Source organism: Cryptosporangium minutisporangium, assembly GCF_039536245.1.
In the GTDB taxonomy this organism is placed as follows: Bacteria; Actinomycetota; Actinomycetes; order Mycobacteriales; family Cryptosporangiaceae; genus Cryptosporangium; species Cryptosporangium minutisporangium.
Genome location: NZ_BAAAYN010000004.1, coordinates 1 through 57671 on the forward strand (window position 1 = coordinate 1; position 57671 = coordinate 57671).

At 71.8% G+C, this 57671-nt stretch carries 51 protein-coding genes, 1 pseudogene and 1 riboswitch (1 of these 53 running past the window's edge); of the genes and pseudogenes, 5 read left to right on the top strand and 47 right to left on the bottom strand.

Going from position 1 to position 57671, the window contains the following annotated elements:
* Window positions 1–625: 625 nt before the first annotated feature.
* Genes tyrS through argC form a run of 9 tightly spaced genes read right to left on the bottom strand, consistent with a single transcriptional unit; the run spans window position 626 to window position 9891 of the window.
* Window positions 626–1924: a tyrosine--tRNA ligase gene (tyrS, locus tag ABEB28_RS02790; protein ID WP_345726352.1), complete on the bottom strand. Its 1299-nt coding sequence runs from the start codon at window positions 1922–1924 to the stop codon at window positions 626–628.
* On the bottom strand, window positions 1917–2552 hold the full coding sequence (locus tag ABEB28_RS02795) for a DNA-3-methyladenine glycosylase (protein WP_345726353.1): 636 nt from the start codon (window positions 2550–2552) through the stop codon (window positions 1917–1919). Before ABEB28_RS02795 ends, tyrS begins: the two co-directional genes overlap by 8 nt.
* Window positions 2522–3979, bottom strand: coding sequence for an argininosuccinate lyase (gene argH / locus ABEB28_RS02800; protein ID WP_345726354.1), 1458 nt, complete (start codon window positions 3977–3979; stop codon window positions 2522–2524). The genes ABEB28_RS02795 and argH overlap by 31 nt, the downstream gene beginning before the upstream one ends.
* The gene (locus tag ABEB28_RS02805; protein ID WP_376981796.1) at window positions 3976–4599 is read right to left on the bottom strand and encodes an arginine repressor; all 624 of its coding nucleotides are present in this window, start codon (window positions 4597–4599) and stop codon (window positions 3976–3978) included. Before ABEB28_RS02805 ends, argH begins: the two co-directional genes overlap by 4 nt.
* 49 nt (window positions 4600–4648) lie before the next feature.
* Window positions 4649–5575, bottom strand: a complete 927-nt coding sequence (gene argF, locus ABEB28_RS02810; RefSeq protein WP_345726355.1) for an ornithine carbamoyltransferase — start codon at window positions 5573–5575, stop codon at window positions 4649–4651.
* Window positions 5572–6795 carry an acetylornithine transaminase gene (locus ABEB28_RS02815; protein WP_345726356.1) on the bottom strand — a complete coding sequence of 408 codons (1224 nt, stop codon included), beginning with the start codon at window positions 6793–6795 and terminating at the stop codon, window positions 5572–5574. The genes argF and ABEB28_RS02815 overlap by 4 nt, the downstream gene beginning before the upstream one ends.
* A complete protein-coding gene (argB, locus tag ABEB28_RS02820; protein ID WP_345726580.1) occupies window positions 6792–7694 on the bottom strand; it encodes an acetylglutamate kinase in 903 nt (300 codons plus the stop codon). The genes ABEB28_RS02815 and argB overlap by 4 nt, the downstream gene beginning before the upstream one ends.
* Before the next feature lie 20 nt (window positions 7695–7714).
* Window positions 7715–8866 (bottom strand): bifunctional glutamate N-acetyltransferase/amino-acid acetyltransferase ArgJ, encoded by a 1152-nt coding sequence (gene argJ, locus ABEB28_RS02825; RefSeq protein WP_345726357.1) that lies wholly within the window; start codon window positions 8864–8866, stop codon window positions 7715–7717.
* Entirely contained in the window at window positions 8863–9891 is a 1029-nt protein-coding gene (gene argC / locus ABEB28_RS02830) for an N-acetyl-gamma-glutamyl-phosphate reductase (protein ID WP_345726581.1), read from the bottom strand. Before argC ends, argJ begins: the two co-directional genes overlap by 4 nt.
* Before the next feature lie 148 nt (window positions 9892–10039).
* Between argC and ABEB28_RS02835 the strand changes: the two genes are divergently transcribed.
* Window positions 10040–10522: a hypothetical protein gene (locus tag ABEB28_RS02835; protein WP_345726358.1), complete on the top strand. Its 483-nt coding sequence runs from the start codon at window positions 10040–10042 to the stop codon at window positions 10520–10522.
* 88 nt (window positions 10523–10610) lie between these two features.
* Here ABEB28_RS02835 and pheT read toward each other — a convergent pair whose 3' ends face one another.
* The 6 genes from pheT to infC all read right to left on the bottom strand — a co-directional run bounded on the left by pheT (window position 10611) and on the right by infC (window position 16686).
* The gene (gene pheT / locus ABEB28_RS02840; RefSeq protein ID WP_345726359.1) at window positions 10611–13106 is read right to left on the bottom strand and encodes a phenylalanine--tRNA ligase subunit beta; all 2496 of its coding nucleotides are present in this window, start codon (window positions 13104–13106) and stop codon (window positions 10611–10613) included.
* A complete protein-coding gene (pheS, locus tag ABEB28_RS02845; RefSeq protein WP_345726360.1) occupies window positions 13106–14176 on the bottom strand; it encodes a phenylalanine--tRNA ligase subunit alpha in 1071 nt (356 codons plus the stop codon). Before pheS ends, pheT begins: the two co-directional genes overlap by 1 nt.
* A gap of 304 nt (window positions 14177–14480) precedes the next feature.
* A complete protein-coding gene (locus ABEB28_RS02850) occupies window positions 14481–15350 on the bottom strand; it encodes a TrmH family RNA methyltransferase (protein WP_376981798.1) in 870 nt (289 codons plus the stop codon).
* Entirely contained in the window at window positions 15347–15736 is a 390-nt protein-coding gene (gene rplT, locus ABEB28_RS02855) for a 50S ribosomal protein L20 (RefSeq protein WP_345726361.1), read from the bottom strand. The genes ABEB28_RS02850 and rplT overlap by 4 nt, the downstream gene beginning before the upstream one ends.
* A 97-nt stretch (window positions 15737–15833) precedes the next feature.
* Window positions 15834–16028, bottom strand: a complete 195-nt coding sequence (gene rpmI, locus ABEB28_RS02860) for a 50S ribosomal protein L35 (RefSeq protein ID WP_035850665.1) — start codon at window positions 16026–16028, stop codon at window positions 15834–15836.
* Between the two features lie 82 nt (window positions 16029–16110).
* Window positions 16111–16686 carry a translation initiation factor IF-3 gene (gene infC, locus ABEB28_RS02865; protein ID WP_345726583.1) on the bottom strand — a complete coding sequence of 192 codons (576 nt, stop codon included), beginning with the start codon at window positions 16684–16686 and terminating at the stop codon, window positions 16111–16113.
* A 243-nt stretch (window positions 16687–16929) separates the two neighbouring features.
* On the opposite strand from infC, the gene ABEB28_RS02870 reads away from it, so the two are divergent.
* On the top strand, window positions 16930–17310 hold the full coding sequence (locus ABEB28_RS02870; RefSeq protein ID WP_345726362.1) for a DUF1844 domain-containing protein: 381 nt from the start codon (window positions 16930–16932) through the stop codon (window positions 17308–17310).
* A gap of 105 nt (window positions 17311–17415) precedes the next feature.
* Window positions 17416–17979, top strand: a complete 564-nt coding sequence (locus ABEB28_RS02875; protein WP_345726363.1) for a dihydrofolate reductase family protein — start codon at window positions 17416–17418, stop codon at window positions 17977–17979.
* Between the two features lie 254 nt (window positions 17980–18233).
* On the opposite strand, the gene ABEB28_RS02880 is transcribed toward ABEB28_RS02875, so the two are convergent.
* The 7 genes from ABEB28_RS02880 to ABEB28_RS02910 form a co-directional block, all read right to left on the bottom strand.
* Window positions 18234–18776, bottom strand: coding sequence for a hypothetical protein (locus ABEB28_RS02880; RefSeq protein WP_345726364.1), 543 nt, complete (start codon window positions 18774–18776; stop codon window positions 18234–18236).
* Between the two features lie 86 nt (window positions 18777–18862).
* Window positions 18863–20029 (bottom strand): M23 family metallopeptidase, encoded by a 1167-nt coding sequence (locus tag ABEB28_RS02885; protein WP_345726365.1) that lies wholly within the window; start codon window positions 20027–20029, stop codon window positions 18863–18865.
* A 9-nt stretch (window positions 20030–20038) separates the two neighbouring features.
* Window positions 20039–20578: a hypothetical protein gene (locus ABEB28_RS02890; RefSeq protein ID WP_345726366.1), complete on the bottom strand. Its 540-nt coding sequence runs from the start codon at window positions 20576–20578 to the stop codon at window positions 20039–20041.
* A gap of 26 nt (window positions 20579–20604) precedes the next feature.
* Window positions 20605–22791 carry an MFS transporter gene (locus ABEB28_RS02895; RefSeq protein ID WP_345726367.1) on the bottom strand — a complete coding sequence of 729 codons (2187 nt, stop codon included), beginning with the start codon at window positions 22789–22791 and terminating at the stop codon, window positions 20605–20607.
* Window positions 22792–22835: 44 nt separating this feature from the next.
* Entirely contained in the window at window positions 22836–26765 is a 3930-nt protein-coding gene (locus ABEB28_RS02900; protein WP_345726368.1) for an ATP-binding protein, read from the bottom strand.
* Between the two features lie 821 nt (window positions 26766–27586).
* Window positions 27587–27940 carry a hypothetical protein gene (locus ABEB28_RS02905; RefSeq protein ID WP_345726369.1) on the bottom strand — a complete coding sequence of 118 codons (354 nt, stop codon included), beginning with the start codon at window positions 27938–27940 and terminating at the stop codon, window positions 27587–27589.
* 5 nt (window positions 27941–27945) lie between these two features.
* Window positions 27946–28257, bottom strand: coding sequence for a hypothetical protein (locus ABEB28_RS02910; RefSeq protein WP_345726370.1), 312 nt, complete (start codon window positions 28255–28257; stop codon window positions 27946–27948).
* Between the two features lie 403 nt (window positions 28258–28660).
* On the opposite strand from ABEB28_RS02910, the gene ABEB28_RS02915 reads away from it, so the two are divergent.
* Window positions 28661–29827, top strand: a complete 1167-nt coding sequence (locus ABEB28_RS02915; protein WP_345726371.1) for a hypothetical protein — start codon at window positions 28661–28663, stop codon at window positions 29825–29827.
* Window positions 29828–30067: 240 nt separating this feature from the next.
* Window positions 30068–30220 (top strand): hypothetical protein, encoded by a 153-nt coding sequence (locus ABEB28_RS02920; protein WP_345726372.1) that lies wholly within the window; start codon window positions 30068–30070, stop codon window positions 30218–30220.
* A gap of 138 nt (window positions 30221–30358) precedes the next feature.
* On the opposite strand, the gene ABEB28_RS02925 is transcribed toward ABEB28_RS02920, so the two are convergent.
* The 25 genes and pseudogenes from ABEB28_RS02925 to pyrR form a co-directional block, all read right to left on the bottom strand.
* Window positions 30359–30847, bottom strand: a complete 489-nt coding sequence (locus ABEB28_RS02925) for a PH domain-containing protein (RefSeq protein ID WP_345726373.1) — start codon at window positions 30845–30847, stop codon at window positions 30359–30361.
* A 23-nt stretch (window positions 30848–30870) separates the two neighbouring features.
* The gene (gene hisG, locus ABEB28_RS02930; RefSeq protein ID WP_345726374.1) at window positions 30871–31725 is read right to left on the bottom strand and encodes an ATP phosphoribosyltransferase; all 855 of its coding nucleotides are present in this window, start codon (window positions 31723–31725) and stop codon (window positions 30871–30873) included.
* Window positions 31726–31778: 53 nt separating this feature from the next.
* Entirely contained in the window at window positions 31779–32042 is a 264-nt protein-coding gene (locus ABEB28_RS02935; protein WP_345726375.1) for a phosphoribosyl-ATP diphosphatase, read from the bottom strand.
* A gap of 79 nt (window positions 32043–32121) precedes the next feature.
* Window positions 32122–32628: a 6,7-dimethyl-8-ribityllumazine synthase gene (gene ribH, locus ABEB28_RS02940; protein ID WP_345726376.1), complete on the bottom strand. Its 507-nt coding sequence runs from the start codon at window positions 32626–32628 to the stop codon at window positions 32122–32124.
* Window positions 32625–34010, bottom strand: a complete 1386-nt coding sequence (locus tag ABEB28_RS02945) for a bifunctional 3,4-dihydroxy-2-butanone-4-phosphate synthase/GTP cyclohydrolase II (protein WP_345726377.1) — start codon at window positions 34008–34010, stop codon at window positions 32625–32627. The genes ribH and ABEB28_RS02945 overlap by 4 nt, the downstream gene beginning before the upstream one ends.
* Complete coding sequence (gene ribE, locus ABEB28_RS02950) at window positions 34007–34687, bottom strand: riboflavin synthase (RefSeq protein WP_345726378.1); 681 nt, start codon at window positions 34685–34687, stop codon at window positions 34007–34009. Before ribE ends, ABEB28_RS02945 begins: the two co-directional genes overlap by 4 nt.
* 97 nt (window positions 34688–34784) lie before the next feature.
* Window positions 34785–34916: riboswitch (FMN riboswitch) on the bottom strand.
* Between the two features lie 140 nt (window positions 34917–35056).
* The gene (locus ABEB28_RS02955) at window positions 35057–36136 is read right to left on the bottom strand and encodes a response regulator (protein WP_376981794.1); all 1080 of its coding nucleotides are present in this window, start codon (window positions 36134–36136) and stop codon (window positions 35057–35059) included.
* A gap of 13 nt (window positions 36137–36149) precedes the next feature.
* On the bottom strand, window positions 36150–36845 hold the full coding sequence (gene rpe, locus ABEB28_RS02960; RefSeq protein WP_345726379.1) for a ribulose-phosphate 3-epimerase: 696 nt from the start codon (window positions 36843–36845) through the stop codon (window positions 36150–36152).
* 78 nt (window positions 36846–36923) lie between these two features.
* On the bottom strand, window positions 36924–38639 hold the full coding sequence (locus tag ABEB28_RS02965; protein ID WP_345726380.1) for an RsmB/NOP family class I SAM-dependent RNA methyltransferase: 1716 nt from the start codon (window positions 38637–38639) through the stop codon (window positions 36924–36926).
* Window positions 38640–38666: 27 nt separating this feature from the next.
* Window positions 38667–39596 (bottom strand): methionyl-tRNA formyltransferase, encoded by a 930-nt coding sequence (gene fmt, locus ABEB28_RS02970; protein ID WP_345726585.1) that lies wholly within the window; start codon window positions 39594–39596, stop codon window positions 38667–38669.
* An 8-nt stretch (window positions 39597–39604) separates the two neighbouring features.
* Window positions 39605–40153 carry a peptide deformylase gene (gene def, locus ABEB28_RS02975; RefSeq protein WP_345726381.1) on the bottom strand — a complete coding sequence of 183 codons (549 nt, stop codon included), beginning with the start codon at window positions 40151–40153 and terminating at the stop codon, window positions 39605–39607.
* A 264-nt stretch (window positions 40154–40417) separates the two neighbouring features.
* Window positions 40418–42889 carry a primosomal protein N' gene (locus ABEB28_RS02980; protein WP_345726382.1) on the bottom strand — a complete coding sequence of 824 codons (2472 nt, stop codon included), beginning with the start codon at window positions 42887–42889 and terminating at the stop codon, window positions 40418–40420.
* 50 nt (window positions 42890–42939) lie between these two features.
* Window positions 42940–44133 (bottom strand): methionine adenosyltransferase, encoded by a 1194-nt coding sequence (gene metK, locus ABEB28_RS02985; RefSeq protein ID WP_345726383.1) that lies wholly within the window; start codon window positions 44131–44133, stop codon window positions 42940–42942.
* A gap of 202 nt (window positions 44134–44335) precedes the next feature.
* Window positions 44336–45553 (bottom strand): bifunctional phosphopantothenoylcysteine decarboxylase/phosphopantothenate--cysteine ligase CoaBC, encoded by a 1218-nt coding sequence (gene coaBC / locus ABEB28_RS02990; RefSeq protein ID WP_345726384.1) that lies wholly within the window; start codon window positions 45551–45553, stop codon window positions 44336–44338.
* Between the two features lie 562 nt (window positions 45554–46115).
* A complete protein-coding gene (rpoZ, locus tag ABEB28_RS02995) occupies window positions 46116–46406 on the bottom strand; it encodes a DNA-directed RNA polymerase subunit omega (RefSeq protein WP_345726385.1) in 291 nt (96 codons plus the stop codon).
* Between the two features lie 82 nt (window positions 46407–46488).
* On the bottom strand, window positions 46489–47088 hold the full coding sequence (gene gmk / locus ABEB28_RS03000) for a guanylate kinase (RefSeq protein WP_345726386.1): 600 nt from the start codon (window positions 47086–47088) through the stop codon (window positions 46489–46491).
* Window positions 47078–47407: an integration host factor, actinobacterial type gene (gene mihF, locus ABEB28_RS03005; RefSeq protein ID WP_073261690.1), complete on the bottom strand. Its 330-nt coding sequence runs from the start codon at window positions 47405–47407 to the stop codon at window positions 47078–47080. The genes gmk and mihF overlap by 11 nt, the downstream gene beginning before the upstream one ends.
* Window positions 47408–47716: 309 nt before the next feature.
* Window positions 47717–48568 (bottom strand): orotidine-5'-phosphate decarboxylase, encoded by an 852-nt coding sequence (gene pyrF, locus ABEB28_RS03010; RefSeq protein ID WP_345726387.1) that lies wholly within the window; start codon window positions 48566–48568, stop codon window positions 47717–47719.
* Between the two features lie 152 nt (window positions 48569–48720).
* A pseudogene (locus ABEB28_RS03015) lies at window positions 48721–49782 on the bottom strand (quinone-dependent dihydroorotate dehydrogenase); the annotation flags it as partial.
* Window positions 49779–53105, bottom strand: a complete 3327-nt coding sequence (gene carB, locus ABEB28_RS03020; RefSeq protein ID WP_345726388.1) for a carbamoyl-phosphate synthase large subunit — start codon at window positions 53103–53105, stop codon at window positions 49779–49781. The pseudogene ABEB28_RS03015 and the gene carB, both read right to left, overlap by 4 nt.
* Window positions 53106–53172: 67 nt before the next feature.
* Entirely contained in the window at window positions 53173–54294 is a 1122-nt protein-coding gene (gene carA / locus ABEB28_RS03025; protein WP_345726389.1) for a glutamine-hydrolyzing carbamoyl-phosphate synthase small subunit, read from the bottom strand.
* Complete coding sequence (locus tag ABEB28_RS03030; protein WP_345726390.1) at window positions 54291–54872, bottom strand: PH-like domain-containing protein; 582 nt, start codon at window positions 54870–54872, stop codon at window positions 54291–54293. The genes carA and ABEB28_RS03030 overlap by 4 nt, the downstream gene beginning before the upstream one ends.
* Complete coding sequence (locus ABEB28_RS03035) at window positions 54869–56161, bottom strand: dihydroorotase (RefSeq protein ID WP_345726391.1); 1293 nt, start codon at window positions 56159–56161, stop codon at window positions 54869–54871. Before ABEB28_RS03035 ends, ABEB28_RS03030 begins: the two co-directional genes overlap by 4 nt.
* Before the next feature lie 55 nt (window positions 56162–56216).
* Window positions 56217–57134: an aspartate carbamoyltransferase catalytic subunit gene (locus ABEB28_RS03040; protein WP_345726392.1), complete on the bottom strand. Its 918-nt coding sequence runs from the start codon at window positions 57132–57134 to the stop codon at window positions 56217–56219.
* Window positions 57131–57671: the 3' portion of a bifunctional pyr operon transcriptional regulator/uracil phosphoribosyltransferase PyrR gene (gene pyrR, locus ABEB28_RS03045; protein WP_345726586.1), read on the bottom strand. The gene runs 32 nt beyond the window's last position; the window shows 541 of its 573 coding nt (coding positions 33–573); its start codon lies off the right edge, out of view; it ends in the stop codon at window positions 57131–57133. Before pyrR ends, ABEB28_RS03040 begins: the two co-directional genes overlap by 4 nt.

Below are 57671 nucleotides of genomic sequence, written 5' to 3' on the forward strand. Positions count from 1 at the left end.
CGTTTTCAAGCCTACCCGATCCGCTGTGCAGTGCCAAATTCGCGCTGCTTTCCGATCGGGCGCCGGAAAGTACAATTCGGGTTCGCTTCTTCGCCTCTTTCGGAGACGATTTCTGCTCGCCGTTTCGCGTTTTCCAGCTTACCGGGTCGGATTCTCAGTGCCAACTTGGCGCTGCTTATCCGGCCGGGCCCTGCACCGTCGCGAAACCACGCCGTTCAGGCGTTGTTCGTTCGGGCTTTCCAGCGTATCCGGTCGATCCCGCGGGTGCCAAATCGACCCCGCCTCGCCCGGCGCAGCGTCACCGCCCGCCAGCCACAACCACATGGCTGCCGGTCAGTCCCTCTGCTTTCCCGCGGGCCGTCCACTCCGGCGCTTGCGCCTCCGGCTGGTGTCCGTCTCCCCTGCGGGCCTGATGAAATCTACGCGTCTCGTCGGCCATCCGCAAACCCGTGCGGACGTGGCGGTGGCCACACTTCCGCCGAAGGCGCGAGGGGGCCTGGTGCGGCGAGTAGTGACCGGAGTGAGGACCCCTCCCGCGCCACGACGGAGGAACCGCACGTCACGCGGTCCGCCACCGGCCGCGCCGGACGCGGAAGCGACCGGCGCGCGCCCGGCACGCGTAGATCTAAAGGACCTCGATACCGGAGACGGTGCGCTTGCCGCGGCGGAGCACCAACCACCGGCCGTGGAGCAGGTCTTCCCGGGCGGGAGGCGCCTCGGCGTCGGTGACCTTGACGTTGTTGACGTAGGCGCCGCCCTCGCGGACCGTCCGGCGGGCCTCGGAGAGGCTGCCGGCGAGACCGGCGGTCTGCAGCAACGCGGCCGCGGAGGGCAGCTCGCCGCTGACCTGGTGCAGTCCGGCCTCGGTGAGCGCGGCGCGGAGGGTCTCCGCGGGGAGCTCACGCAGCTCGCCGCGCCCGAAGAGGGCCTGGCTGGCCGCGAGCACCGCGGACGTCTCCTCCGCGCCGTGGACGAGCGTGGTCATCTCCTCGGCGAGGCGGCGCTGCGCCAGCCGGGCCGCCGGCCGTTCGGCGACCTGCGTTTCGAGCTCCTCGATCTCCTTGCGGTCGAGGAACGTGAACGTCTTGAGGCGACCGACGACGTCCCGGTCGTCGGTGTTGAACCAGAACTGGAACCAGGCGTAGGGGCTGGTGAGGTTCGGGTCGAGCCACACCGAGCCGCCGCCGGTGCTCTTGCCGAACTTCTCGCCGTTGGCGTTGGTGAGGAGCGGGAGGGTCAGCGCGTGCGCCTGGCCACCCTCGTTCGCGGTGACCCGGCGGATGTAGTCGAGGCCCGCGGTGATGTTGCCCCACTGGTCGTTGCCGCCGATCTGGAGGCGGCAGCCCTGGTCGCGGTAGAGCTGGAGGAAGTCGTTGGCCTGCAGCAGCTGGTAGCTGAACTCGGTGTAGCTCAGGCCGCCGGAGGAGATACGGGCGGCGACCGACTCGCGCGCGAGCATCTGCGTGACCGGGAAGTGCTTGCCGACGTCGCGCAGGAAGTCGAGCGCGGAGATCGAGGCGGTCCAGTCCAGGTTGTTCGCGAGCACAGCGGCGTGGGTGACGCGGCCGTCGGCGGTGGTCGAGTCTTCGAAGTCGACGAACTTGGCCAGCTGCGGACGGAGCGCCTCGACCAGCTCGCGGACCCGCTCCGGCGTGTTGAGCACACGCTCGGAGGAGCGGCCGCTGGGGTCGCCGATCAGGCCGGTGGCGCCGCCGGCGAGGACGATCGGCCGGTGGCCGGCCTGCTGGAAACGGCGCAGCGTGAGCAGCGGGACGAGGTGGCCGGCGTGCAGGCTCGCCGCGGTCGGGTCGAACCCGGCGTAGACCGTGAGCGGGGCGTTGTCGAGGGCGGTGCTCAGGGCCTGTTCGTCGGTGGTCTGGGCGATCAGGCCACGCCAGCGAAGTTCGTCGAGGAAGTCACTCACGCAGAGCATCATCCCCCACGGCTGCGGCCCGGGGGGAACGCCGGTACGGGCTCACTGTCGGGTCCCCGTCTATCCAGAACCGCCAGGGCCGGTCGGCGCCTTTGGACACACCGGTGCGGGGGCCGGAGCGGATCGGTTCGGTGGTCGGCGGGCCGGCGATGGTCAGCGGGCCGCGACCGTCGAGGAGGTTGGTGCCGTCGGCGGTGCGGTCGAGGCCGAGGGCCTTCGCGAGGCGGGCGGGGCCGCGGGCGAGGTCGCGGTCGGGCACGGTGCGGCCCCTTCTCGCTTCGTCGAGCCCTTCGATGACGCGTCCGGCGCGCAGAAGCACGGCGGACGCCTCGCCGACCGGACCGCACGTGATGTTGACGCACCAGTGCATGCCGTAGCTGAAGTAGACGTAGAGCGTGCCGGGGCCCGCGAACATCGACGCGTTCCTCGGCGTGCGGCCGCGGTAGGCGTGGGACGCCGGGTCACCCGCGGTGCCGGCGTACGCCTCGACCTCGGTCAGCCGGACCGTGACGCCGTGCGCGGTGACGCACCGCCCGAGGAGCGCGGGTGCGGCTTCCTCGGGCGGTCCGGCCAGGATGTCGTCGAGGTTCAGCGGGGCACCACGTGCTCGGTGGCCCATACCCGGTGCTTCTCGATCGTCGTCGTGACCTGCTTCAGCTGTGCCGCGACCGCGTCCGGGCCGGTCGAGCCCGGCGTGGTGCGTGCGCGCAGGGCACCGTCGACGGACAGGACGCTCCGGACCGAAGGGTCGAGGTGCGGGCTGACCTCGGCGAGGTCGTCGTCGGTGAGGTCGTCGAGCTCGCAGCCCCGCTTCGCGCAGCGAGCGACCAGCGCGCCGACGATCTCGTGCGCGTCGCGGAACGCGACGCCCTTGCGGACCAGCCACTCGGCGACGTCGGTGGCGAGCGCGTAGCCGGTGGGCGTGGACGCCTCGAGCACGTCCGTGTGGACCCGCATCGTGCTGACCATGCCGGTCAGCGCCGGGAGCAACAGGCCGAGGGTCTCGACCGCGTCGAAGACCGGCTCCTTGTCCTCCTGCAGATCCCGGTCGTAGGCGAGCGGCAGCGCCTTGAGCGTGGCGAGCAAGCCGCTCAGGTGGCCGATCAGGCGGCCGGACTTACCGCGGGACAGCTCGGCGATGTCCGGGTTCTTCTTCTGCGGCATGATCGAGCTGCCGGTCGCGTAGGCGTCGTCCAGCGTGACCCAACCGAACTCCTGCGACGTCCACAGCACGAACTCCTCGCCCAGCCGGGAGAGGTGGACGCCGATCAGCGCCGCGACGAACAGGAACTCCGCGGCGAAGTCCCGGTCGCTCACCGCGTCGATCGAGTTCGCGGCGGCGTTGGTGAATCCCAGCTCGGCGGCGACGGCCTCCGGGTCGAGCGGGAGGGAGCTGCCGGCCAGCGCACCGGCACCCAGCGGGCTGATCGCGGCGCGCTTGTCCCAGTCGGAGAGCCGGTCGAGGTCGCGGAGCAGCGACTGCACGTGCGCCAGCAGCTGGTGGCTGAACAGGATCGGCTGGGCGTGCTGGAGGTGGGTCATGCCCGGCGCCGGCACACCCAGATGCGTCTCGGCCTGGTCGGTGAGGGCCTGGGCCAGGTCGACGAGGCTCTTGGCCACACCGCGCGCGTGGTCGCGCAGGTACAGGCGGAGGTCGGTGGCGACCTGGTCGTTGCGGCTGCGACCGGCGCGCAGCTTGCCGCCGAGCGCGCCGAGCCGTTCGAGGAGGCCGCGTTCGAGGGCGGTGTGCACGTCCTCGTCGTCGATGGTCGGGGTGAACCGGCCGTCGGCGCAGGCCTGCTCGAGGTCGTCCAGGGCGTGCAGCATCTTGTCGAGCTCGGTCGCGTCGAGCAGACCCGCGCGGTGCAGGACCCGGGCGTGGGCGCGGGACCCGGCGAGGTCGTAGGGCGCCAGACGCCAGTCGAAGTGGACGCTGACGCTCAGGCGCGCGAGGGCCTCGGCGGGGCCGCCGGAGAACCGGCCACCCCACAGACGGGTGGTCTCGGCGGTGCCGGTCGTCGCGGGGAGCTCACTGGGATGGGTCACGAAGGTTCCTTGGAGAAAGTCGAGTCAGGCGACGATACGAGATCGGGCGTCGCGGGTGGGGTGGCCGGGGTGGTGTCGCCGTTCGGCGACGGCGGGGGCGCCGGTGACGTCGGGGCCCCCGGGGTGGGGCCGCGTTGGTGGGCCCAGTCGAGCACCTTGTCGGCGAACGCCTGGCCACCGGCTGGATCGCGGGTGATGACGAGGATCGTGTCGTCACCGGCGATCGTGCCGATGATGTCCGGCAGGCCAGAGCGGTCGAGACCCGAGGCGAGGAACTGCGCGGCGCCAGGTGGCGTCCGGAGCACCACCAGGTTGCCGCTGGCCTCCGCGCCGGTCAGCAGCTCCTGGAGGCGCCGCACGAGCAGGTCCGGCGGCCCGACCGACGGCCGCATCGGGGCCGCGCCCTCCTCCGGCAACACGTAGGAGGCCGGTGACCCGTCCGCGCCCCGCAGCTTGACCGCGCCGAGTTCCTCCAGATCGCGCGAGAGCGTGGCCTGCGTGACGGCCATGCCCTCGTCGGCCAGCAGCCTGGCCAGCACGGTCTGCGACGGTATCGGCGTGGAACGGACCAGTTCGCTGATCCGCGCGTGGCGGGCCGCCTTGGTCACCGGGTTGCTCATCGTCGGTTGCTCATCGGCTTTCTCGGCATCGATCGGGCGAGCATATCGATCAGGGTTGCTCGAGGAGCCAGGTGAGCAGCGCCTTCTGGGCGTGCAGCCGGTTCTCCGCCTGATCCCACACCGCCGAACGCGGGCCGTCCAGGACGTCGGCGCTGATCTCGTTGCCCCGGTACGCCGGAAGACAGTGCAGGACGATCGCGTCGCTCGACGCCAGCGCGACCGCGGCGGCGTCGACCCGATAGGGCGCGAGCGCGGCCAGCCGCTCCGCGCTGCTCGCGGATTCCTGCCCCATCGACACCCAGGTGTCGGTCGCCAGGACGTCGGCGCCGTCGGCGGCCGCCTTCGGGTCGTCGGTGATCGTCACCGACCCGCCGGTGGTCTCGGCGATCCTTCGGGCGCGCTCGACGATCACCGGGTCGGGGAGGGCGCCTTCCGGGCCGGCGACCCGGACGTGCAGCCCGGCGACCGCCCCGCCGACCAGGTACGAGTGCGCCATGTTGTTCGCGGCGTCGCCGAAGTAGGTGAGCGTGCGGCCGGCCACCGTGCCGAACCGTTCGCGGACCGTCAGCAGGTCGGCGAGGATCTGGCACGGGTGGAACAGGTCGGTGAGCGCGTTGACGACCGGCACGGCGCTCACCGCGGCCATCGCGTCGACGCGGTCCTGGCCGAACGTCCGCCAGACGATCGCGGCGCACTGCCGGTCGAGCACCCGGGTGGTGTCCTCGATCGTCTCGCCGCGGCCGAGCTGGCTGCTCCCGGCGTCCAGGAGCAGGGGGTAACCGCCGAGCTCGGCGACGCCGACCGCGAACGACACCCGGGTGCGGGTGGACGGCTTGTCGAACAGCAGGGCGACGCTCTTCGGGCCGGCCAGCGGGGTGAAGGCGTGCCGGTCGGCCTTCATCCGGAGGGCGAGCGAGAGGACGGCGCTCTGCTCGTCGGTGGTGAGGTCGTCGTCGGCGAGGAAGTGGCGGGTCACCGCGGTCTCTTTTCTGAAGTCGTTGCGGCGGCGAGTGCGGCGGGGAGGGCCGCGAGGAAAGCGTCGGCCTGCTGGTCGGTGAGGACCAACGGCGGGGCGAGCCGCAGCACGCCGGGAGCCACCGCGTTGACCAGGAAACCCGCCTCGGCGAGCGCCGCCTCGGCGCTCTTCGCCACCGGATCGGTGAGGACGACGCCGAGCAGCGCGCCGCTCCCCCGGACCTCGGCGACGTCTTCGAGGTTCTCGATGCCGGCGCGCAGCCGCTCCCCCAGATGCTTGGCGCGGGCGAGCAGGTCGTCGGCGACGATCGTGTCGAGCACCGCCAGCGCGGCCGCGCAGCAGACCGGGTTGCCGCCGAACGTCGAGCCGTGGCTGCCCGGGCCGAGCAGCTCCGCCGCCTCGCCGAACGCGATGCACGCGCCGAGCGGCAGGCCGCCGCCGAGGCCCTTGGCGAGCGTCACGACGTCCGGCTGGACGCCGTCGGCCTGGTGGGCGAACCAGTATCCGGTGCGGCCGATGCCGGTCTGCACCTCGTCGAGGACGAGCAGCGCCTGGTGTGCGCTCGTGATCTCACGGGCTTTCTGCAGGTAGCCAGGCGGGGACGGGATCACGCCTGCCTCGCCGAGCGTCGGCTCGAGGATCACCATCGCGGTCTCGTCGGTGACGGCGTTCGCCAGTGCGTCGACATCGCCGTACGGGACGTGTGTGACGTCGCCGGGCAGCGGCAGGAACGGGTCGCGCTTGGTCGGCTGGCCGGTGAGCGCGAGCGCACCCATCGTCCGGCCGTGGAACCCACCCTGCGCGGCGACCACGTGGTGCTTGCCGGTCCGGCGGGACAGCTTGAACGCGGCCTCGTTGGCCTCCGCGCCCGAGTTGCAGAAGTAGACGCGCCCGTCGCGACCGGCCAGCGAGAGCAGGCGCTCGGCCAACGTCACGGCCGGGACGGAGGCGAACAGGTTGGAGACGTGGCCCAGCGTCGCGACCTGCGCGGAGACCGCCTCGACGATCGCCGGGTGCGCGTGGCCGAGGACGTTGACCGCAATTCCGGCGTAGAGGTCGACGTACTCGCGACCCTGGTCGTCCCAGACCGTCGCGCCCTCTCCCTTGACCAGGGCGGTCGACGGGGTGCCGTAGTTGTCCATCAGCGCGGCGCGCCAGCGGGCGGAGATGCCCTGACCGGTCGCGGGCGGAGCCGCGGGTGCAGTCTGCGGGCCGGTCATGAGGCCGCCTCCGGGCTGGGAACGACCATCGTGCCGAATCCTTCCTCGGTGAAGATCTCCAGGAGCAGGGAGTGGGCCACCCGGCCGTCGATCACGGTCGCCTGGGGCACACCGCCGCGAACCGCCCGCAGGCACGCCTCCATCTTCGGGATCATGCCCGCCGACAGCGACGGCAGCAGCTTCTCCAGCTCTTCGGTGCCGATCTGGCTGACCAGTGAGTCGTGGTCGGGCCAGCGCGTGTAGAGGCCCTCGACGTCGGTGAGGACCACGAGCTTCTGCGCGCCGAGCGCCACCGCGATCGCGGAGGCGGCGGTGTCGGCGTTGAGGTTGTGCACCTGGCCGTCGGCGTCCGGCGCCACGGTGGAGATGACCGGAATCCGTCCGGACTCGATCAGGTCCCACACCGCGGCGGGGTTGACGGTGGCCACGTCACCGACGAGGCCGACGTCCACTTCCTCGCCGTCCACGGTCGCCGACCGCCGGGTGGCGGTGAGGAGATGGGCGTCCTCGCCGGACATGCCGACCGCGAACGGCCCGTGTTCGTTGATCAGGCCGACGAGCTCCCGGCCGACCTGCCCGACGAGCACCATCCGGACGACGTCCATCGTCTCCGGCGTGGTGACGCGGAAGCCGCCGCGGAACTCGCTGTCGATCCCCAACCGGCCGAGCATCGACGAGATCTGCGGCCCGCCACCGTGGACCACGACGGGGCGGGCACCGGCGTACCGCAGGAACACCATGTCGGCCGCGAACGCCCGCTTGAGGGCGTCGTCGGTCATGGCATGACCGCCGTACTTGACGACGACGACCGCCCCGTTGAACCGCTTGAGCCACGGCAACGCCTCGATGAGGACCCTCGCCTTGCGCTGCGCGGCCTCGATGTCGCGTGCGGAGAGCATCTGATCGTGGGTCGTCGAGCTCACGAGGTGTATGCCGAGTTCTCGTGGACGTAGGCCAACGTGAGGTCGTTCGTGTACACGGTGGCCTCCGCGTTCCCGGCGTGCAGGTCGACGCCGAGCTCCAGGTCGCGACCGGAGATGTCCACCTCGGGTGCGTCCGGGTCCGCGGCACTGTTCTTGCAGACCCGCACGCCGTTGAACGAGACGTCGAGCTGGTCGGGGTCGAAGGTGGCGTCGGTGGTACCGACCGCGGCCAGCACCCGGCCCCAGTACGCGTCGTTGCCGAACAGCGCGCACATCAGCAGGTTGTTCCGGGCGATCGACCGCGCGACCGTGACCGCCTCCTGTTCGGACGCCGCGCCGGTGATCCGGATCGCGATCTCCTTGGAGGCACCTTCGGCGTCACCGATGAGCTGACGGGCGAGGTCCTGACAGGCTTGGGTGACCGCGGCTTCGAGCTCCTCGGCGCTGGGGCGAGTGCCCGACGCGCCGGACGCCAGCAGCAGGACCGTGTCGTTCGTGGACAAGCAGCCGTCGGAGTCGATGCGGTCGAACGTGCGCGCGGTGGCGGCCCGCACCGCGGCGTCCAGGGTGTCGGTGTCCGCCACCGCGTCGGTGGTGAGGACGCAGAGCATCGTGGCCAGTGCCGGCGCGAGCATGCCGGCGCCCTTCGCCATCCCGCCGACGACGAACCCGGCCCCCTGGACCGTGGTGGTCTTCGGGTGCGTGTCGGTGGTCATGATGGCCTTGGCTGCGGCCTCGCCGCCGTCGTCGCTCAGGCTTTCAACAACGTTGTCGACGCCGGGCAGCAGCGCGTCCATCGGCAGACGCTGACCGATCACGCCGGTGGAGCACACCGCAACGTCGGCGGCCCCACAGCCGAGCCGCTCGGCGACGCGCTCCGCGGTGGCATGCGTGTCCTGAAATCCCTGGGGGCCGGTGCAGGCGTTGGCGCCGCCGGAGTTGAGCACGACCGCGGTGAGGCGGCCGGCCTTCAGGACCTGCTGGCTCCAGAGCACCGGCGCGGCCTTGATCCGGTTGGTCGTGAAGACGCCTGCGGCCGCGTCGAGCGGACCTGTGTTGCGGATGAGCGCCACGTCCGGGTCGCCGCTCGGCTTCAGACCGGCCGCGACACCGCCGGCCTGGAATCCCTTCGCGCTGGTGACGCTCACGGTGCTACTCCCGTCATCGGCAGGCCGGTGGTCTCGGGCAGTCCGAGGGCCAGGTTGAGACACTGCACCGCGGCGCCCGCGGTGCCCTTGGTCAGGTTGTCGATCGCGGCGATGACGACGATCCGGTTGGCGTCCTCGTCCAGAGCCACCTGGATCTGGGCGGTGTTCGCGCCGAGGGTCGCCGCCGTGGTGGGCCAGCGACCTTCGGGCAGCAGGCTCACGAAGGGCTCGTCGGCGTAGGCCTTCTCGTAGGTGTCTTTGAGTTGTTCCGCTGTGACCCCCGGCCTGGCCGGAGCCGTACAGGTGGCGAGGATGCCGCGCGGCAGCGGCGCCAGGACCGGGGTGAACGAGACCGTGACCGGCTCACCCGCGGCGGCGCTGAGGTTCTGCACGATCTCCGGCGTGTGGCGGTGGGTGCCGCCGACGCCGTAGGCCGACAGCGAACCCATCACCTCGGCGCCGAGCAGGTGCGGCTTGAGGGACTTACCCGCCCCGGAGGCACCGGAGGCCGCCACCACCGTGGCGTCCGGCATCGCCAGGCCGGCCGCGTAGGCCGGGGCGAGCGCCAGGCTGGCAGCGGTCGGGTAGCAGCCCGGGACGGCGATCCGCTTGGCCTCGCGGAGGTTGTCGCGCGCGTTGGGCAGCTCGGGGAGGCCGTAGGGCCAGGTGCCGGCGTGGTCGGATTGGTACCAGCGCTTCCAGGCGACCGGGTCGGAGAGGCGGAAGTCGGCGCCGCAGTCGATGACGACGGTTTCGGCGGGAAGAGCGTTGGCGATCTCGCCGGAGTGGCCGTGCGGCAGCGCGAGGAAGACGACGTCGTGGCCTTGGAGGACCTCGAGGGTCGTGGGGCTGAGCACGACGTCGGCGAGGGGGGCGAGGTGGGGGTGGTGTTCGCCGACGGTGGTGCCGGCGCTGGAGGCGGCGGTCAGGGCGCCGAGTTCGATGTGGGGGTGGGAGAGGAGGAGGCGGAGGAGTTCTCCACCTGCGTATCCGCTGGCACCAGCTACCGCCGCCCGCACACCCACCACGCCCTCCGATCGTTGCATCTACGTATGAGTATGCACGTCGTCGGATTCCTATGCAACCGCGATCGCGGTCACGGGGTGCGATGAAGCCGCCACTATGTACTCTGTGCTCGACCCCTTCGCGGTCGATCCATAGTCGAGGTGCCCCATGACCGCACATCCTCCACCGGGCAATCAGCACTCACGACCTAAGCGCAAAGTCGCCATTATTGTTCTGTTGACCTTCTGCCTGGTTCTTTCAGTGCCGTGTTGCGGCGGAGCCGCCTACTTCGCATGGCAAGCATGGAAGACCGGAGCCGACTCCCCCGATGCAGCGGTAACCGAATTTTTTCAAGGGCTCAAATACAATGACCTCGACCGTTTTGAGAATAGCCTTTGCAGCGAAGACCGCGCTTCCGCGGACAAGCTATTGACGGGCTTTAACGAAAGTCTCAAAGATAGTGGATTTGAGCTCCAAGGAATAACCTGGGAGCGGCCGTCGATAGTTGAATCCGACAACGCCAGTAAGATTGAATACACCATGACTACATCACGCGACGGACGACGTTACAAGATTCAACGCCTGACGACTATGAAATCAGTTGAAGAACGCGGATGGCGTGTTTGTGATGTGGGCACGCTCGGATTGTGACCTACCGCCGGATCGAACACAGATACTCCCGCTCTGTCAACGGCGACCAAAGCGGGAGTGCTACCTGGGTATAAATTTCCCTACGCTACTACCGAAGCCGGGCGCTCAATCGCGCCTCCGCTACAGCTATAGCGGCGTCGCGGGCGGTGGTGGCTTCTTCGACGGTTAGCGTTCGATCGGGCGCCCGGAACGTCAGCGCGAATGCGAGCGACTTGCGGCCTTCGCCCACCTGCGCCCCGGTATAAACGTCGAACAACCGCAACGACTCCAGCAGCGGCCCCGCACCCTCGGCGAGTGCCTGCTGCACCTCCGCCGACGGTACCGACTCGCCGACGACGAGTGCGACGTCCAACAGCGCCGGAGGGAACGGCGCGATCACCGGCGCGGTCGGCACCACTGCCGCCGGGAACGCGTCCAGATCGAGCTCCATCGCCGCCGTGCGGGCAGGCAGCTCGAGCGCCGCGACGACGCGCGGGTGCAACTCGCCCGCGTGCCCGACCACTCGGCCCTCGACCACTAGCGCAGCGCACCGCCCCGGGTGCCACGGCGCCAGCTCTCCGCGCCGCACGTCCAGCGACACTCCGGCCGCCGCGGCGACGACCCGCGCCGCCTCGACCGCGTCGGCCCAGCCCGCGGCGCGCCCGGGACCCCACCATCCGGCGGGGTCCCGATCACCGGCCAGCACCACGGCCACGTGCCGCGGCTGCGCGGGCACGGCCGCGAACAGCGCCTTGAGCTCCTCGTCGGTCGGCCGCCGGTCGACGCCGAGCCTCGGCGCCGGAGCCGCCCCGCGCTGTGGCTGGAAGACCAGGCCCAGCTCGAACAGCGACACGTCCCGCTGGCCGCGGCCGATGTTGCGCTGAACGGCCTTGAGCAAGCCGGGCAGCAAGCTGGTGCGCATCTCCGGCTCGGTGTCCGACAGGGGGTTCGCCAGCCGGGCCGCGTTTCGGCGCGGATCGTCGGCGTCCAGCCCGAACGCGTCGTGCACCGTGGGCGAGACGAACGGGTAGCTGAGCACCTCGACGAAACCGGCCTCGGCCAGCGCCCGCGCGACCGACCGCCGACGGCGCTGGTCGTCGGTGAGGCCAGAGCTGGACGGCGTGGGCGGCAGCACCGACGGGATGGTGTCGTACCCCTCGAGCCGCGCGACCTCCTCCACCAGGTCGATCGGATCGGTGAGGTCGGGACGCCAGCTCGACGGCAGCACCCAGAGTTCGTCCTCCTCGGCGCTGGTCACCGTGCAGCCGACGTCACGCAGCCGCTTCTCGACCGTGTTCCGCGAGTACTCGACGCCGATGACCCGCGACGCCAGGCCGACCGGCAGCCGGATCGGCTCGGTCGCGACCCGGGCGTCCAGGTCGAGGACGTTCGGATCCGCCACCGCGCCGCCGTACTCCACGAGCAGCCGCACGGCCGCCTCGGCCGCGACCGCGGTCATCTCCGGGTCGACACCGCGCTCGAACCGCTTCGACGCCTCGCTCGGCAGTTTGTGCCGGCGGGCGGTGCGGGCGACCGAGACGGGGTCCCAGTGGGCCGCTTCGATCAGGACGTCCGTGGTGTCGTCGTTGATCTCGGTGGTGGCGCCACCCATGACCGCGGCCAGCCCGATCGGGCCGGTGTCGTCGGTGATCAGCAGGTCTTCCGGGTCGACGGCCCGGTCGGCTCCGTCCAGGGTGGTGACCCGCTCGCCGGGCCGGGCACGCCGAACGACGATCGGGCCGGTGAGCCGCGCCCGGTCGAACGCGTGCATCGGCTGGCCCAGCTCGAGCATCAGATAGTTCGTGACGTCGACCGCGAGCGAGATCGAGCGGACACCGGCGGCCTGCAGCCGCCGCTTCATCCACAGCGGCGAGGGCGCCGCCGGGTTCAAGCCGCGCACCGCGCGGGCGTAGAACCGGTCACAGCCGACCGTGTCCTCCACGACGACCGGATACGGCGGCTCGTCGGTGACGGCCGACACAGTGACCAGCGACGCCGGGTCGCGGAACGGTACGTCCAGCGAGTGGCCGAGTTCCCGCGCCAGCCCGCGCACCGAGAAGCAGTAACCCCGGTCCGGGGTGATCGCCAGCTCGAAGACCACGTCGTCGAGCCCGAGCAGCGGCATCGCGTCGCTGCCGGGGCCCACATCGGTGGGGAGCTCGGCGGCCGAGAACGCGAGGATTCCACTGTGGTCGTCACTGATGCCGAGCTCACGGCCGGAGCAGATCATCCCGTCGGAGACGTGCCCGTAGGCCTTCCGGGCGGCGATCGCGAAATCGCCCGGCAGCACCGCGCCGGGCAGCGCCGCAGCGACGTACTCAGCGGTGGCCACGTTGGGCGCACCGCAGACGATGCCGCGGCTCCCCTCGTCGCCGTTGAGTTCGGGACCGACGTCGACCCGGCAGTACCAGATCGGCTTCTTGAAGCCGGTCAGTTCCTCGGCGCTCAGCACCCGGCCGATCACCAGCGGACCGGACAGCCCTTCGCCCGGCCGGTGCACGGCCTCCACCTCGAGACCGGCGCGGACGAACGCGGTGTCGATCTCCTCGACGGTGCGGCCGCTGAGGTCGAGGTACTCGCCGAGCCAAGACAGCGCGACGCGCATCAGATCTCCATCCCGAAAGCCGTCGAGAACCGGACGTCACCCTCGACCATGTCCCGCATGTCGGTCGCCTCGTGCCGGAACTGCAGGGCACGCTCGATGCCCATTCCGAACGCGAAACCGGTGTAGACGTCCGGGTCGATGCCGCACGCGATCAGCACGCGCGGGTTGACCATGCCGCAGCCGCCCCACTCGATCCACCGCGGACCGCCCTTGGCGTGCGGGAACCAGACGTCGAACTCCGCCGACGGCTCGGTGAAGGGGAAATAGGACGGACGCCAGCGGGTGACCGCCTCCGGGCCGAACATCGCCCGGGAGAAGTGGTCGAGCGTGCCGCGCAGGTGAGCCATCGTGATGCCCTTGTCGATCACGAGGCCCTCGACCTGGCTGAACACCGGGGTGTGCGTCGCGTCGAGCTCGTCGGTGCGGAAGACCCGCCCGGGCGCCGCGATGTAGATCGGGGGTTCCCGCCGATCGAGCATGACCCGGGCCTGCACCGGCGAGGTATGCGTGCGCAACACCAGCCCACCCTCGGGCGGTTCGACGAAGAACGTGTCCATCATGGTGCGTGCCGGGTGGTCCGGCGCGATGTTCAGCGCGTCGAAGTTCAGCCACTCGGCCTCGATCTCGGGGCCCTCGGCGATCTCGTAGCCCATCCCGATGAACAGGTCGCTGACCCGATCCATCAGCGCGGCGATCGGGTGTCGGGCGCCGCGCGGTCGCCGGTCGAACGGCAGCGTCACGTCGACGGTCTCCTCGCGGAGCACCCGCTCGTCACGCTCGGCGACCAACACGGCCTCACGGGCGTCGTAGGTCGCCTGGATCGCCTTCCGGGTCTCGTTCACCCGGCGGCCGGCGTCGGCGCGCGCCTGCGGCGGGAGGGCTCCGAGCTCACGGCGGGCCAGTGAGACCGCGGCGCGGTCGCCGAGGTGGGTGCTCTTCGCGAAGTGCAGCGCGTCCAGGTCGGCGGCGTCAGCGAAGGCTTTCTCGGCGTTCGCGGTGGCTTCGGCGAGCGCATCGGCGCTCAGCAACGCAACCTGCTTGGGGTCGTACACGTCGTTGGGTCCAGACATGCGGTGGGGTTCCGTCCTCGGAGGAGATCACGCGCGGCGGCACTGGCTGCACAGGCCTGCACAGGCGCGCGCGAAGTGACCACGGGCTACTGTCGGGCGGCTCAGCCGCAGCCCGCCGGCGTCGGAGCGATTCAGGCCCTACCGGCGGGCTGACGAAACTCGTGCCGGTGGCGCACCGCTCGCCCCTCCTCGTACCGCGCGACCCGGGTGGTCGTGATTCTCAGAACTTTAGCGGATCGGTCCGACACGATAGCGCTGCCGCTAGGCCGTGCCCGGGGTGCTGCCCACCCCCGGCTGGAGAGGCTCACTGCCCCGCACGGCGCTGCGCGCGGGCGGACGCGTAGAGACACACCGCCGCCGCGGCGGCCAGGTTGAGGCTCTCCGCGCGCCCGTGGATCGGGATCCGCACCCGCGCATCCGCCAGCTCCGCGAGCGACTCCGGCAACCCGCGCGCCTCGTTACCGAACACCCAGGCGGTCGGCTTGCCCAGCGCTCCGGCGTCCGCCAAATCGTCGAGATCGGCCTCGCCGTACCCATCGGCTGCGAGCACCTGCAGACCAGCCTCGCGCAGCGAGGCCACCGCGGCCTCGGCGGGAGCCCCACGCACGACCGGCGGATGGAACAGGCTCCCGGCCGACGCCCGGACACACTTCCCGTTGTACGGGTCGACGCTGCCGTCGGTGAAGACGACGCCGCCTGCGCCGGCCGCGTCCGCGGTGCGCAGCACGGTCCCGGCGTTACCGGGGTCCTGGATCTCGGCGAGCACCGCGACCAGTCGCGGCGCCGCCGCCGAGACCACGGACAGCGGCACGTCGAGGAACGAACACACCGCCACCAGCCCTTGCGGACTCACGGTTTCGGACAGGCCGGCCATGCCCGCCTCGTCCACCGGTATCACCGGCACCCGCGCGGACGCCACCAGCTCCGCGTAGCGCGCCAGCGCGGACGGCGTCCCCAAGAGCAGGGACGGTGCGCCCGGCGCGTCCGGAGCCAGGGCGAGGGCCTCGCGGACCGCCTGCGGCCCCTCGGCCAGGAACCGACGCTCGTCGTCGCGCCGGGGGCGACGCGTCAGGCGCCGCGCAGCAGCGACCCGAGGAGTCCGGCCGCTCGCGAGCGGCGGATCCTCGGGTCGCGATGCCCCGGACGAGCGGGGCCGAGCGGAGGAGCTGGTCAGGCCGCGTCCTCGCGCGGAGCCGACGTGTCCTCGGGGAGCGCGTTCTTCGCCACGGCGACCAGCGCCGCGAACGCGGCGGCGTCGTTGACGGCGAGGTCGGCGAGGACCTTGCGGTCGACCTCGATCTCGGCGAGGCGGAGACCCTGAACGAAGCGGTTGTAGGTCAGGCCGTTGGCCCGGGCCGCAGCGTTGATACGGGTGATCCACAGCTGCCGGAAGTCACCCTTGCGCGCCTTGCGGTCGCGGTAGGAGTAGGTCGCGGAGTGGAGGAGCTGCTCCTTGGCCTTGCGGTAGAGCCGCGAGCGCTGGCCGCGGTAACCCTTCGCGGCCTCGAGGGTGGTCCGGCGCTTCTTCTGGGCATTGACCGCCCGCTTCACGCGTGCCACGGGTACACCTGTCCTTCTTGCGGTCGTCGTCCGGGCCCCGGTTTCGGGCGGCGACGATCAGTGGTCATCGGGAAAGTACTGCGAGCCTGCGGGCGAGTCAGATACCGAGCAGGCGCTTGATGCGCTTGGTCTCGGTCGGCGCGAAGTCGGTCGTGCCGTCCAGCCGCCGGGTCCGGGTGCTGGACTTGTGCTCCAGCAGGTGACGGCGGTTCGCCTTCTGGCGACGCAGCTTGCCGGTACCGGTCAGCTTCACGCGCTTGGCGGTGCCCTTGTGGGTCTTGTTCTTCGGCATCAGTTTCCCTTATTCGTGTACGTGCTCCAGGCGTACCGGGGCGCGGCGCCCGACCTCCGGGTGCCGCGCCGCCCGTTACGCGTCAGACGTCCGCGGGGGCGTCTGTCTCTGCCTCTTCCCCCGAGCCACGCTGGCCGGCGGTCTTCAAAGCTCGGTGCGGGGCCATCACCATGATCATGTTGCGGCCGTCCTGGCGGGGCGACGACTCGACGAAGCCGAGTTCGGTCACCTCGTCGGCGAGCCGCTTCAGGAGCCGGAAACCCAGCTCGGGACGACTCTGCTCACGGCCACGGAACATGATCGTGATCTTGACCTTGTCGCCGGCCTTGAGGAAGCGCACGACGTGACCCTTCTTGGTCTCGTAGTCGTGCGGGTCGATCTTCGGCCGAAGCTTCATTTCCTTGATCACGGTGAGGCTCTGGTTACGCCGCGCCTCCCGTGCTTTCTGCGCGCTCTCGTACTTGAACTTGCCGTAGTCCATGAGCTTGCAGACGGGCGGTCGCGCGGTCGGCGCGACCTCGACCAGATCCAAGTCGGTGTCCTGGGCGAGGCGCAGGGCCTCGGCAACCGGAACGATGCCGACCTGCTCCCCTTCCGGACCGACGAGACGTACCTCGCGGGCACGGATCTGATCGTTCACACGCAGCTCTACGCTGATGGGACCTCCTCGGACGTACTTCTAGTCTGTGACCATGCCCGGTGGAGCCCCACAGCACGAAAGGCCCCAGCGCACGCTGGGGCCCACTCGACCGGTCGACGACGTGCGTTAACACGTCGCTCCGGCGGCTGCTGCCGCCGGAGACCGGACCCTGCCGCCTCTCGGCTGCTCGGGTGGGAGCGGGGCTCCTCTTGGCTGCCACCCGCTGCGCGGACGGCTGGTCGTTCTGCCAGGGTACCAGGCATGACCGCACAACACCCAACGAGCGAATCCCATTCCGCCGCGGAGGACGCTCTCGACGCCGACGTCCGCGATCTCGCCGAAATTCCCTCGGTCGAGGTGATCAGCCGCGCTGCCGTGATGCTGATGAGCGCCGCCGCGGAGCGGCTCGGCCTCGCGTCCGACGATCCGGACACCTCGCCCCACCGCGACCTCGACGAGGCCCGCCGCCTGATCACGGCCCTCGCCGGCCTCGTCACCTCCTCCGTCGAGTACCTCGGCGCCCACGCCGCGCCGCTGCGCGACGGCCTGTCCAGCCTGCAGCGCGCGTTCCGCGAGTCGTCGGTCATCCCCGACCCGCCCGGGCAGGGCCCGGGCGAGAAGCTGACCGGCCCGGTGTACTGAGAACACCAGGGCGACGCTCCGCGGCGCAGCGCCGTTCCTCACTGGTGTATCGGCTGAGGACTCTCGCGAGCCATGCTGTCGAACCCTCACGGAGGAGGACTACTGGTGCGCAGCGTGACCTACTCGATGGCCATCTCACTCGACGGCTACATCGTCGGGCCGGACGGCGGCTTCGACTGGACGGTGCCCGACGAGAAGGTGTTCCGCTTCTCGATCGAGGAGAATCGAGAAGTCGGCGTCTACCTGTTGGGACGACGACTGTACGAGGCGATGCTGTACTGGGAGACCGCCGACCAGGATCCGTCGCTCGACGACGCGAAGCTCGAGTGGGCCGCGCTGTGGAAGCCGCTCCCGAAGGTGGTGTTCTCCACCACGCTCTCGACGGTGCAGGGCGCTGCCCGCCTGGCTTCCGGCAGCCTGGCCGAGGAGATCGAGCGATTGCGAGCCGAGCCGGGAGAAAGCGACATCGCGATCGGCGGCGCGACTCTCGCCGCCGAGGCGGCCGCCTTGGATCTGATCGACGAGTACCGCGCGCGGGTCTACCCGGTGCTGGTCGGCGGTGGCACTCCGTTCTTTCCCCAGCACGAGCGTCAGGTGGATCTCGAACCCGTCGAGACCCGCAGGCTCAGCTCGAGAGTCGTCTACCTCCGCTACCGCGTGCTGCGCTAGCCGGCCGATTCGACGCGGGACCGAGAACCTGCCGCCGTCACTTGCAGGTTCTCGGTAGCGGTGGTCAATCGCTCAGCTCGGCTGTCCGGCAGCGTCGTCACGATCGTTCTGGAGAGCAGGTCGGACGGCGAAGTACCGTGTCGGACACGATGAACACGTCGGTGCCGTCTGCAGCAGACACGCCGTCCAGCGCCGTGGACACCTGCACCAGCGGCGCGGCGCCGGTGGGCTCCTGCGGGAGGAGTCCAGGACAGTCACCCGGACGGTGGCCGTATCGGGCCTTGCCGCTCGGGATTCACTGGCTGTGCCGAATATCGGTGTCTTGTCGACAAGGTCCCACTCCCGGCCCGCGGCGTCGGTGAACCGAACCCGCAGCCATCCCGGAAGCTGCTGGAGTCCTCGCCGACGACATCGCAGATCAGCAGCGTCTGGTCACCCTGGCGCAGCCGGAAGCCCAGCCGCAGGTCGACTCCCAGACACGCCACCGCAGCGGACAGATCGTCGCGCACGAACAGCTGGTAGTGATAGGGACGGTCGTCGAGATCCACTGCGCCGATCCGGATCAGTTGGTCGCCCTGCGCACGCAGCGCCGTTACCGCCGCATCGAACCCTGACGTCGGCACGCCTTTTCGCGCCATGAGTCTCTCGCGACGGGCATAGAGTGCCGCGCCATGCGCGGCCGGAAAACCGTGCTCCGCGACCCAGAAGTGGGCGCCGGCCAGCAACGCGTCCCGACATGCGGTGAAGGCACCCCCGCCGGCCTCCGACAGCAACTGGGCAAGCCGAGCCCGATCCACCCCCGAAACCTATCGAAGTGGAAACACGGTAGGGCCACGAAGGGACCAGCTCGATCAGAATCTGATCACCGACGCGGGAACCTACCTCACTGGCGGGTGCCGAGCGGGGCGCCGCGGGCCGCCATGAACGACACCGGATTCACCGCGTCACCGTTCACCCGCGTCTCGAAGTGCAGGTGGGGACCGGAGGAGTTGCCAGAGGAACCGATCCGTCCGAGCGGCTGCCCGGCGACGACCGTCTGGCCGACGGTGACCAGCGGACGCGACACCATGTGGCAGTAGCGGGTGGTGAGCCCGGTGGTGTGCGCGATATCGACGTACCAGCCGCACCCCTTGACCGATGGGCTGCCGTCGACGTCGCAGTTGCCCGTGGAGGCATTGCACTTCGACGTGACGACGATGCCGCCGCTCGCCGCCCGGATCACCGCGTACCGCGGGGCGATGATGTCCACCCCGGCGTGGCCGGGCCGGTCCGGCGTCCGGAAGCCGCTTCCCACCTGGCCGAGCGCGGGCACCGTCCAGCCGGCTCCGGTGACCTGACCCGGCGCCGCACAGCGGATCGGATCTCCCGCGGTCGCCACGACACCGTTCGCCGCGCCCTTGGTGATGCGGTTGACCAGCAGCGTCGCGAACGCCTCCCAGCGGGCGTACCGCTCGGGGAAGGCCGAGATCTGGACCTGCTGCGCAACGTCGGCCAGCCGACGCGCGTTCCAGTTCGGCATCCGCAGTAGCTTCTCGTAGAACTTGGCGGACGCGTACTGCGGGTCGGTCAGCCGCTGGACCGGCGTCCGGCGGTCGTTGGCGTTGACCGGGGCGTCACCCCAGCCGCTGCTCGGACGCTGCTGGAACAGGCCGACCGAGTCGTGGTCGGTGGCCACCGTGTAGTTGTGGAGCAGGCTCTCCTGGAGTGCGGTGGCGAGTGCGATGACCCATCCGCGCGGTGGCACCTGCATCTTCTGACCGACGCCGATGATCGTGGCGGCGTTCTGCAGCTGATCGGCGGCGAGCCCGTCGATCTTGACCTTGTCGTCGACGGTGAAGCCGAGCGAGCCGCACCCTTCCTGAGCGTTCTCGGCCGAGTCACGCATGCTCTGCACGACCGAGTTGAACACCATCGGGGTGAAACCCAGGCAGAGCAGCGCACTGACCGCCAGCAACGCGATGCCGACCACGACGAACTTGCGGACGCGGTTCGGGCTGCCGTCGGTGTCCGGCGGCGCGCCGGCGGCGTCGGGGCGGAGGTCGAGAGCCATCGGGCTGCCTCATTCCCCCAGGTCGATCGTCGCCACCCGCCAGCCGTCCGCGGTGAGGACGCACAGCGTGGTCGCGGGGCCGGCGTTGGTCGGCACCACCACCCGGGCGCTCGTCTCGCTCAGGACGGTTGCGGTGGGCTCGCCGGTCACCGATGTGGCGGGGTTCGTCGTCGGGTCGACCTCGCGCAGCTGTGCCGCGAGATCGGGCAGAGCGTGTCGGGACAGTCCCGCGAACCACTGCTCCTGCGAGCGGCCGTCGGTCGGCTGGAGCCAAGCGCGCACGAACGCGTCACCAGCCTCGATCGCGGCCGAAGGCGCCACCTCGGCGGATGGCGACGGGCCGGTGTAAACGCTGTCGTTGCCCTCGGTGGACGACACCGTCCGGGACGGCTCCGGCGCTGGGACCGCGTCGGTCGTCCCGTCCGGGGTCGCCGAGCCGAACAGCCGCGCGAGCAGGACGACCCCGGCGACGAGCACGGCCAGCACTAGCGCGGACAGAATCCGGTAACCAGGCCGGCGCAGGTAGATGCCCGCCGGCAGCCGCGCCATCGTCGCACTCCTCTCGCTGCCCGGGCCTACTCAGGACGACTGCCCGCGGCGGCGTCCGCGCTCTCCCGCGGCGACGGGCGGGACTCCGGGCGGATGTCGGGCTCGACGGTCCGGTAGCCGCTGTCCGGGCGATAGACGACGAAGCGCTCGTCGGACTCGACCGGGATCGTCTCCCCGCCGGTGCGTACCGGGTACGACGGGTCGCGGTAGTCCAGGCCAGCGCCGTTCTCGGGACGCGCCGGGCCCGCGGCGACCCGCATCGGCGGGCGGGAGCCGGCCGGCGTGACGACGTCGTCGTCCGTCGTGCCCGGCCCGGTGCCGCCCGGATAGGAGCCGTGGCCGGCCCGGGACCCGCTGGTCTCGGGGCGGCTCACGGCGCCCGCGAGGACCACCGGCGATTCGTCCGCGAGCCGGCCGGCGCGGGTCGCCGTTCTCGTACCGGCCGTGGACGTGTCGGCCTCGACCGGCGAGTCCCCGGTGCGCACGAACGTGCGGTCGCGGCTCCACGTCTCGGGGCGCGCGTCGCTCCGCCGCTCGTCCATCTCGTCGGCGGCGCGGCTGCCGACGAGGGTGCCTGCGGCGACCAGGCCCGCCTGCCGGGCGTCGCCGAACGCGCGGCGACGCACGGCGCCGAGACCGCCGACGAGGTCGTTGAAGGGGTTGCCGCCGGCGAGGGAGGTGAGCCGGCGGAAGGGACGGAGCAGTAACCACATGACGAGGCCAGTGAGGAAGATCAGGAGGATCTGCTGCCATCCGGCGAGCGAGGCGGTGCTGGTTATCAGTTCGAGGGCGAGCAGGTAGACGCTTGCGCCGACGCCGAAGATGATGCAGTTCAGAATCGCTGCCACCACGGTCCGGAATAGCCCACGTAGAGGGCCGGATGCTGGGCGGAGGATTCCGACCACCGCGATTGCCGGAAGGAACGCCACGGCGAGGCGGATAATCAGGAAGGCAATAATGATAAGAATCGACGCCATCAAGTCGAATGGCGCTACCACCAACGCTGCCACCAGGGCAGTTAGAGCCGATCCAATTCGGGCAGTACCTTGCTTACCCGTTAGGTACTCGTAAGCGTCCGGATCTTCCTGTTTGATAGCAGCAGCAGTTTCTTTCCAGTCCTCCTGCTTCTGCTTCACCAAATCGTCGCGACGTTTCGGGTCGGAACGAATGATCTCAGCTTCCTCCCAGCTAAACGCGGAAGCTGAATATAGCTTTTCGCCGTATTTCTTTGCCGTGGCACTGTCGGCCGATCCGAGCTCACCAGCAAGCCATTGGTTGAAAAGAACAACATCGGTGACAACGCCGCTCGCTTTTCGCTCCGGCGGGCTTTCGTCCTGACAGCGGACTGCGCCGCATTGCCGATCCTCGCCAGGATGGAGGGCACTGTTCACAGCCCCAAGCGATCCGGTCAACGCGCTATCTGCCACATGCGCCGCGCGCATTGGCCAAGCCGCAACAGCAGTAGTAATTATCATCACCAGCAGCGCCCAGCCAGCGATGCTCGCAGCATCCGACAGGTCGCCCCGTCGGGCACTCCATAGCAGCCAAGCTCCAACAATCACCACTGTCACGATGCCCAGTACGGTGAATATCCGCTCATATAGGGCGGAACTCGCGGTGCCCACAAGGTCGTCGGTCCAACCCCACATGGACCCGGGATCGTATGCGTGCTCCCGCACCGTATTGGTCAGACCAACGGTAAATACCGAAACCGCCAGCACCATATTCGCAACGCTCGTATTGACGAGCGCGTCAGGTGCTACCGCACCGTCGGGTCCGCATCCCAGATCATATGTGTGATACTGCAACGCCGCATAGCCGTAGTCCTCGTAAAGCGATGCTTCAACCGCTTGCTCATTTGCCGAGTTTGATTTCGGCGCGGTGAGGAAGAAGCTCCCGGCGCCGGTGTCGGGCATGGCGGGGGTGGGCGGGTCTAGACAATCAACCACGTCGCTATTCGGCAAACACGCCGCCGGGTCCGACGGGCCGCAGGCGGCGTGGGCCGGCCGCACGCTCGGCGACGCGAAAAGCGTCGCCACCGCTACCACCATCACCGTCAAGAACCACGCCGCCATCCGTCCCGCCGACGCACGGCGGACGCCGACGGCGCCAACCGGCTCCCCCGCCGACAATGACCCCGCGGCGGACGGATCCGCGGCGAAGAACTTCCCGGCGGACGGTTCCGCCGAGAACGGCGCCGACGAAGACGGCACCACCGAACGCGAGGCCCTCGAACGCCGGGCCGACGGAGGCAGGGTCACCGGGCATCACCCTTCTGGCCGGCGATCCGGCCCACATCGCCGAGCGGATCGGCGGTGGTGTCAAGGTGTTCGAGCAGGCCGGACACGTAGGCCAGGTCTGCCCGGAATTTCTGGACCCGGCCGTCTACGTCACGCATGACGAATTCCCGGTAGCCGAGCCGCTGGTCGTTCTGAGTATCTGCAACCGACAACTGCGCGAGCGTGTTCTCGTACCCGATCCCGCGCTGCACACCAAGCATACGAAGCGCCTGAGCGGCGATCTCCGGATCCTCGGCGATTCGTCCCACGAAAACGGTGGAAACGAGGTTCTGCACGTCCAATCCCAGGATGTCCACCGGGTTCTGGCTGGCTGCCAGCGCCGCGATGTTCCACTTCCGGGAGTCCCGGGCCAGCCGCGTGAAGAGCGCCCGACCCGATCCCCACCCGGCGAGGAAGTGCGTCTCGTCCAGGGCCACCAGCTTCCGCTCGTTCATCGCCTTGCCGTACGCCCGACGGGTGGTGAACGCGGTGGCCAGGTGCAGCATTGGCAGCGCCATGCGCTCCTCGAGCTGCCAGAACTCCCGGTCGATCGAGAGGTCGGGCAGCGCGAGCCCCGCCATCGTGATGATGGTGAGCACCGCTTCGTCCTGCCCCACCGAGGCGTTGGACCGCCCGAAGAACAGCCGCGACAGCGGCATGTCCCGGACGTCCCCCAGTGTCTCGGCGAGCTCGGCACCCTCCTCGCCGAAGGTGGCGACGGTGGCGACGAGGTCGTCGAGGGTCGCGTACTCCTCCGGCTCGACCTGCCGCGCGGCTCGCTGGAGCAGGATCGGGGACGACCGCTCGCGCTGGATCTGCGGCGGCAGCAGCATCATGCAGATGTCGGTGGCGAGCGCCTTCCGCTCGGCCCGGGCTGCGGCCACCGCCGAGTTGAACTCCGCCACCCCCGCGTCGCCGGCCGGGTAGTGCTCGCGCCGCGGCGTCGGGATGAGGCCGTACGGTGCCAGCGTCCCGGGCTCGCCGCGGGTGAGGTTGTAGACCTTGCTGTACGGCGCGAGCTCCGGCATCGTCGCCAGTCGCGCCAGCGGACCGGACGGGTCGAGGATCGTGCACTGCACACCGCGTCGTGCGGCGAGGTACGCGATACCGCCCATCAGCGTCGACTTACCACCGCCTGGCTCCGCGACGAACACCGTCAGACCGGAGCGCTCCCGCACCTCGGTCGCGTAGTGCGGGTCCCACATCACCGGACGATGGCTGGTGCCGCACGTCTCGCCGATGATCGGGCCGCGCCTGTCACCAATCGCGGCCGCGGCCTGCGGAATGGCGGCCGCGAAGTACTTCGCCGGCATCCGCCGCAGGTAGCCGGTGTTGGCGACCGGCTGCCCCGGGATGAACTCGTCGAGCAGCCGGAGCTGGTCCCGCGGGTGCTGCAGCGCGATCCGCATGCTGCGGTAGTGGTCGGTCAGCGCCCGGACCCGCTTGAGGCACTCTTCCTCGGTCCGGCCGGCGACCGCGATCCGGTGCCACCCGTGGATCCGGGCGGCGTCCAGGTCGAGGCCGGTCGACATCTCGTCGGAGATGTCCAGCGCCCGCTGCGCCAGCCGCTCCAGCTCGGGCGGAGCGTCCATCTCGTGCTCGTGGTAGTCCCGCTGCTGCGACCGGATCGTCAGCAGCTTGTGCTCCAGGCTCCGCAGTGCGTCGCCCTGGCCGAGCACGTCGACGCGGCTGGAGAGTTCCATCGGCCACGGCAGCTGCTCGTGGAAGTGGAGCCAGGGCTCGTGGCGCTCCGGGATCATGAGTTCTTCCATGCGCCCGAACGTCAGCACCGCGACGTGTCGCTCGACGTGCTCGTCACCGATCCGGGACAGCAGCTTGACCGTGCTGCCGTACGGGCTCCGGTAACGCATCGTGTGCTCGGTGAACGCGAGCAGGTCACCGGTCTCCCAGCCACCGGCCTCGGCGGGCGAGAGCGCGGGCGGCGGCGGCATGCACAGCGCGACCGACCGGTGGATCAGCCACTCGACCTGCTTGGCCGTCGCCGGTCGGGCCTGCATGCCGAACGCACCGAGAACCTCGTCGAACCGCCCGACCAGCTGCTCCAGGCGGGCCCGCTCGGCATTGCCGGAGCCGCGGCGGCGCAGCGCGTTGAGCGTCTCGATCATTTGCTCGCGCATCGTCCGGCGTTGGAACACGACACCGAGGTACACCTCGCCCTCGGCGAGGCTGGTGGCGTGCAGCCGACGCTGACCGGCCTCCAGGTGGTCCGACCAGCTCGGTGCGCCGTGCACGTCGGGCACCGGGTGCGGCGTGAGCGCGGCCATCCGGCGCGCCCAGCCGACCGCGGGGTACGGCCGGTTGGTGCGGCGCAGGTGCAGCCGGTACCCGGCGAGGGCGGCGTACTGCGCCGCGATCCCGAGCAGGATCGACGTCCGCTCCTTGTCGGCCCGGAACGCCCACTGGATGTCGGGCAGGTGGTACCAGGCGGTGACGTCGTTGCGGGTGAACGTCAGATGCCCGGCGATCTCGCGCAGCTCGAGCTCGTGGACAGCCTGCCGGTCCTTCCGCTGCTTGGGCGGCCGGCTCTTCACCCGCCGGGACTGACGTTTCTTCTGCGGACGCTCGGCGCGCTTGCGCCGTGGCTCCTCCGGCTCGTCGGGCTCGGCAGGGTCCAGCGCCGGGTACCGGTCGGGAGCGGGCACGTAGAGCGGCGCCGGCGGCCCGGACTGGGGCGGCGCGGACGCTGGCATACCGGTCACCGGACGGTTCGCGACGCGTGACGGCGGCGCCACCGCGACCGCGGCCGGATGGGTGGGCAGCGTCGTCGGCGGTGCCGCGTTCAGCGGAGCGGCGTTCAGCGGGTGCTGCACCGGCCACGGCGCCGGAGTGGTGCCGTCCGGCCCGACCGCGCCGGAGACCGGACGTCCGACCGCCCCGGACACCGGACGTGTGACCGGTCCGGACACCGGACGGGACGCCGGTCCGGACACCGGCGGTACCGGCCCGGAGACCGGGCGTCCGGACGGGCCGCCCGGACCAACACGGCCGCCCGGCCCAGGACCACCGGGCCCGCCAGGGCCACCCGGACCGCCAGGGCCACCGGGGCGCGGCACGTTCGCCGGTGGCGGATAGCCGCCCGGACGAGGACCGCCGGTCCGCGGCGGTGCGGAGCCGGGCGGAGGCGCACCGGGGCCACCGTTCCAGCCGTTGGGGGGTGCCGACGCCGGGCGACCGCCCGGGTTCGGTCCCCAGCCGTTCGGGCCCGGCTGGCCCGGGGGCGGGCCCTGCGGACGACGGCCCTGAGGGGCCGGACCACCGGTGGTCGGCGCCTGCCCCGGGTATCCCTGCGGCGGGCCCGGCTGGCTTCCGGCGGGCGGCGGGCCGGGACGCTGCCCCGGCCCGACGTTCGGCGGAAGCACCGGATGCGCCCCCGACTGCTGGGCCACGCCCGGCGGGACCGCTCCGGGCGGCAGGACACGATGTGCGCCGGACTGCTGGTCGACGCCTGGCGGCATCGCACCCGGCGGAAGCACCGGATGTGCGCCGGACTGCTGCGCCACGCCCGGCGGAAGCACCGGGTGCGCCCCGGACCGCTGGGCGACGCCCGGCGGTAGGACAGGGTGCGCCCCGGACTGCTGCGCGACACCCGGCGGCACCGCACCCGGCGGAAGGATCCGATGTGCCCCGGACGGCTGGGCGACCCCCGGATGCTGGCCGGCGTTCGGCGGAAGGACCGGGTAGGCCCCGGACGGCTGGTTGATCACTCCGTGGGTGCCGGAGGGCTGGTTCACCGCGGGGTTGCCCTGACCGGCGGACGGCTGACCGTAGTTGGGCCGTGCGCCCGGCGGCATGATCCGCGGCGGGAACGGGCCGGGACGCGCGGGCGGCCCGGACTGGGGCCCACCCTGCTGCGGCGCACCACTCTGCGGCACCCCCGACTGGGGCACGCCGCTCTGCGGTGCTCCCTGCTGCGGACCACTCTGCTGCGGCGCCCCGGGTGGCGGCCCGCCGTTCGGCCCCGCTCCGTTCGGTGGCGCGACGAACTGCGGCCCCGCGGACGGACCCCCAGCGGACGGACCACCGGCGGACGGACCACCGGCGGACGGACCGCCAGCAGGCGGCATCGCTCCGGACGGACCCCCTCCGGACGGACCGCCAGCGGACGGCGCTCCCGCCGCCTGGCGAGCGCCCGCGTGATGAGCTCCCGCCGGATCACTCGGCGCGGGCGGCTGCGGAGGCCCACTGGACGGAATCGACTGCCCCTGCGGCGGCGGCCCGGACGGTGCCGGCCCGAACGACGCCGGGCCGGACGGTGGGGGCCCGGGCGGCCCGGCCACTGCAGGACGCCCCGGCACTCCGGCGGGCCGGAACACCGGGAAGCCCGATCGAGCACCCGCGCCGGCCGGCACACTCTCCCGCTCCGTGACCTCAGCGGCGCTCGCGCGGTCGGCCACGGCCGCGTCGGTGCCGGCCGCATCGGTGCCGGCCGCATCGGTGCCGGCCGCATCGGTGCCGGCCGCATCGGTGCCGGCCGCAGTGGACCCGACCGCATCGGTTGCGGACGCATCGGTTCCGCCCACATCAGATCCGGCGGCCCCGGTCGCCGGCTTCTCGCCGCCCGGTGACCCCGAACCCGGTGACCCCGAACCCGACGAAGGAGCTCCGGACGTCACGGCAGCCTCCGCCGACGTCTCGGGCGCCTCGTCAGCGCTGGTCTCTGTGGCCCGGGTCTTCGCCGCGTCGGCGTCCCCCCGGGCATGGCGTCCGCTCATCGAATGGTCTCCCGAACGACGATCCTGGACCGGGCCCGTCCACCGCGTTCCTCGGCGGAGCGGTCCCGCCGCCAGTCCGTGGCCGCGGTGCGGAGCACCGCGCGGACCGGGCGGTCAGGGCTGACCTGGCGCAGGATCAAAGAGGTCAGGACGATCGACAGGGCGATCTCGATCGCGGGGAAGAGCTCGACGTCTTGGGTCACGGCCCATCGGCCGAAGATCAGGACAGCTAGCACGACAGCGAACAGCGGATACGCCACATAGGGCAGGTGCACCGGTAGCGTGAAGCCCTTCGGACCCAGGAAGAGCAGCTTCGCGCGGTAGATGTCGTCGTCGGGGCGCAGCCGCATCGGGTTCAGCCTCCGAGCGCCAGCCGGGCGATGCTCTCACCGAACGCGAAGAGCAGCCCCGCGCCAGCGATGAACACGATGCCCAACACGGCGATGCCGCCGGTGGTCAGCGCCGCCGACCACTGGCCCTTACCTGATCTGCTCAGGATGATTACTCCGACGACCGCCAGCAGGATCGGCACGATCTTCGCCACGATGAAGCCGACGATCCCGTCGGTGTTCAACGTGGTGCCGCCCGGGTCAGCCGCGGCGAGAATCCCGTCAGGAATCCCTGCGGTCGCCTGGATCACGTGGGTCAGCATCTGTACCTCCCGCATTGGTACGCCGACTCCTCGGCCCTTTACACGGCCACGGACACTACTGGGTTCCCGCATCCGTCGATCGGCATGCCGACGTACCACCACCTCTCTGGTGACGCTAAGACACGCTACCGCTACGTCGGGGGAACCGGTAATAACGGCGTTCACCGGTTGGGACCGCCAATCTCCGCTCTCCGGACGGCCGCCGGTCCCCGATACGGACGATCGGACCTGCCAGGAACGCAATTTCGCGGCCCCCGATCGGCGTCCGGTTACGGTGGCGGGTTTCGGCTACGGAGGGTGTTACCCGCTACCCTGATTTTCGCGGCGCGGCGCCCCCGGCAGCGCCGGATTCCACTGCTTCCTCGCGGCCCCCCGCACGTCGGCGCCCGCGAGGCACCGAGTGTCCGCGGAGGGACCGGTGAACAGGACGTCGCTGGTCGCAGCCGTCGCACTCGGCTTGGGACTACTGCTGGCCTGCGGTGGCTCGGTGGTGCTCGCACACGCCCGAGCCGCGGTGCGCGCCGACCACCCGCGACGCGGGTCGATCACCCAGTACCCGGCCGCGCTCTCGGCGCTGATGGGCTTCCTGCTCACCAGCGTGGCCGGCGCGGTGCTCTGCTGGCGGCTGGCTCCCGGCGGGGGCACCACCGCCGCCCTGGTCGCGATCGTCGCCGGCGTCATCCTGTTCGCACTCGTCGGCGCGCTGTTCGCTCGCGTCGCGGACCGGGTCGAGGAGCGTCGGCTCCGGCAGGTACCGCACGAAGTGCATCGTCCGATCTCGGCGCCGCCCCGGCGCACGGCCCTGACCGCGGCCCCGGCCGCCCGCGCCGCGAACGGCTCCTCCGCCGAACGCCGCGCGATCGGTCCCGCTGACCGCCTGGCGCTCAGCGCCGCGAACTCCCCGGCCGCGCCGCGGGGCTCCGGCGCCCGCCCGCTGCTCGGCTCTGCCGAGCACCCGGCGATCGGCCCGGCCGAGGGCCGGCCCTCCCGCTCCATCGAGCCCGCTCCCGACGTGGAGCCGGGCCCGATTCCCCGGCCGCGTCCGCCGTCCGACCCGCCACCGTTCGGCTACTCGACGCCGCTGGTCCCGGTGCCCCCGCGGGTGCCCTCGGCCGACGCAGGCGGGACCGAGCGGCCGGACGGCACCGGCGGAAGCGCTAGTGAGGATCCGGCCACACCGGACGACGCCCCGGAGCCCGCGCCGACCGCGGAAGCCACTGTGGAAGCCACCCCGGCCGCCGCGGAGCCGGACCTGGTTCCCGGCTGGATGTACCACGACGAGGCCGACAGCTGGTTCCTGGTGGTCGGGACGCCCGGTGGCACACCGGCCCTGTTAGGACTGCCCGCGTTCGCGCTCGTCGCTCCGGGCGGGCCGGGTGCGCCGGTCGGTACGCTGATGCGGGCCGGCGCCGCCGAGCTCACGGTCGTGCCCGAGCAGTTCCCGATCTCCGGCACCTCGCTGATCGGGGGGGACGATGTCCGCGACGGGGGCGAGGTCAGCGACGTCGTCGCGGATACACCCAGTAATCCATCGGCGAGCCCGACTAACAGCCCATCTGATCCCGGCAAGGGAGAAGCCGGTTGAGTAGGACGCTGTCTCACCATTCGGACGCACCGTGGCGTTCACTCTCCGGTGACCAGCATGGACTGGATGAGAATGAGTGAATCCGGGGGTGCAGGCGCGCGCTGCCTCGTCATCCGACACAATGACGCAAGGGGTCACCGAGCCACAGCATCGTGTTAGATTCTAACTGTTGGTATATGTGCTGTGACTCTGTGACTAGCAGTGCGCGTGGGCGCCAACCCCGCTGCGAGGAGGCGTGACATGAAGAAGTTCCTCAAATGGGGAGCGGTTGCTCTGCTGGTGTTCTTCGTGGTGACCCAACCCGCGGACGCCGCCGGCGTGGTCCGTTCCATGACCAACGGCCTGGTGAACATCGCCAGCGGCATGAGCGCGTTCGTCACCAACCTGGCATAACGCACCGTCACACACGCCGCCCGGCCGCGCGCCCTCACAGGCTCGCAGCCGAGCGGCGTCAGTGACTCCCGGTCGTGCGCCGCGAACGACCCGCGCGGCGCCTCCGGGTCCGAGCCAGGCTCCCCGCGCGGGCACGGCTCACTCCGGGGGTGGCTCCTTGCCCTCCCACGCCGCGGCGTGCAGTTGCCGGAGGCCCCGGACGGCGTCGAGCGCGAGCTGCTTGTCGGCTGCCTGCACGGCCAGCACCGACACCAGCTCGTCGTCGAGCAGTTCGATCGCCGCCCACGGCGAGTGCCGGTCGAATCGCACCGCGCGGACGAGCGTCCACGGCACGGTGACCCCGCCGATCACGTTGCGGACCGCCACCTGGTGCGCGTCGGCGACCACGCGGGGCCGGGTCAGCGAGAGCACTCCCCCGGCCAGCAGGAGCCCGAGGAATACCATCGCGATCTGGTCACCCACCCCGAACGGGGCGCCGACGTCCGGGTCTTCGGTCGTGGCCGGCCGCCCGAGCAGCACCGCGATGACGCCGAAGAGCACGACGATCGCGACCGCCAGGATCCAGCAGACGATCGTCAGCCGGTGCGGGCGCGCCCGCACGACGTCCGGCGTCTCCGCGTCCACCACGTCGGCTCCCCGCTCCGGTCCAGTCACAGCCGGCAGGCGTGGATCGACGTGACCAGGATGGCTCGCGCACCGAGGTCGTAGAGCGCGTCCATGATCCGGTTCGTGTCCTCCTTGGGCACCATGGCCTGCACCGCGACCCAGCCGTCCTTGTGCAGCGGAGAGATCGTCGGGCCCTCGATGCCCGGGGTGATCGCCACCGCGTCGTCCAGGCGGGCCAGCTCGACGTCGTAGGCGAGCATCACGTACCGGGCGGCCACCAGCACGCCGTTCAAGCGACGGGTGAGCTGGTCGACGCGGTGGTCGGCGCCGGACTCGGTCTGGCCCTTGCCCCGGATCACCACCGCCTCGGAGCGCAGGATCGGCTCGGCGACGATCTCCAGACCCTGCTGGCGCAGCGTCGCCCCGGTCTCGACGACGTCCGCGATGACGTCGGCGACGCCGAGCCGGATGGCGGTCTCGACGGCGCCGTCCAGCCGAATCACCTCAGCGGCGACGCCGTGCTCGGCCAGGTGCGTCCGGACCAGGCCGGCGTACGAGGTGGCGATCCGGCGGCCGGCCAGGTCGGTGATCGACTCGACGGTGCCCGGCCGGGCGGCGAAGCGGAACGTGGACCGACCGAAGCCGAGCGCGAGCATCTCGTCGGCGTCGGCGCCCGAGTCGAGCAGCAGATCCCGACCGGTGACCCCGAGGTCGAGGTCGCCGGAGCCCACGTACACCGCGATGTCGCGGGGGCGCAGGTAGAAGAACTCGACCTCGTTCTCGGCGTCGGTGAGCACGAGCTCTTTGGGATCGCGGCGCTGACGGTAGCCAGCCTCGGCGAGCATTGCGGTGGCTCGCTCGGAGAGCGAGCCCTTGTTGGGGACGGCGATGCGCAGCATGCCGGAGACCTTCCGGTGAAGGGCGGGCAGGTGGGGGGTGCAGGGCGGGAGGGCTACAGGTGGGAGTAGACGTCCTCGAGGCTCAGGCCACGGGCGAGCATGAGGACCTGCAGGTGGTAGAGCAGCTGCGAGATCTCTTCGGCGGTCCGCTCCGCGGACTCGTGCTCGGCGGCCATCCACACCTCGGCCGCTTCCTCGACGACCTTTTTACCCACGGTATGGACGCCAGCCCGCACCGCCTCCACCGTGCCGGAACCCGGGGTGCCGTCGGCCACCTTGGCCGACAGCTCGGCGAACAGCGCATCGAACGTTTTCACGTTCGCAGTCTTTCACGCGACGGCGTCGGCTCCGGGTGCCGCCGGTCGCGGGCTCGTCCGGCGCCGGCGTGNCGGTGGATCAGCCGACGCCGAAGCCGACCTGCGGCACCGGCGCACGGCGCAGGTCCCGCAGGACCATCGCGGCGTCGAGCGCGGCGAGCGTCGCCTCCCGGCCCTTGTCCTCGGCGCTGCCCTCGAACCCCGCCCGGTCGCGCGCCTGCTCCTCGGTGTCGCAGGTGAGCACGCCGTTGCCGACCGGGGTGCCCGCGTCCAGCGCGACCCGGGTGAGGCCGGCGGTCACCGCGTCGCAGACGTACTCGAAGTGCGGTGTTCCGCCGCGGATGACGACGCCGAGCGCGACCACCGCGTCGCACCGCCGGGCCAGCTCCTGGGCGACCACCGGCAGTTCGACGGCCCCGGAGACCCGGGCGGTGATCACGTCGGTCACGCCGCTCACCGCCGCCGCGGCCAGCGCCCGGTCCAGCAGGTGGTCGGCGATCTCCGCGTGCCAGCGGGTGGCGACGACGCCGAGCCGCACCCCGGCCGCGTCGAGCGTCCCCAGGTCGGCCGCGCCCGCGCCGCTCATGCCGGCGCTCCCAGCGAAGCGGTCCGGTCGAGCGCGGACGCCCGGTCGAGCCCGGGCGCCCCGTCCAGCCCGGGCGCCCCGTCCAGCACGGACGCCCCGTCCAGCACGGACGCCCCGTCCAGCACGGACGCCTGGTCGAGTACCGCGGACGCGACCGCGATCTCGTCCGGCAGCCCGACGATCTCGTGGCCCATCCGGTCGCGTTTCGTCCGCAGGTAGCGCACGTTCTCCGGATGGGCGTGGGCGGGCAGCGCGACCCGGTCGTGGACCCGGACGCCGTAGCGCTCCAGGCTGGTCCGCTTCTCCGGGTTGTTCGTCAGCAGCCGTACCGACCGGACGTCGAGGTCGAGCAGGATCTGGGCGCCGATCGCGTAGTCGCGGGCGTCCACCGGCAGGCCGAGCTCGAGGTTCGCGTCGACCGTGTCCGCACCGGTGTCCTGCAGCTCGTACGCGCGCAGCTTGTGCAGCAGGCCGATCCCCCGGCCCTCGTGACCCCGCAGGTACACGACGATCCCCCGGCCCTCGGCGGCCACCGCCGCCAGCGCCGACTCCAACTGGGGCCCGCAGTCGCACCGCAGGCTGCCGAACACGTCCCCGGTCAGGCACTCCGAGTGCACGCGCACCAGGACGTGGTCGGCCCCCTCGATGTCGCCGAGCACGAACGCGACGTGCTCGGTGCCGTCTACCGTGCCCCGGTACCCGACGGCCCGGAACGCGCCGTGCCGGGTCGGCACCCGGGCGTCGACCTCCCGCTCCGCCTGGCGCTCGGTCCGGCGGCGGTAGGACACCAGGTCGGCGATGGTGATCAGCGTGAGGTCGTGGGTGGCCGAGAACTCGATCAGCTCGGGCAGGCGCGCCATCGTCCCGTCGTCGTTGACGACCTCGCAGACCACACCCGCCGGGTGCAGACCGGCCAGTCGGGCCAGGTCCACGGCGGCCTCGGTGTGCCCGGGCCTCGCCAGGACACCGCCGTCGACGGCGCGCAGTGGGAACACGTGCCCGGGGCGGGTGAACGCGTCCGCGCCCACGGTCGCATCGCCGAGCAGCCGGATGGTGTGCGCCCGCTCGGCGGCGGAGATCCCGGTGGTGGTCTTGTCCCTGGCGTCCACCGAAACCGTGTACGCGGTGCCTTTGCTGTCCTGGTTGGTGTGGTGCATCGGCGGCAGGTCCAGGCGGTCGGCGTCCGCCTCGGTAACCGGCGCGCAGACCACGCCGGAGCTGTACCGGATCGTGAACGCGAGCAGCTCCGCCGTGGCCGCGGACGCCGCGAACACCAGGTCACCCTCGTTCTCGCGGTCCTCGTCGTCGACCACGACGACGGCCTTTCCGGCGGCGATGTCGGCGATCGCCTGTTCGATGGTGCCGAACGTCACCTCGGTCATGACTGCTCCTCCAGGCTCGGGACCAGCAATTTCTCGACGTACTTCGCGACGACGTCCACCTCGAGGTTCACCGGCGCGCCGACGCCCCGCGTGCCGAGCGTCGTCGCCGCGAGCGTGGTGGGGATCAGGCTGACCTCGAAGTACTCAGCCGTGACGGCCGTAACCGTGAGGGAGACCCCGTCGACCGCGATCGAGCCCTTCTCCACGACGTAACGGCCCAGCGCCGGCGGAAGGGCGATCCGGACGATCTCCCAATTCGCGAATTCTTTTCGGCCGGCCTTTCCCGTGGTCGCTGCACCTTGGGGAGGGCCGGAGGTTGAAAAGAGTTCGTTGTCCGGACGTCGTTCCAGCACGGTGCCGACGCCGTCGACGTGGCCTTGGACGAGGTGACCACCGAGTCGGGTGCTGAGCGTCGCCGCCCGCTCGAGGTTGACCGGATCGCCCGGCTCGAGTCCGCCCAGCGCGGACCGGGCGAGCGTCTCGGCCATGACGTCGGCGGTGAACGCGTCCGCGTCCTCGACGGAGACGACCGTCAGACAGACGCCGTTGACCGCGATCGAGTCGCCGTGGGCAGCGTCCGCGGCTACCCGTGGACCTTTCAACGTGAGTCGAGCGGCCCGGTCGAGCCGGTCGATGCCGGCCAGGGTCCCGAGTTCCTCGACGATGCCGGTGAACATGTGCGCCGTGCGCCTCCTCCGCCTGGGCGGCCCCGGAGGCACCGAAAGGCAGGCACGGGCGACGACGCACCCAAAACACGGGCACGTCGGCCAGCCCGCGCGCTTCCTCCCATCCGGACTTTCACCGTCGGTCCCGGAGTTCCACCGGGTCAACCGCTTGCCCCGAAGGGCGCGCGGGTCGCGGACTGTCACCGCCGGCTCGGAATTTCACCGACCCCGGAGCGCGCGTACTGCGTGGTTTCTGTCGTTCCTTCGTTCTTCTGTCTACTTCGTGGGACCCGATATCGCTACCGACGCGTACCGAAACCCCACCGTTACGCGCCAGTTTGGCACGGTAGCCCCGCCCTCACCCGCCCAGTGCGACCGGGATCACGCCGTCCCGGGCTCCGCCGCCCGCTCGATAGCGTGCCGCTCGCGGGCCGCCGGACCACGTCCGGGCTCGGGGTCGCGCCGCCGGTCGACCGCCACCATCGACCCCTCGGTGCGCTTGGCCACGGCCTTCATCTCGCTGGCCGCGGCCACCACGTCCCGGTGGTCGGCGAACCGGCGCTGGGTCGACAGGGCGACGCCGATCGACAGCGTCAGCAGGCCGTGCCGCCGTAACCGGCCCTGCCGGTCGATCACCTCGAAGTAGCCGCGGGCCAGGTCCTCCGGGTCGTAGAGCACCCGGCTGGCCTGGTCGAACAGTGTGATCGCCCGGTCGGTGATCGGCGTGATCTGGTCCGGCGTGCAGACCACCAGGAAATCGTCGCCGCCGATGTGGCCGAGGAACGGTGGCGGCCCGGCGACCCCGATCGTCGACGTGTGCAGCGCTCCCGCCGCGGCGGTGAGCATCTGATCCCCGCGGTAGAAGCCGTAGACGTCGTTGACGGTCTTGAAGTTGTCGAGGTCGATGTAGCAGACCGCGTACTCCCAGCCGTGCTCCCGCCTGGCCTCGATCCGCTCGGCGATCGCGTCCAGGATCCGGGTGTTGCCCGGCAGGCCGGTCAACGGCGAGACGTCTCGCATCTCCCGGTTGCGGCGCAGCGTCGCCCGGACCCGCGCCACGAGCTCGCTGAGGTCGAACGGCTTGACGATGTAGTCGTCGGCGCCGGCGGTGAGTCCTTGGATCCGGTCGGCCGAGAGGTCCTTCGCGGTCAGCATGATGATCGGTAAGGCCGCGGTCAGCGGCGAGGCCCGCAGCTGCCGGCAGAGCTCGTACCCGTCGACGCGCGGCATCATCACGTCCAGCAGGACCAGGTCGGGCCGGTGCCGCTCGATCGCTGCCAGCCCGCTGCGGGCGTCGCTCGCCACCACCACGTCGAAGCCCTCGAACCGCAGGTTCATCGCGACCAGCGCGGTGATCTCGGTGTCGTCGTCGACGATCAGGACCAGCCCTTCCGAGCCGCGCCCGGCGCGCGGGGAATCCCCGGGGGGCTCATCCCCGGCCGGACCCGCGGCGTCGGTCACCGAACGGCCCTCCTCACCGCACGGCCGCCTGGCCGGCGGCCCGGCCCGCTGCCGCGCGCAATGCGGCGACCGCTGCGGCCGGGTCGTCGGCGTTGTAGACCGCCGACCCCGCGACGAACGTGTCCGCGCCCGCCTCGGCGGCGGCGTGGATCGTGTCGGCGTTGATGCCGCCGTCGACCTCGATGCGGAGCTCCAGGTGCCCAGTCTCCACGCGGCGACGGGCCTCGGCGACCTTCGGCAGCACCTCGGCGATGAACTCCTGACCGCCGAAGCCCGGCTCGACGGTCATCACGAGCAAGGTGTCGAAGTCGCGGAGGATCTCCAGGTACGGCTCGAGCGGGGTGCCCGGCTTGAGCGCCAGTCCGGCCTTCGCGCCGGCCGCGCGCAGGTCGCGACCGACCGCGCCCGGATCGTCGGTGGCCTCCGCGTGGAACGTGACGTTGTGCGCCCCGGCCTCCGCGTAGCTCGGCGCCCAGCGGTCGGGATCCGCGATCATCAGGTGGCAGTCGAGCGGGATGTCGGTCGCCGCCTTGATGCTCTTCACGACCGGCAGGCCGAGCGTCAGGTTCGGAACGAAGTGATAGTCCATGACGTCGACGTGCAGCCAGTCCGCCCCCGGGACGCCGGGCCGGCCGGCGACCGATGCTGCGGCGTCCGCCAGGCGGGCGAAGTCGGCGGACAGAATGCTCGGTGCGACGTAGAGCTCCACGGCGCAAAGTCTAGTGCTGCGCGTCGTCGGTCCACTGACCTGGAGCACCCGGGGCGGCGAGGTGCGCGCCGCCTGTCGTCACTCCGCGGGCTTGCGCAGCAGCGAGAGGAACATCGCGTCGGTGCCGTGCCGGTGCGGCCAGAGCTGCAGTGCGGCGGCGCGTGCCGCGCTCGCCCCCTCCGGGATCGGATTCACGTCCGCGGCGGCTGCGGCCTCCGGCACGATCCGGACGTCGACCGGCTCGGCGCCCGTGCGCCGGCACACGTCCGCGACCAGCACCCGGGTCTCGGCCAGGTGCGGTGAGCAGGTCACGTAGGCGACCAGCCCTCCGGGCCTGGCCGCCCGCAGCGCCGCGGTCAGCAGCTCACGCTGGAGCTTCGCGAGCGCGGGGACGTCCCCCGGCTGGCGACGCCAGCGCGCCTCCGGACGCCGGCGCAGCGCGCCCAGACCGGTACACGGCGCATCCACCAGCACCCGGTCGAATCCGCCCTCGGGCAGCTCCGGGTGGGTGCCGACGTCGCGCCCGTCGACGGTCAGCACGGTCACGGGCAGTCCGGCCACCGCGGACTCGACGAGCTTCGCCCGGTGCTCGCTGACCTCGACCGCGGTGAGGTGGACGCCTCGCGCGGCGCCGATCGACGCGAGCAGGCCCGCTTTTCCGCCGGGTCCGGCGCAGAGGTCGAGCCAGCGGGTGTCCTCGCCCTCCAGCGGTGCGGTCGCCAGCGTCCAGGCGCAGAGCTGGCTGCCTTCGTCCTGCACGTGGGCCCGGCCGTCGGCGATCGCCGCAACGTTGCCGGGTGCGCCCTCGGGCAGCTTGACGGCGACCGGTGACCACCGGCCGGGCTCACCGGCGACGTCCGCGGCGAGTTCCTTGGCGTCGATGCGGCCCGGGCGGGCGGTCAGGTCGACGCCGGGCCGCTCGTTGTCGGCCGCGAGCGCGCGGCCGGTCTCGCTCTCGCCGGCCGCCAGGCGCGCGGTGTCCTCACCGAGCGCGTCGGCGAACGTGCGGACCACCCACTCCGGGTGGCTGTAGCGGATGGCCAGGTGGGCGATCGGATCGGCGGCCAGGTCCGGGGTGACCTCGTCGAGCCAGGTGTCGAGGTCGCGCTCGGAGACCCGGCGGAGCACCGCGTTGACGAACCGGGCCGGTCCGTCGGTGAGCGCCACGCGGGCCACCTCGACCGTGCCGGCGACCGCGGCGTGGTCGGGCACGCGGGTGAAGAGCAGCTGGTAGGCGCCGAGCCGCAGCGCCTGGAGCACGCGCAGATCGACCTTGTCGATCGGGCGGCTGCTCCCGGCGGCGAGGATCGGGTCGAGCGTGCCGCGGTGGCGCAGGGTGCCGTAGGTCAGCTCGGTGACGAACGCCGCGTCGCGACCGGTGAGCCGGCGTTCGACCAGCAGCGGCGGCAGGGTGAGGTTGGCGTACGCGTCCCGCGCGGCGACCGCGACCAGGACGTCGAAGGCCGCGCGCCGGGCCGGGTCGGGCGTGGCCTTCTGGTAGGTGCCCCAGGACCGCTTGTTCCCCTCGTGCCCCGATTCGTTTCGCGGCCGATCGGAGCCGGAGCGCTCACCCCGGTCAGGGCCGGCGCCGCGGTCGGGTGCTCCGGGGCGGCCGCGGCCGGAGCCGCCGCGCGCCCGGTGTTGGCCGGGGCGGCCGTCGCCAGAGCCGTCGGGGCGGGTTTCGCCGCGGGAGCCGTCGGGGCGACCGCGCTCCGGGCGGCCCGCGCCGCGGGGCCCCTCGGGCCGGCCGCTGCCCGGTCGCCGTCCCTGGGGCCGGCCGTCTCCTTCGCTCACCGCTGCACCTTCGATCCGTGACGTCTGTTACTCGAAGCGTTCGCCCGGCTCCGGCCGGGCACCGCGCGCCCAGTCGGTGGCCTGCATCGCCTTCTTGCCCGGCGGAACCACCTCGCCGAGCTCCACCGGGTCGGTGGCCGTGGCGACCAGTATCCGCTTCCGCTCGACCAGCAGCGTCCCCGGTGCCGGGCGGTCGGCGACGCCCGGCACCGAGCGCACCGGCCCCACCTTGATCCGCTCCCCCCGGAACGTCGTCCACGCGCCGGGCGCCGGAGTACACGCCCGGATACGCCGGTCGATCGCGAAGGCCGGCGCCGACCAGTCGACGTGGGCGTCCTCGACGGTGAGCTTCGGCGCGAGCGAGACCCCGTCGGACGGCTGCGCCACCGGGGTGAGCGCGCCGGCCGCGATGCCGTCGACGACCTGCGCGAGCAGCTCGGCCCCGGCCACCGACAGCCGTTCGAGCAGCGCACCGGCCGTGTCGCTCGGCCGGATCAGCTCGGTGAGCGTGCCGAACACCGGCCCGGTGTCCAGCCCCTTCTCCAGCTGGAACACCGCAGCACCGGTGATCTCGTCGCCGTGCAGGATCGCGTGCTGCACGGGTGCGGCGCCCCGCCACGCCGGCAGCAGCGAGAAGTGCAGGTTGATCCAGCCCAGGCGCGGTACGGCGAGCGCCGACGGCGGCACCAGCCCGCCGTAGGCGACGACCGGCGCGAGATCGGGCTCGAGGTCGGCCAGGCGGGCCAGGAAATCGGGGTCGCCGGCCTTCGCCGGGGTCAGCACCTCGATGCCGTGCGCGTCGGCGACCTCACCGACCGGCGACCGCTGGAGTCTGCGGCCGCGTCCGGCCGGGGCGTCCGGGCGCGTGACGACGGCGACCACCTCGTGGCCGGTCCGCAACAACCGCTCCAGCGGCGGAACGGCGACCGCCGGGGTTCCGGCGAAGACCAGCCGCAGTGGTGCGGTCACCGCGGCTTCCCGAACAGCGGGTGCGGGCTGACCTTGACCTCCGGGGCCGGCTCGTTCGCCCAGGCCGCCTCGCGGATCGCGCGCATGGCCTCCTTCTTCGTGGCCGGGTCGAGCCGGTCGACGAAGAGCACCCCGTCCAGGTGGTCGGTCTCGTGCTGCAGGCAGCGGGCCATCAGCTGGGTGCCGACGATCTGCACCGGCTCGCCGTGCATGTCGAAGCCCTTGGCGACGACGTTCAGCCGGCGCTTGGTGTCGAAGTAGAGGCCGGGCACCGACAGGCAGCCCTCGGGGCCGTCCTGCTCCTCCTCGTCGGGGAACTCCAGCACCGGGTTGACCAGGTGACCGACCACGTCGTCGACGTCGAACGTGAAGACGCGGAGCGAGACGCCCAGTTGCGGAGCGGCCAGGCCGGCGCCGCGCTCGTCGAGCATCGTCTCGGTGAGGTCCTTCACGAGGCCACGCAGCTGCCGGTCGAAGTCGACGACCTCGTCGGCGCGCGTGCGGAGGACCGGGTCTCCGAAAAGCCGAATGGGACGGACAGACACGCAGGTACCCCTCGGGACGGCTGGCAGGCACGACGCATTCGGCGCGCCTCAGTGCGCACCAGCACTCCAGTCTACGGTCACCGCGCCGCGCGCCCCGCCGCGCACCGACCCGCCGCAGCGCCGCCAGGCGCGCGCTGTGTCTGAACGCGGAGCCCGGCCAGGCGGCGCTGACGTCCGCCGCAGGGAGGGCCGTGACCGTTCTGTGGTCACAACCGACCGAGACGGCCGTCAGCGTCGTTCTGGCCGGGCCGCTCACAGAGCCGCTTACAAGAGGTCTAGGGGGTCGACTTGGATGCGCACGGGCTGGGGCGCCTTGTGGGCGCTGCGGACGGAGGCGGCGTCGCGGAGTGCGGTGGCCAGCGCCGGGCCGAGCGACCGCGGGCTACGGACGAGTGCCCGCTCCAGCTCCTCGTCCTCCGCACCCGCTCGGGAACCGGCTCTGGGTGGTGGCGGGATCGGCACCGGTCCGAGCACCTCCGCCTCGGCCGGGAGATCGGTGAGCCGCAGCAGATCGGCGACCGCGTCGGGCGAACCGGTGACGCTCGCCATCCGCACCGCCGGTGGGAACCCCAGCTCGGTCCGGTCGGCCAGTTCCCGCGCCGCGTGCCACTCCGGATCCCACCGCAGCAGCGCCTGCACGGCCGGAACCGCGCCGTCGGCGGCGATCACGACCCGGCCGCCGACCCGCGCCGGCCGCACCAGCGCCACCGCGTTCGCCCAGCGTCGCAGCGCCTCCTCCGACGCCCGGAGGTCGGCCCGGTTCAGCAACGCCCAGGTGTCGAGCAGCAGCGCGGCCCCGTAGCCACCTTCGGCCACCGGTTCCGCTCCCGGCGTGGCGATGACCAGCGCCGCACCGGCACCGACCTCGGTGAGGACGCCGTCCCGGCCGGACGTCCGGACCGGGATGCCGGGGAACGCCCGCCCGAGCTCCTCGGCGGTGCGGCGGGCGCCCAGCACGGACGCCCGCAACCCACGGTGCCCACAGTCCGGGCAGGCCCAGCCACCGGCGAGGTGCCCGCACCACCGACACGAAGGCACGTCGCCGTCACCGGACCCGTCGCGGCCACGCAGCTCCAGCGGCCCGGAGCAGGTGGTGCAGCGGGCCGGACGCCGGCAGCGTCCACACGCCACCGACGGCACGTACCCCCGCCGCGGGACCTGGACCAGCACCGGCGCATCGGCGGCCAGGGCTTCGCGCGCGGCCCGCCACGCCACGGTCGGCAGCCGAGCGGCCGATGCGGTCGGGTCGGCGGCCAGGTCGCGGTCGTCACCCACCGGGACGACGCGGGGCGCGGCGGCCCGCACCACCTCGCGGTCGGCTTCCAACGGCTTGGCCCACCCGGTCTCCAGCAGCAGCTGTGCCTCGGCCGTACGGGCGAAGCCGCCGAGCAGCAGCCCGGCATCGGCCAGCCGGGTGCGCACGAGCAGGACCTCGCGCGCGTGGCAGTACGGAGCCCGGGGTTCGGCGTGCAGGTCGTCGCCGTCGTCCCAGAGCACGGCGAGCCCGAGGTCGGCGACGGGCGCGAACCCCGCCGCCCGGGTGCCGGCCACGGCTTGCACCTCGCCCCGGCGGACGGCCAGCCAGCGCCGGTACCGCTCCTCCGGCCCGAGCGACGCGGCCAGCGTGGTGTGGCGGCCCGGCCCGAGGACGTCGGCGAGCGCGGCGTCGAGCCGGTCGAGGTCGCGAGCGTCGGGTACCACGGCGACGGCGCCCCGGCCGGACGCCAGCGTGGCGGCGACGGCTTCGGCGATCCGGCGGGGCCAGTCCTCCCCCGGCAGGGCGGCGAGGACCGCCCGGGGCGACCGGCCGGCGGCCAACGCCCGCAGGTAGGCCGGGCCACCGCGGTACCGGCCGAAACCGTCGTGCGGTGGCTCTGGGCGGCCCTGGGCGTCGACCGGCAGCACGTCACCGGCGCGGCGGGCGGCGGACTCGGCGCGGGCGTGGCGGGGTGGGATCGCCAGCCGCAGTACGTCGGCGAGCGTGCCGGCTGAGCGGTCGGCGACCGCGCGGGCGAGGCGGGCGATCTCCGGGGTGAGCACCGGCTCGGCCGAGAGCGCCCGGTCGAGGTAGGCGAGTTTGCCGGTGTGCTCGCTGCTGGCGACCCGCTCGAGCACGTACCCGTCGACCAGCTGCCCGGAGAACCGGACCCGCACCCGGCCGCCGACCACCGCGGTGCCGGCGAGATCGGACGGGACCAGGTAGTCGAAGGGGCGGTCGAGGTGTGGCAGCGGCAGGTCGACGCAGACCCGCGCGACCGGTAGCTCCTCCGCCGGCTCGCGCGCTCCCTTCGCCTTGGCAGCCCGCTTCTTCTTGGCGGCGGGCTTCCCGGCCGGCTTACCGTCCGCCGCGCCCTCGGGTGCGGCCGCGTCGGGCGCCGCCGTGTCCGGCGCCGCTGCCGGAGCCGTTCCGGGTGCCGCCGTTCCCGGTGGGACGGGCGCGGGTGGCTCGGCCGGCGGCGGCGTCGACGGCTCGGCATCTGCGGGCGGCTCGTCCGGCGCGAAGTCGAGCGGCAGCGCCGCGTCCTCCCGGCGTTCGGCCGGGCGCCGCGCGACGGGTCCCGCGGGGCGCCGCGGTGCCGCGGACCTGCCGCCCCCCGAGCGGGCCGAGCCGGCCGATCCGAGGTCGAGTGGCAACGCCGCCTCGTCGGCCGGCGCCGCGGGGCGGCGCGGTGCCGCCGGACGCGCGGAACCCGCAGAGCCTTCCGGCTCCACGGGCTCCGCGTCCAGCAACGTCATGCCTCTGGTCTACCAGCACCCTCTGACAAGGTGCCGGTCGCAATCGGTGATCAGGCGCCGACGGCGTCCTTCAGAGCGGCCGCCCGGTCGGTCTTCTCCCAGGTGAAGTCCGGCAGCTCCCGGCCGAAGTGACCGTAGGCGGAGGTCTGCCGGTAGATCGGGCGCAGCAGGTCCAGGTCGCGGATGATCGCGGCCGGGCGCAGGTCGAAGACCTCGTTCACGGCCTTGCTGATCCGGTCCGGGTCGACGGTCTCGGTGCCGAACGTCTCCAGGAACAGGCCCACCGGGTGCGCCTTGCCGATCGCGTACGCGACCTGCACCTCGGCCCGGTCGGCGAGACCGGCGGCGACGATGTTCTTCGCGACCCAGCGCATCGCGTAGGCGGCCGACCGGTCGACCTTGGACGGGTCCTTACCGGAGAACGCGCCACCGCCGTGCCGGGCGAAACCGCCGTAGGTGTCGACGATGATCTTGCGGCCGGTGAGGCCGGCGTCGCCCATCGGGCCACCGATCTCGAAGCGACCGGTCGGGTTGACCAGCAGGCGGTAGCCCTCGGTCTCGATGCCCAGCTCGGCCAGCTCCGGCGCGACGACGTACTCGGCGATGTCGGGCGCGAGCAGCGTCTCCAGCGAGATGTCCGAGGCGTGCTGCGACGAGACGACGACGGTGTCGAGGCGGATCGCCTTCGGACCGTCGTACTCGATCGTCACCTGGGTCTTGCCGTCCGGGCGCAGGTACGGGATCAGCCCGTCCTTGCGGACCTGCGCGAGGCGGCGCGCGAGCCGGTGCGCGAGCGCGATCGGCAGCGGCAGCAGCTCTGGGGTGTCGTTGTTCGCGTAACCGAACATCAGGCCCTGGTCGCCGGCGCCCTGCCGGTCGAGCGCGTCTTCCTCGGACTCGACCCGCGCCTCGTACGCGGTGTCGACGCCCTGGGCGATGTCGGGCGACTGCGACCCGATCGAGACGCTCACGCCGCAGGACGCCCCGTCGAAGCCCTTCTTCGACGAGTCGTAGCCGATCCCCAGGATCGTCTCCCGCACGATGCTCGGGATGTCGGCGTACGCGTCGGTGGTGACCTCACCGGCGACGTGGACCTGGCCGGTGGTGATCAGCGTCTCCACCGCGACCCGGCTGCGCGGGTCCTGAGCCAGCAGCGCGTCGAGGATGCCGTCGCTGATCGCGTCGGCGATCTTGTCGGGGTGACCCTCGGTCACGGATTCGGAGGTGAACAGTCGGCGGGCCACGGTGCTCCCAGGGTCGAGGGTGGGTTGTTTCGGCGCGAGTCTACCGATCCGGTGGGGGACCCCCGGAAAGTGCGGTGACTTGGCCGTCAACTTGTCGAGCTACCGAAACACTGCTGCTCAACGGGGGACCAGTGGGTCGGATGCCCGGTCCCGCACGGTGGGACACGAGCCTCGTGAGGCTCGTGTGCACGGGGGTGCGCCGTCAGCGGTTCAGCCGCGGGACGACGAGATCCCAGATCACATCGGCCAACGCTTCCTTCGGTCCGTGCGGCACGGACGTGGCGGTGCCGTCGTCGGCGAGCACCACCGCGGCGTTCTCGCTCGACTCGAACGCTTTGCCCCCGGACACGTCGTTGACGACAAGCAGGTCGCAGCCCTTGCGTGCGAGCTTGGCGTGGCCGTGCTCGAGCACCGAGGCGGTCGCGTCCCCGGTCTCGGCGGCGAAGCCCACGATCACCGGCCCGGCTCCGGCCTCGCGGCGTCTCCGGACGAGCCCGGCGAGGATGTCCGGGTTCTGGACCAGCGTCACCACCGGCGCGCTGACCTCGTCGGTCTTCTTGATCTTGCTGTCGACGTACTCGGCCGGGCGGAAGTCGGCGGGTGCTGCGGCCATCACGACGGCGTCCGCGTCGGAGCTGGCCGCGAGGACGGCGTCCTGCAGGTCCCGCGTACTGACTACTCGGACGACGTCGACGCCGGCCGGGTCGGGCAGCGCGGTGTTCGCCGCGACCAGCGTGACCTTCGCACCCCGGGCGGCGGCGGTTCGCGCCAGCGCGTAGCCCTGGCGCCCGGAAGAGCGGTTGCCGAGGAAGCGCACCGGATCGAGGTACTCGCGGGTGCCGCCGGCCGAGACGACGACCCGGCGGCCGGCCAGGTCCGGCTCACCGGCCGGGCGGCGCAGCAGACCGAACGCGACCTCGGCGATCTCGGCCGGTTCGGGTAGCCGGCCCTTGCCGGTGTCCGGGCCGGTGAGGCGCCCGACGGCCGGTTCCAGCACGACGACGCCGCGGGAGCGCAGCGTCGCGACGTTGGCCCGGGTCGCCGGGTGCTCCCACATCTCGGTGTGCATCGCGGGGGCGAACAGGATCGGGCAGCGGGCGGTGAGCAGCGTGTTCGTGAGCAGGTCCGGGGCCAGACCGTGCGCCGCCCTGGCGAGCAGGTCGGCCGTGGCCGGCGCGACGACGACGAGGTCGGCCCGGCGGCCCAGCGCGACGTGCGGCACCTCGTGGACGTTCGTCCAGACGTCGGTGGCGACCGGACGCCCGGAGAGCGCCGCCCAGGTCGGTGCGCCGACGAACTCCAGCGCGCTCTCGGTCGGCACCACCGTGACGTCGTGGCCCGACTCTTTGAGCCGCCGCAGCACCTCGCACGCCTTGTATGCCGCGATTCCACCCGCTACGCCCAGCACGACCTCAGCCACGGCCCTATCTAACCGGGCCGCCCCGACCGACGCTGCTGCGGAGGTCACTCTTCCCGACGGATATCGCCGAGAATGGGGAGTCGGCCACGCGGGCGCGGTGAACGCACTGGCCGGTGACGTCGGCGGGCCCCGAACAACGGGAGCCGGTTCCCACGTGATGGTTGTCCGATCGTCGACGTCATCACGTGCAAGATCCGCCAGCCACCGGTCCGCCAGAATCGGACAGTCCGGTCACAGGGAGTGCTTCCTACCGTATCGGCCGCCGTCGATAGCGGGAGTCGGTCCTGCGTTCGCGCAAATCGGACTTCCGAGGGTATGGATCCCGCGGCACGTGTTCAGCGCGCCAGCACCCGGAGACGACAAAGCGGACGTTCGGCAGCTGCCGAACGTCCGCCACATGCTGTGCCGTTGAAAGCGCCGCCAGAAGCGCGCAGTCAAAAACTACGGACCTGGAGCCCGCTGAGGGCGGGGCTGGCAGTCGAGCGCGACGACGCCGCGTATAAGTGAAACTCAACTTGTCGCGCTCGCCTGTCAGCGTCGTTCTCGGCGGGCCGCCTACCGATCAGCCTCGATGTTTTGCCGTGATGTCGACATCGTTGGTCTGCTCGTGCGTCAGCATGTCGCTGTTGATCTCGCGCAGCGCGATCGAGAGGGGCTTCTCCTGCGGAGAGGTCTCCACCAGCGGACCGACGTACTCGAGCAGCCCCTCGCCCAGCTGGCTGTAGTAGGCGTTGATCTGGCGCGCGCGCTTGGCCGCGTAGATCACGAGCGCGTACTTGGAGGACGTCTTCTCCAGCAGCTCGTCGATCGGCGGGTTGGTGATGCCTTCAGGAGCGGCGACGGTTCCGGACAAAACGGATCAGCCTCAAAAGGTTTTCGGGAGATTGTGTTTTCTCGTGGGGAGAACGACCCCCACCTCAGTGCCGGACCGTCCCTCAGCGGACAGGCACGGAGAGCAACTCTACCAACTCCGTGGCAGCCTGACCGACATTGTCGTTGACGATCGTGACGTCGAACTCTTTCTCGGCGGCGAGCTCGACGACGGCCGCGTCCAGACGGCGACGGATCGTGTCCTCGTCTTCGGTGCCCCTGCCGACGAGCCGACGGACCAGTTCGTCCCAGGACGGCGGCGCGAGGAACACGAACTGCGCGTCGGGCATCGCGGCCCGGACCTGCCGGGCACCCTGCAACTCGATCTCGAGCAGAGCGGGACGCCCGGAGGCGAGCCGCTCTTCGACGGGTCGGCGAGGGGTGCCGTAGCCGTTGCCGGCGAACTCCGCGTGCTCCAGGAGATCGCCGGCGGCCACCATCGCGTCGTACTCGTCCCGGCTGACGAAGTAGTACTGCTTGCCGTGCTCTTCGCCAGGCCGGGGCGGGCGCGTCGTCACCGAAACCGACAGCCACACCGAGGGGTGGTGACGCCGGATCTCGGCCACGACGCTGCCCTTGCCGACTCCGGACGGACCGGAGAGCACCGTCAGCCGCGCCGCGTTGTCAGCGGCGCGGGACGGGAGTCCGGGAGATTCAGCGCCCACCGGAGGTGGAGCCGAACTCCTGGAGCAGCGCGCGCTTCTGGTTGTCACCCAGGCCACGCACCCGCCGACTCTCGGCGATCTTGAACTTCTCCATGATCTGGACGGCACGGACCTTGCCGATGCCCGGCAGGGCCTCAAGGACGGCCGAGACCTTCATCTTGCCGATGACGTCGTCCTGTTCGGCCGAGTCGAGGACCTCCGACAGGGACAGGCCACCGTGCTTGAGCTTGTCCTTGACCGCGGCACGCTGCTTGCGCGCCTCGGCAGCCTTCTGCAGAGCAGCAGCGCGCTGCTCGGGGCTCAACGACGGAAGAGCCACAGGTCACCTCGGGTTTTCGTTGGGGAAGCGGACGATTCCAGCGCGTGAACCTAGCGAGGAAGTACGACAGGAATCAATGCGCCCCCGACTTAGCTCCCACCCAATCGTGGCATCAAACCGCGCAAAGCTGCGATTTCCGCCCTTTTGTCCGACCGAGTGGTGCCTGTCGGGAGCAATGCAGTGATCGATGACACACTCCACACTGACAGCAACGAGGGTTCGCCGCGAGGGGTTCATGCAGGTCGGGGTGTACCCATCGAGACGTAGGCGACACCTACGCCCCTCCGGGCGGGGTCCCCGACCCGCCTTCTAGGCAAGCACAGTCCGGAAATCGTCCGCCGCCCGGGCTGCCGCGGACCGCAGCGCGGCCATGTCCGGACCGGCCCGGAGCACCTCCCGGGAGACCGACGGAAGCACCGATCCGCGGGCGTTCCCGAACACCGCGCGGAGGTCGTCCGGTCCGGCGCCCTGCGCGCCGAGGCCGGGCGCGAGGAACGGTCCGTTGACCCGGCTCAGGTCGTGCCCGGTCTCCCCCACGGTCGCGCCCACGACGACGCCCACCGGTCCGTACGGCTCGTAGCCGGCGTTGAGCGAAGCGACCTCGTCCAGCACGGTCTGCGCCACGGTCCGTCCGTCCGCGGCGACCGCGTGCTGCACCGAAGGCCCTTCCGGGTTCGACGTCAGCGCGAGCACGAAGACGCCGTTGCCGTGAGCTCTCGCCGTCGCGATCAAGGGCGCCAGCGATCCGACCCCGAGGTACGGGCTCGCGGTCAGCGCGTCACCGCAGAGCGGCGACGCCGGGTCGAGGTAGGCGCCCGCGTAGGCCTCCACCGTGCTGCCGATGTCGCCGCGCTTCACATCGTTGAGCACCAGGGCGCCCGCCGCGCGAGCGTCGCGAATGACGCGCTCCAGAACCGCGATCCCCCGGCTGCCGTATCGCTCGAAGAACGCCGACTGCGGCTTGAGCACCGCGACGCGGTCGGCGAGGGCCTCGACCACGGTCCGGGCGAACCGCTCGACGCCGTCGGCGTCCCTGGTCAGCTCCCAGGCGTCGAGCAGTCCCGGGTGCGGGTCGATGCCCACGCAGAGTGGTCCCCGCTCGGCGACGGCTTTCGCCAGGCGCGCGCCGAAGTGGTCGGGTGTCGTCGCGACCTGCGTCACTCGGCCTCACCCCCCGTTCGCGGCCCGCTGAGCGTCGCTACGCCGCTGGTGGTCACCGAACCCTCGGACGCCCCCTGCGAGCCGCTCTGCGGGCCGCTCAACGGGCTCGTTGCGCCCTCACCGGACGCCGCTCGACCGAGGCCACGCTGAGTGACGGTACGGTTGATCGCGCGGACCAGTCCGGGTCCCCGGTAGACCAGGCCGGTGTAGACCTGCACGAGCGCCGCGCCCGCGTCGAACAGCGCGGTGGCATCGGCGGCGGAGAGGACTCCGCCGACCCCGATGACCGGCAACCGGCCGTCGGTCTCGCGGACGACGAACCGCACCAGCTCCCGGGCCCGGGTGGTCAACGGCCGACCCGACAGACCGCCGGTCTCCGCGGTGTCGACGCCCGACCGGTCCAGCGTGGTGTTCGACACGATCGCACCGGCGACACCGTGCGCGGCGCAGACGTCGAGCACCTCGCCGACCGCGGCCTCGGTCAGGTCCGGCGCGATCTTGACGACCAGCGGCACCGGCTTCCCGGCCGGGCGCCGGGGCCCCGGGGCGCCGCTCAACGTCGAGGACTCGGCCGTCAGCGCGCCGATCAACGCGTCGAGCGCCGCCCGGTCCTGCAGCGCGCGCAGCCCCGGCGTGTTCGGCGAGCTGACGTTCACCGCGATGTAGTCGGCGTACCGGTGCACCAGGCGCAGCGAGGTCAGGTAGTCCTCGACCGCCTCGTCCAGCGGCGTCACCTTCGACTTGCCGAGGCTGACGCCGACCGGGATCGGCAGCGGCGGCTGCCCACCGGCGGACAGGTCCGCCAGCCGGGCGGCGAGCGCGCCCGCGCCCCGGTTGTTGAACCCCATCCGGTTGACGATCGCCTCGCTGGCGGGCAGCCGGAACAGCCGCGGGCGCGGGTTGCCCGGCTGGGCGTGCGCTGTCACGGTGCCGACCTCGACGAACCCGAAACCGAGCCCGGCCCAGGCCGGCAGCGCGACGCCGTTCTTGTCCATGCCGGCGGCCAGCCCGACCGGCCCCGGGAACCGGACGCCGAACAGCGTGCGGCTCAACCCCGGGGCGTCGCCGAGAGCCCACCGCCGCCCGGCCGCCCCGGCGGCGGCCACCCGCCCGAACCGGGCCAGCCCGGCGAGCGTCCGCTCGTGGGCGGACTCGGCGTCGCCACCTCCGAGCCGGAACAGCGCCCGGTCCCGGAGCACCCCATAGGGGTTCACTTCTCCGCCCGCAGCGCGCGGTGCAGCTCCTGGAGCGGCCGGACGTAGAGCTCGCCGCGCAGCTGGGCCTCGATGCCGAGGACCGCGGCGGCCGCCGCCTGGACGGTCGTGATGCACGGCACGTCGTTCGAGACCGCAGCCGACCGGATCTCGTACCCGTCGACCCGCGGGCCGGAGTTTCCGTACGGCGTATTGATGACGAGTTGAACCTCGCCCTGCCGGATCAACGTGACCACGTCGTGATCGTTCTCCCCGCCGGCGGGCTCGAAGTGCTTGCGCACCACTCGGGCCGGAATGCCGTGCCGCCACAGCACCTCGGCGGTGCCGTGCGTCGCGATCACCTCGAAGCCCAGGTCGGTCAGGCGCTTGATCGGGAAGACGATCGAGCGCTTGTCCTTGTTCGCGACCGAGACGAAGACCTGGCCCGACGTCGGCAGCGACCCGTAGGCCCCGGCCTGGCTCTTGGCGAACGCGGCACCGAACGCGGTGTCGATGCCCATCACCTCGCCGGTGGACTTCATCTCCGGGCCGAGCAGGTTGTCGACACCGGCGCCGGAGGTGGTACGGAACCGCTTGAACGGCAGCACCGCCTCCTTGACCGCGATCGGCGTCTGCTCGAGCGCCAGCGACCCGCCGTCGCCGTTCGCCGGCAGCAGACCTTCGGCCCGCAGCTCGGCGATGGTCGCGCCGAGCATGATCCGGGCCGCGGCCTTCGCCAGCGGCACCGCGGTCGCCTTGCTCACGAACGGCACGGTCCGGGACGCGCGGGGATTGGCCTCCAGCACGTAGAGCGTGTCGTCCTTCAGGGCGTACTGCACGTTCAAGAGCCCGCGGACGCCGACGCCCGCGGCGATGGCCGCCGTCGACCGCCGCACGTTCTCGATGTCCGACGAGCCGAGCGTGATCGGCGGCAGCGCGCACGCCGAGTCGCCGGAGTGGATCCCGGCCTCCTCGATGTGCTCCATCACGCCACCGAGGTAGACGTCGCCGGTGCCGTCGGCCAGCGCGTCGACGTCGATCTCGATCGCGTCGTCGAGGAACCGGTCGACCAGGACCGGGTGCTCGGGGCTGACCTGGGTCGCCCGCGCGATGTAGGACTCCAGCGTGGCGTCGTCGTAGACGATCTCCATGCCGCGCCCACCGAGCACGTAGGACGGCCGGACCAGCACCGGGTAGCCGATCGTCTCGGCGATCGTCCGCGCCTCCCGGTAGGACGTGGCCATGCCGTGCTTCGGCGACGGCAGCCCGGCCTCGTCCAGGACCCGGCCGAACGCGCCGCGCTCCTCGGCGAGGTGGATGCTCTCCGGCGGCGTCCCGACCACCGGCACCCCGGCCGCGGCCAGACGCCGGGCGAGCCCGAGCGGTGTCTGGCCACCGAGCTGGACGATCACACCGACCACACCGGGCCCGCCGGCCTCCTGCCCGGACGTGTGCTCGGCGTGCCAGACCTCCAGCACGTCCTCGAACGTCAACGGCTCGAAGTAGAGGCGGTCGGAGGTGTCGTAGTCGGTGGAGACCGTCTCCGGGTTGCAGTTGACCATCACGGTCTCGTAGCCGGCGTCCCGCAGCGCCATCGCGGCGTGCACGCAGGAGTAGTCGAACTCGATGCCCTGCCCGATCCGGTTCGGACCGGAGCCGAGGATCATGACCTTCGCCCCGGTGCTCGGCGCGACCTCGGTCTCGGCCTGGGGATCGGTCTCGTACGCGCTGTAGTGGTACGGCGTCGAGGCGGCGAACTCCGCCGCGCAGGTGTCGACGGTCTTGTAGACCGGACGCACCCCGAGCCGGTGCCGCAGCGTCCGGACGCCGTCCTCGCCTGCCAGCTCCGGACGCAGCGCGGCGACCTGCCGGTCGGAGAGGCCCGCGCGCTTGGCCCGCGACAGCAACTCGGCGTCGAGGACCGGCGCGTCGACCAGCTCGGCACGCAGCTCCACCAGCGACAGGATCTGGTCGACGAACCACGGGTCGTAGCCGGAAGCCGCCGACACCTCGGCCACGGGGTGCCCGAGCCGGAGCGCCCGCTCGGCGTCGTACAGCCTGCCGTCGTGGGGGGTGCGAAGGGCTTCCAACGGGTCGTTGTCCGGGTCCGGCGTCGTCCAGAAGCCGCCCGAGCCGGTCTCGGCCGAGCGCAGCGCCTTGTTCAGCGCCTCCGGGAACGACCGGCCCAGCGCCATCGCCTCGCCGACCGACTTCATCGTCGTGGTCAGCTCCGGGTCGGCGCCGGGGAACTTCTCGAACGCGAACCGGGGCACCTTCACCACGACGTAGTCCAGGCTCGGCTCGAAGCTGGCCGGGGTCTGCTTGGTGATGTCGTTGCGGATCTCGTCCAGCGTGTAGCCGACCGCGAGCTTCGCGGCGATCTTCGCGATCGGGAAGCCGGTGGCCTTCGACGCGAGCGCGGAGGAGCGCGACACCCGCGGGTTCATCTCGATGACGACCAGGCGCCCGGTCTCCGGGTGGACCGCGAACTGGATGTTGCAGCCGCCGGTGTCGACGCCGACCGCACGCAGCACCGCGATGCCGACGTCCCGCAGCCGCTGGTACTCGCGGTCGGTGAGCGTCATCGCCGGTGCGACCGTCACCGAGTCGCCGGTGTGCACGCCCATCGCGTCCACGTTCTCGATCGAGCAGACCACGACGACGTTGTCGTTGCGGTCGCGCATCAGCTCGAGCTCGTACTCCTTCCAGCCGAGCACGCTCTCCTCGATCAGCACCTCGGTGGTCGGGCTGGCGGCGAGCCCCGCGCTGGCGATCCGCTCCAGGTCCTCCGGGGTGTGGGCCATGCCGGAGCCGAGGCCACCCATCGTGAACGAGGGCCGGATCACCACGGGAAGCCCGAGATCCGCAACAGTGGCCCGCACCTGCTCCATCGAGTGGCAGACCGCGGACCGCGGGGTCTCGGCGCCGACCGACGCGCAGATGTCCTTGAACCGCTGCCGGTCCTCGCCGCGCTGGATCGCCTCGATGTCGGCACCGATCAGCTCGACGTTGTACTTCTCCAGGACGCCGCGCTCGTGCAGCGCGACCGCGGTGTTCAGCGCGGTCTGGCCGCCGAGCGTCGCGAGCAGGGCGTCGGGGCGTTCGCGCGCGATGATCTGCTCGACGTACTCGGGGGTGATCGGCTCGATGTAGGTCGAGTCGGCGAACTCCGGGTCGGTCATGATCGTCGCCGGGTTCGAGTTCACCAGGCTGACCCGCAGGCCCTCCTCGCGCAGCACCCGACAGGCCTGGGTGCCGGAGTAGTCGAACTCGGCGGCCTGCCCGATCAGGATCGGCCCGGATCCGATCACCAGCACGTGCTGGATGTCGCTCCGCTTCGGCATCAGTTGGTCCCCTCCATCAAACGCGCGAAGCGGTCGAAAAAGTCCCTCAGTGGCGTCGTGTGGGCCGTCATCGCGGGTTCTCCATCAGCTTCACGAAGCGGTCGAACAGGTAATCGGCATCGTGAGGTCCCGCGGCGGCCTCCGGGTGGTACTGGACGCTGAACGCCGGCTTGTCCAGGCAGTTCAGCCCCTCCACCACGTCGTCGTTGAGGCAGACGTGGCTCACCTCGGCCCGGCCGTACTCCGTCTCCGCGGCACCGGTGCGCGGCGCGTCGACTGCGAAGCCGTGGTTGTGCGCGGTGACCTCGACCTTGCCGGTCTCGCGGTCCATGACCGGCTGGTTGATCCCGCGGTGGCCGTACCGCAGCTTGTAGGTGCCGAAGCCGAGCGCCCGGCCGAGCACCTGGTTACCGAAGCAGATCCCGAACGTCGGGAGCCCTTCGCCGAGTGCGGCCTGCGCCAACGCGACCGCCGAGTCGGCGGTCGCCGGGTCGCCGGGTCCGTTGGAGAAGAACACCCCGTCGGCGCCGCGCGCCAGGAGCTCGTCCGGCGACGAGGTCGCCGGCAGCACGTGCACCTCGATGCCGCGCGCCGCCATCCGGCGCGGGGTGTTGCGCTTGATCCCGAGGTCGATCGCGGCGACCCGGAACCGGGTCGGGCCCTCGGCGTTCACCACGTACGGCTCGGGCGTGGTGACGTCGCCCACCAGGTCGGCGCCGGTCATGCTCGGGCTGGCCAGCACCTTCTGCAGCACTGCCTCGGCGTCCTCGCCGGTGCTGGAGACCGCGGCCCGCATCGCGCCGCGCTCGCGGAGGTGCCGGGTCAGCGCCCGGGTGTCGACGCCGGAGATGCCGACGATGCCCTCGTCAGCGAGCCGGTCGGACAGAGCCCCGGTCGCGCGCCAGTTGGACGAGATACGCGCCGGGTCGCGGACGACGTACCCGGCGACCCAGATCCTCGCCGACTCGTCGTCCTCCAGGTTCACGCCCGTGTTACCGACGTGCGGCGCGGTCATCGTGACGATCTGCCGGTGGTAGGAGGGGTCGGTGAGCGTCTCCTGGTAGCCGGTCATGCCGGTGGTGAAGACGGCCTCGCCGAACGTCTCGCCGACCGCCCCGAAGGCCTCGCCGCGGAACGTGCGGCCGTCCTCCAGGACGAGCAGCGCGGACCGGCGGTTCTTCGTGCTCATTGCGCGCTCTCCGTGCTGGTAGTCGTGGTGTCGGCGGGAACGGCCGCGCCCGGGATCTCGCGCGCGATCGCGCGGAGGTGCGCGGCGTTGTCGATCCGGTGGTCGGCGCGGAAGCCGGTGTCCAGCTGGAAGCCGTTCTGCTCCCAGGTGACGACGAGCAGCCCGGCGCCGCCGACCACCTTGTTGGCCAGCCCGGCGTCCAGCCGGGCCGCGCGGACCGCGGCGGCCGGGATGAACAGGGGTGCGGAGCCGTCCCGCTCGATCAGCACACCCTCCGGGCCGGTGTGCAGCGTCGCGCCGGCCCGGTTCGCCAGCCCACCCGCGTAGACGCGGGCCTGCCACGAACCGGCTTCCGTGGTACCGACGTAGAGCCCGTCGGACGCGTCCACCGCGTCGGTGACGTCCTGCGGCGTCGGCAGCGGCAGCAGGTCGGCGTGGGCCGCGACGCGGCGCACCCAGGCTCGTCGGGCGGCCCAGAAGATCAGCGCGAACAGCGCGAGCACACCGACCGTGAACAGGATCCGGCCGGTCCAGTTGTCCGGGGGTCGCTCGTAAGCGGCGGCGAGCACTGCGTTCATGCCTGAGCCTTCCCGTCGAGCACCGTGGCACGCCCCCGCAGGAACGTGGCGACGACCCGGCCGGGCAACGTGAGCCCGGCGTACGGCGTGTTGCGGCTGATGCTGGCCAGCCCCTCCGGCGTGACCGTCCAGGACGCGGACGGGTCGACCAGGACCAGGTTGGCCGGCTCCCCGGCCGCGAGGGGCCGACCGTGCGCCCCGGTCGCGCCGTCACCGGTCAACCCGGCGATCCGCGCCGGCGCGTGGCTCATCCGCTCGGCGACACCGGCCCAGTCGAGCAGGCCGGTCTCGACCATCGTCCGGAGCACGATCGGCAGCGCGGTCTCCAGCCCGAGCATGCCGGGCCGGGCCGCGGCCCACTCGCACTCCTTGTCCTCGCGGGTGTGCGGGGCGTGGTCGGTCGCGACCGCGTCGATCGTGCCGTCGGCGAGCGCCTCCCGCAGCGCGTTGACGTCCTCGGCGGTGCGCAGCGGCGGGTTCACCTTGTACACCGGGTCGTAGGTGGCGGCCAGCTCGTCGGTGAGCAGCAGGTGATGCGGCGTCACCTCGGCTGTGACCCGGATCCCCCGACTCTTCGCCCAGCGCAGCACCTCGACCGAGCCGGCCGTCGACACGTGGCAGACGTGCAGCCGCGAACCGACGTGCGCCGCGAGCAGCGCGTCCCGCGCGATGATCGCCTCCTCGGCGACCGCCGGCCAGCCGGTCAGCCCGAGCCGGGCCGACTGCTCGCCCTCGTTCATCTGCGCGCCCGCGGTGAGCTTCGGGTCCTCGGCGTGCTGCGCGATGACCCCGTCGAACGCCTTGACGTACTCCAGCGCCCGACGCATCACCGCGGCGTCGTGCACGCAGTGCCCGTCGTCGGAGAACACCCGGACCCTGGCGGCCGAGTCGGCCATCGCGCCGAGCTCGGCCAGCCGCTCGCCACCGAGGCCGAGCGTGACCGCGCCGACCGGCTGGACGTCGACCAGGCCGACCTCGCGGCCCAGCCGCCAGACCTGCTCGACGATCCCGGCGGCGTCGGCGACCGGATCGGTGTTCGCCATCGCGCAGACCGCGGTGTAACCGCCGAGCGCGGCGGCGCGGCTGCCGGTCTCGATCGTCTCGGCGTCCTCCCGGCCGGGCTGGCGCAGGTGGGTGTGCAGGTCGACGAGGCCGGGCAGGACGCGCAGGCCCTCGGCGTCGATCACCTCGGCGCCGTCCGCGGGGCCCTCGGCGAGGACGCCGTCCCGCAGCAGCAGATCGGTGGTGGTGCCGTCCGGAAGCGTGGCACCGCGGATCAAGTAGCTCACTGAGACCCTCCGAGCAGCAGGTACGGGACAGCGATCCGCGCGTTCGAACCGACGCTCACTGAGACACTCCGCCCAGGAGCAGGTAGAGCACGGCCATCCGGACGTTCACACCGTTGGTGACCTGCTCGACGATGGTCGAGCGGGGGGAATCCGCGACCTCCGGTGCGATCTCCATGCCCCGGTTCATCGGCCCCGGGTGCATGACGATCGCGTGCTCCGGAAGCGCGGCCACGCGGCGGGCGTCCAGGCCGTAGCGACGGGCGTACTCGCGCTCGGTCGGGAAGTAGGAGGCGTTCATCCGCTCCCGCTGGACGCGCAGCGCCATCACGACGTCGAGCTTGGGCAGGACGGCGTCGAGGTCGTAGGAGACGGTGGCCGGCCAGGAGCCGATGCCCACCGGGACCAGCGTCGGCGGCGCGACCAGCGTGACCTCGGCGCCGAGCGTCGCGAGCAGCAGGACGTTGGACCGGGCGACCCGGCTGTGCAGGACGTCGCCGACGATGCCGACCCGCAGGCCCTCGAGCCGACCGAGCCGGCTGCGCATCGTGTACGCGTCCAGCAAGGCCTGGGTGGGGTGCTCGTGGGTGCCGTCACCGGCGTTCACGACCGTGCCGTCGATCCAGGAGGCCAGCCGGTGCGGTGCGCCGGAGGCCTGGTGCCGGATCACGACCGCGTCCGCGCCCATCGCCTGGAGGGTCAGCGCGGTGTCCTTGAGCGATTCGCCCTTGCTGACGCTGGAGCCCTTGGCCGAGAAGTTGATGACGTCCGCGGACAGTCGCTTCGCCGCGGCCTCGAACGAGATCCGGGTGCGGGTGGAGTCCTCGAAGAACAGGTTCACGACCGTGCGGCCGCGCAGCGTCGGGAACTTCTTGACGCTCCGGCCGGCCGCGGCGGCCAGCTCGGTCGCGGTGTCGAGCACCAGCGTGGCGGTCTTCGCGTCCAGATCGGCAGCGGAGAGCAGGTGAGTGATCACTCCGTCGCCCCCGACCGCGCGAGCACCACGGCGTCCCTGCCGTCGATCTCGCGGAGCTGCACCCGGACACTCTCGGTGCGGGAGGTGGGCAGGTTCTTACCGACGTAGTCGGCCCGGATCGGCAACTCGCGGTGCCCCCGGTCGACGAGAACGGCGAGTTGGACGCTGCGCGGGCGGCCGAGGTCGGAGAGGGCGTCCAGCGCGGCCCGGATCGTCCGGCCGGAGAACAGCACGTCGTCGACGAGGATCACCCGCCGCCCGTCGACGCCGTCGCTGGGCAGGTCGGTGCGCTCCAGCGCCCGCGGGCCGCGCAGCCGCAGGTCGTCGCGGTAGAGGGTGACGTCGAGGGCGCCGACCGGGAGGGTCACGCCGGTGAAGGTGTGGATGCGCTCGGCGAGCCGCCGGGCGAGCGGGGTACCGCGGGTCGGGATACCGAGGAGAACCGTGTCGGCACCGCCGTCGGTCTTCTCCAGGATCTGATGGGCGATCCGGTCGACGGTCCGCGCTACTGCTGCGTCGTCGAGGATTTCGCGGTCG

Bases quoted from the DNA above. Each gene is read 5' to 3' on its own strand.
- ABEB28_RS02795 (WP_345726353.1), bottom strand. From the start codon at position 2,552: ATGGGCCACCGAGCACGTGGTGCCCCGCTGAACCTCGACGACATCCTG.
- ABEB28_RS02805 (WP_376981796.1), bottom strand. From the start codon at position 4,599: ATGAGCAACCCGGTGACCAAGGCGGCCCGCCACGCGCGGATCAGCGAA.
- ABEB28_RS02815 (WP_345726356.1), bottom strand. From the start codon at position 6,795: ATGACCGGCCCGCAGACTGCACCCGCGGCTCCGCCCGCGACCGGTCAG.
- argB (WP_345726580.1), bottom strand. From the start codon at position 7,694: ATGCTCTCCGCACGCGACATCGAGGCCGCGCAGCGCAAGGCGAGGGTC.
- ABEB28_RS02835 (WP_345726358.1), top strand. From the start codon at position 10,040: ATGACCGCACATCCTCCACCGGGCAATCAGCACTCACGACCTAAGCGC.
- pheT (WP_345726359.1), bottom strand. From the start codon at position 13,106: ATGCGCGTCGCGCTGTCTTGGCTCGGCGAGTACCTCGACCTCAGCGGC.
- pheS (WP_345726360.1), bottom strand. From the start codon at position 14,176: ATGTCTGGACCCAACGACGTGTACGACCCCAAGCAGGTTGCGTTGCTG.
- rpmI (WP_035850665.1), bottom strand. From the start codon at position 16,028: ATGCCGAAGAACAAGACCCACAAGGGCACCGCCAAGCGCGTGAAGCTG.
- ABEB28_RS02870 (WP_345726362.1), top strand. From the start codon at position 16,930: ATGACCGCACAACACCCAACGAGCGAATCCCATTCCGCCGCGGAGGAC.
- ABEB28_RS02885 (WP_345726365.1), bottom strand. From the start codon at position 20,029: ATGGCTCTCGACCTCCGCCCCGACGCCGCCGGCGCGCCGCCGGACACC.
- ABEB28_RS02890 (WP_345726366.1), bottom strand. From the start codon at position 20,578: ATGGCGCGGCTGCCGGCGGGCATCTACCTGCGCCGGCCTGGTTACCGG.
- ABEB28_RS02905 (WP_345726369.1), bottom strand. From the start codon at position 27,940: ATGCGGCTGCGCCCCGACGACGACATCTACCGCGCGAAGCTGCTCTTC.
- ABEB28_RS02910 (WP_345726370.1), bottom strand. From the start codon at position 28,257: ATGCGGGAGGTACAGATGCTGACCCACGTGATCCAGGCGACCGCAGGG.
- ABEB28_RS02920 (WP_345726372.1), top strand. From the start codon at position 30,068: ATGAAGAAGTTCCTCAAATGGGGAGCGGTTGCTCTGCTGGTGTTCTTC.
- hisG (WP_345726374.1), bottom strand. From the start codon at position 31,725: ATGCTGCGCATCGCCGTCCCCAACAAGGGCTCGCTCTCCGAGCGAGCC.
- ribH (WP_345726376.1), bottom strand. From the start codon at position 32,628: ATGAGCGGCGCGGGCGCGGCCGACCTGGGGACGCTCGACGCGGCCGGG.
- ABEB28_RS02945 (WP_345726377.1), bottom strand. From the start codon at position 34,010: ATGACCGAGGTGACGTTCGGCACCATCGAACAGGCGATCGCCGACATC.
- ribE (WP_345726378.1), bottom strand. From the start codon at position 34,687: ATGTTCACCGGCATCGTCGAGGAACTCGGGACCCTGGCCGGCATCGAC.
- ABEB28_RS02980 (WP_345726382.1), bottom strand. From the start codon at position 42,889: ATGACGTTGCTGGACGCGGAGCCCGTGGAGCCGGAAGGCTCTGCGGGT.
- carB (WP_345726388.1), bottom strand. From the start codon at position 53,105: ATGCCGAAGCGGAGCGACATCCAGCACGTGCTGGTGATCGGATCCGGG.
- carA (WP_345726389.1), bottom strand. From the start codon at position 54,294: ATGAGCACGAAGAACCGCCGGTCCGCGCTGCTCGTCCTGGAGGACGGC.
- ABEB28_RS03030 (WP_345726390.1), bottom strand. From the start codon at position 54,872: ATGAACGCAGTGCTCGCCGCCGCTTACGAGCGACCCCCGGACAACTGG.